This is a genomic window from Flavobacterium sp. CS20, assembly GCF_018080005.1.
GTDB lineage: Bacteria > Bacteroidota > Bacteroidia > Flavobacteriales > Flavobacteriaceae > Psychroflexus.
The window spans coordinates 2,531,542-2,589,212 of record NZ_CP073015.1; the positions used below are offsets into that span (position 1 = coordinate 2,531,542).

The 57,671-nt window shown below is 34.6% G+C and carries 52 protein-coding genes, 2 tRNA genes and 4 pseudogenes (2 of these 58 only partly in view); 23 read left to right on the plus strand and 35 right to left on the minus strand.

Features of this window, described 5'->3' with window-relative positions; translation table 11 throughout:
• The 9 genes and pseudogenes from IGB25_RS12030 to IGB25_RS12070 all read right to left on the minus strand — a co-directional run.
• Nucleotides 1-1,359: pseudogene (locus IGB25_RS12030) on the minus strand (CusA/CzcA family heavy metal efflux RND transporter) (it extends 3,071 nt beyond the left edge of the window).
• A 118-nt stretch (nucleotides 1,360-1,477) separates the two neighbouring features.
• The gene (locus tag IGB25_RS12035; RefSeq protein ID WP_247653508.1) at nucleotides 1,478-1,873 is read right to left on the minus strand and encodes a hypothetical protein; all 396 of its coding nucleotides are present in this window, start codon (nucleotides 1,871-1,873) and stop codon (nucleotides 1,478-1,480) included.
• A gap of 73 nt (nucleotides 1,874-1,946) precedes the next feature.
• The gene (locus IGB25_RS12040; protein ID WP_211065210.1) at nucleotides 1,947-2,195 is read right to left on the minus strand and encodes a hypothetical protein; all 249 of its coding nucleotides are present in this window, start codon (nucleotides 2,193-2,195) and stop codon (nucleotides 1,947-1,949) included.
• Nucleotides 2,192-3,463, minus strand: coding sequence for an IS1634 family transposase (locus IGB25_RS12045; protein ID WP_371815989.1), 1,272 nt, complete (start codon nucleotides 3,461-3,463; stop codon nucleotides 2,192-2,194). Before IGB25_RS12045 ends, IGB25_RS12040 begins: the two co-directional genes overlap by 4 nt.
• Nucleotides 3,436-3,699 carry a hypothetical protein gene (locus IGB25_RS12050; protein ID WP_211065212.1) on the minus strand — a complete coding sequence of 88 codons (264 nt, stop codon included), beginning with the start codon at nucleotides 3,697-3,699 and terminating at the stop codon, nucleotides 3,436-3,438. Before IGB25_RS12050 ends, IGB25_RS12045 begins: the two co-directional genes overlap by 28 nt.
• A 253-nt stretch (nucleotides 3,700-3,952) precedes the next feature.
• A complete protein-coding gene (locus IGB25_RS12055; RefSeq protein WP_247653510.1) occupies nucleotides 3,953-4,204 on the minus strand; it encodes a GIY-YIG nuclease family protein in 252 nt (83 codons plus the stop codon).
• Nucleotides 4,205-4,253: 49 nt separating this feature from the next.
• Nucleotides 4,254-4,325, minus strand: a tRNA-Met gene (locus IGB25_RS12060).
• A 957-nt stretch (nucleotides 4,326-5,282) separates the two neighbouring features.
• A complete protein-coding gene (locus IGB25_RS12065) occupies nucleotides 5,283-5,612 on the minus strand; it encodes a MerR family transcriptional regulator (RefSeq protein ID WP_211065213.1) in 330 nt (109 codons plus the stop codon).
• Complete coding sequence (locus IGB25_RS12070) at nucleotides 5,612-6,589, minus strand: M23 family metallopeptidase (protein WP_211065214.1); 978 nt, start codon at nucleotides 6,587-6,589, stop codon at nucleotides 5,612-5,614. Before IGB25_RS12070 ends, IGB25_RS12065 begins: the two co-directional genes overlap by 1 nt.
• A 90-nt stretch (nucleotides 6,590-6,679) precedes the next feature.
• Between IGB25_RS12070 and alaS the strand changes: the two genes are divergently transcribed.
• The 5 genes from alaS (at nucleotide 6,680) to IGB25_RS12095 (ending at nucleotide 11,549) form a co-directional block, all read left to right on the plus strand.
• The gene (gene alaS, locus IGB25_RS12075) at nucleotides 6,680-9,286 is read left to right on the plus strand and encodes an alanine--tRNA ligase (protein WP_211065215.1); all 2,607 of its coding nucleotides are present in this window, start codon (nucleotides 6,680-6,682) and stop codon (nucleotides 9,284-9,286) included.
• Between the two features lie 2 nt (nucleotides 9,287-9,288).
• On the plus strand, nucleotides 9,289-9,813 hold the full coding sequence (locus IGB25_RS12080; protein ID WP_211065216.1) for a metallophosphoesterase: 525 nt from the start codon (nucleotides 9,289-9,291) through the stop codon (nucleotides 9,811-9,813).
• On the plus strand, nucleotides 9,810-10,682 hold the full coding sequence (locus tag IGB25_RS12085; protein WP_211065217.1) for a PPK2 family polyphosphate kinase: 873 nt from the start codon (nucleotides 9,810-9,812) through the stop codon (nucleotides 10,680-10,682). The genes IGB25_RS12080 and IGB25_RS12085 overlap by 4 nt, the downstream gene beginning before the upstream one ends.
• A 107-nt stretch (nucleotides 10,683-10,789) precedes the next feature.
• Nucleotides 10,790-11,029, plus strand: coding sequence for a hypothetical protein (locus tag IGB25_RS12090; protein WP_211065218.1), 240 nt, complete (start codon nucleotides 10,790-10,792; stop codon nucleotides 11,027-11,029).
• Nucleotides 11,019-11,549, plus strand: a complete 531-nt coding sequence (locus tag IGB25_RS12095) for a Smr/MutS family protein (RefSeq protein ID WP_247653511.1) — start codon at nucleotides 11,019-11,021, stop codon at nucleotides 11,547-11,549. Before IGB25_RS12090 ends, IGB25_RS12095 begins: the two co-directional genes overlap by 11 nt.
• Here IGB25_RS12095 and IGB25_RS12100 read toward each other — a convergent pair.
• Nucleotides 11,543-12,568 carry a hypothetical protein gene (locus tag IGB25_RS12100; RefSeq protein WP_211065220.1) on the minus strand — a complete coding sequence of 342 codons (1,026 nt, stop codon included), beginning with the start codon at nucleotides 12,566-12,568 and terminating at the stop codon, nucleotides 11,543-11,545. The genes IGB25_RS12095 and IGB25_RS12100 overlap by 7 nt on opposite strands.
• 183 nt (nucleotides 12,569-12,751) lie before the next feature.
• Here IGB25_RS12100 and IGB25_RS12105 point away from each other — a divergent pair, with 183 nt between their 5' ends.
• The 4 genes and pseudogenes from IGB25_RS12105 to pdeM all read left to right on the plus strand — a co-directional run bounded on the left by IGB25_RS12105 (nucleotide 12,752) and on the right by pdeM (nucleotide 15,773).
• On the plus strand, nucleotides 12,752-13,915 hold the full coding sequence (locus IGB25_RS12105) for a cysteine desulfurase family protein (protein WP_211065221.1): 1,164 nt from the start codon (nucleotides 12,752-12,754) through the stop codon (nucleotides 13,913-13,915).
• A 91-nt stretch (nucleotides 13,916-14,006) separates the two neighbouring features.
• Nucleotides 14,007-14,195 (plus strand): annotated as a pseudogene (locus tag IGB25_RS12110) (biotin synthase); the annotation flags it as partial.
• Nucleotides 14,196-14,266: 71 nt separating this feature from the next.
• Nucleotides 14,267-15,139 carry a cupin-like domain-containing protein gene (locus tag IGB25_RS12115; protein WP_211065222.1) on the plus strand — a complete coding sequence of 291 codons (873 nt, stop codon included), beginning with the start codon at nucleotides 14,267-14,269 and terminating at the stop codon, nucleotides 15,137-15,139.
• Nucleotides 15,140-15,143: 4 nt separating this feature from the next.
• A complete protein-coding gene (gene pdeM / locus IGB25_RS12120; RefSeq protein WP_211065223.1) occupies nucleotides 15,144-15,773 on the plus strand; it encodes a ligase-associated DNA damage response endonuclease PdeM in 630 nt (209 codons plus the stop codon).
• Nucleotides 15,774-15,999: 226 nt separating this feature from the next.
• On the opposite strand, the gene IGB25_RS12125 is transcribed toward pdeM, so the two are convergent.
• The 6 genes and pseudogenes from IGB25_RS12125 to IGB25_RS12150 form a co-directional block, all read right to left on the minus strand.
• Nucleotides 16,000-18,252 carry a M1 family metallopeptidase gene (locus tag IGB25_RS12125; protein WP_211066915.1) on the minus strand — a complete coding sequence of 751 codons (2,253 nt, stop codon included), beginning with the start codon at nucleotides 18,250-18,252 and terminating at the stop codon, nucleotides 16,000-16,002.
• A 58-nt stretch (nucleotides 18,253-18,310) separates the two neighbouring features.
• Nucleotides 18,311-18,811 (minus strand): DUF6702 family protein, encoded by a 501-nt coding sequence (locus tag IGB25_RS12130; RefSeq protein ID WP_211065224.1) that lies wholly within the window; start codon nucleotides 18,809-18,811, stop codon nucleotides 18,311-18,313.
• A complete protein-coding gene (locus IGB25_RS12135) occupies nucleotides 18,804-19,583 on the minus strand; it encodes a hypothetical protein (protein ID WP_211065225.1) in 780 nt (259 codons plus the stop codon). The genes IGB25_RS12130 and IGB25_RS12135 overlap by 8 nt, the downstream gene beginning before the upstream one ends.
• Nucleotides 19,583-20,374 (minus strand): carboxypeptidase-like regulatory domain-containing protein, encoded by a 792-nt coding sequence (locus tag IGB25_RS12140; protein WP_211065226.1) that lies wholly within the window; start codon nucleotides 20,372-20,374, stop codon nucleotides 19,583-19,585. Before IGB25_RS12140 ends, IGB25_RS12135 begins: the two co-directional genes overlap by 1 nt.
• Before the next feature lie 78 nt (nucleotides 20,375-20,452).
• Entirely contained in the window at nucleotides 20,453-21,556 is a 1,104-nt protein-coding gene (gene dprA, locus IGB25_RS12145) for a DNA-processing protein DprA (RefSeq protein ID WP_211065227.1), read from the minus strand.
• A 21-nt stretch (nucleotides 21,557-21,577) separates the two neighbouring features.
• Nucleotides 21,578-23,472: pseudogene (locus IGB25_RS12150) on the minus strand (cation:proton antiporter).
• 95 nt (nucleotides 23,473-23,567) lie between these two features.
• On the opposite strand from IGB25_RS12150, the gene IGB25_RS12155 reads away from it, so the two are divergent.
• The 4 genes from IGB25_RS12155 to IGB25_RS12170 all read left to right on the plus strand — a co-directional run bounded on the left by IGB25_RS12155 (nucleotide 23,568) and on the right by IGB25_RS12170 (nucleotide 28,636).
• On the plus strand, nucleotides 23,568-24,425 hold the full coding sequence (locus IGB25_RS12155; protein WP_211065228.1) for an MBL fold metallo-hydrolase: 858 nt from the start codon (nucleotides 23,568-23,570) through the stop codon (nucleotides 24,423-24,425).
• A gap of 10 nt (nucleotides 24,426-24,435) precedes the next feature.
• Nucleotides 24,436-26,124 carry a S8 family serine peptidase gene (locus IGB25_RS12160; RefSeq protein ID WP_211065229.1) on the plus strand — a complete coding sequence of 563 codons (1,689 nt, stop codon included), beginning with the start codon at nucleotides 24,436-24,438 and terminating at the stop codon, nucleotides 26,122-26,124.
• 82 nt (nucleotides 26,125-26,206) lie between these two features.
• Nucleotides 26,207-28,021 carry a M1 family metallopeptidase gene (locus IGB25_RS12165; RefSeq protein WP_211065230.1) on the plus strand — a complete coding sequence of 605 codons (1,815 nt, stop codon included), beginning with the start codon at nucleotides 26,207-26,209 and terminating at the stop codon, nucleotides 28,019-28,021.
• Nucleotides 28,022-28,057: 36 nt separating this feature from the next.
• Nucleotides 28,058-28,636, plus strand: a complete 579-nt coding sequence (locus tag IGB25_RS12170) for a DUF3332 domain-containing protein (protein WP_211065231.1) — start codon at nucleotides 28,058-28,060, stop codon at nucleotides 28,634-28,636.
• Nucleotides 28,637-28,678: 42 nt separating this feature from the next.
• On the opposite strand, the gene IGB25_RS12175 is transcribed toward IGB25_RS12170, so the two are convergent.
• Nucleotides 28,679-29,068 carry a hypothetical protein gene (locus IGB25_RS12175; protein WP_211065232.1) on the minus strand — a complete coding sequence of 130 codons (390 nt, stop codon included), beginning with the start codon at nucleotides 29,066-29,068 and terminating at the stop codon, nucleotides 28,679-28,681.
• Between the two features lie 92 nt (nucleotides 29,069-29,160).
• Here IGB25_RS12175 and IGB25_RS12180 point away from each other — a divergent pair, with 92 nt between their 5' ends.
• The 5 genes from IGB25_RS12180 (at nucleotide 29,161) to IGB25_RS12200 (ending at nucleotide 35,306) form a co-directional block, all read left to right on the plus strand.
• Nucleotides 29,161-29,769 carry a hypothetical protein gene (locus IGB25_RS12180; RefSeq protein WP_211065233.1) on the plus strand — a complete coding sequence of 203 codons (609 nt, stop codon included), beginning with the start codon at nucleotides 29,161-29,163 and terminating at the stop codon, nucleotides 29,767-29,769.
• Between the two features lie 901 nt (nucleotides 29,770-30,670).
• Nucleotides 30,671-31,168, plus strand: coding sequence for an inorganic diphosphatase (locus tag IGB25_RS12185; RefSeq protein ID WP_211065234.1), 498 nt, complete (start codon nucleotides 30,671-30,673; stop codon nucleotides 31,166-31,168).
• Nucleotides 31,169-31,209: 41 nt separating this feature from the next.
• Nucleotides 31,210-33,459 carry a sodium-translocating pyrophosphatase gene (locus IGB25_RS12190; RefSeq protein ID WP_211065235.1) on the plus strand — a complete coding sequence of 750 codons (2,250 nt, stop codon included), beginning with the start codon at nucleotides 31,210-31,212 and terminating at the stop codon, nucleotides 33,457-33,459.
• Between the two features lie 191 nt (nucleotides 33,460-33,650).
• Nucleotides 33,651-34,259, plus strand: coding sequence for a DUF4254 domain-containing protein (locus IGB25_RS12195; protein ID WP_211065236.1), 609 nt, complete (start codon nucleotides 33,651-33,653; stop codon nucleotides 34,257-34,259).
• Nucleotides 34,260-35,306 carry a glycosyltransferase family 9 protein gene (locus IGB25_RS12200; protein ID WP_211065237.1) on the plus strand — a complete coding sequence of 349 codons (1,047 nt, stop codon included), beginning with the start codon at nucleotides 34,260-34,262 and terminating at the stop codon, nucleotides 35,304-35,306. It begins immediately after the preceding gene.
• A 386-nt stretch (nucleotides 35,307-35,692) separates the two neighbouring features.
• On the opposite strand, the gene IGB25_RS12205 is transcribed toward IGB25_RS12200, so the two are convergent.
• The 7 genes and pseudogenes from IGB25_RS12205 to IGB25_RS12235 all read right to left on the minus strand — a co-directional run bounded on the left by IGB25_RS12205 (nucleotide 35,693) and on the right by IGB25_RS12235 (nucleotide 43,773).
• Nucleotides 35,693-36,238: a thioredoxin fold domain-containing protein gene (locus tag IGB25_RS12205; protein WP_211065238.1), complete on the minus strand. Its 546-nt coding sequence runs from the start codon at nucleotides 36,236-36,238 to the stop codon at nucleotides 35,693-35,695.
• A gap of 74 nt (nucleotides 36,239-36,312) precedes the next feature.
• Nucleotides 36,313-38,420, minus strand: a pseudogene (locus IGB25_RS12210) (peptide MFS transporter).
• 14 nt (nucleotides 38,421-38,434) lie between these two features.
• Nucleotides 38,435-40,315, minus strand: a complete 1,881-nt coding sequence (locus tag IGB25_RS12215) for a peptide MFS transporter (protein WP_247653512.1) — start codon at nucleotides 40,313-40,315, stop codon at nucleotides 38,435-38,437.
• A gap of 2 nt (nucleotides 40,316-40,317) precedes the next feature.
• Nucleotides 40,318-40,797, minus strand: a complete 480-nt coding sequence (locus IGB25_RS12220; RefSeq protein WP_247653513.1) for a nucleotidyl transferase AbiEii/AbiGii toxin family protein — start codon at nucleotides 40,795-40,797, stop codon at nucleotides 40,318-40,320.
• Nucleotides 40,784-40,999: a hypothetical protein gene (locus tag IGB25_RS12225; RefSeq protein ID WP_211065240.1), complete on the minus strand. Its 216-nt coding sequence runs from the start codon at nucleotides 40,997-40,999 to the stop codon at nucleotides 40,784-40,786. The genes IGB25_RS12220 and IGB25_RS12225 overlap by 14 nt, the downstream gene beginning before the upstream one ends.
• Nucleotides 41,000-41,007: 8 nt before the next feature.
• Nucleotides 41,008-43,182 carry a S9 family peptidase gene (locus IGB25_RS12230; RefSeq protein WP_247653757.1) on the minus strand — a complete coding sequence of 725 codons (2,175 nt, stop codon included), beginning with the start codon at nucleotides 43,180-43,182 and terminating at the stop codon, nucleotides 41,008-41,010.
• A 108-nt stretch (nucleotides 43,183-43,290) separates the two neighbouring features.
• Complete coding sequence (locus IGB25_RS12235; protein ID WP_211065241.1) at nucleotides 43,291-43,773, minus strand: TspO/MBR family protein; 483 nt, start codon at nucleotides 43,771-43,773, stop codon at nucleotides 43,291-43,293.
• 479 nt (nucleotides 43,774-44,252) lie between these two features.
• Between IGB25_RS12235 and IGB25_RS12240 the strand changes: the two genes are divergently transcribed.
• Together IGB25_RS12240 and IGB25_RS12245 are read left to right on the plus strand one after the other, a co-directional pair.
• Nucleotides 44,253-44,408, plus strand: a complete 156-nt coding sequence (locus tag IGB25_RS12240; RefSeq protein WP_211065242.1) for a hypothetical protein — start codon at nucleotides 44,253-44,255, stop codon at nucleotides 44,406-44,408.
• A 14-nt stretch (nucleotides 44,409-44,422) separates the two neighbouring features.
• Complete coding sequence (locus IGB25_RS12245) at nucleotides 44,423-45,517, plus strand: T9SS type A sorting domain-containing protein (RefSeq protein ID WP_211065243.1); 1,095 nt, start codon at nucleotides 44,423-44,425, stop codon at nucleotides 45,515-45,517.
• Nucleotides 45,518-45,674: 157 nt separating this feature from the next.
• Here IGB25_RS12245 and IGB25_RS12250 read toward each other — a convergent pair whose 3' ends face one another.
• The 4 genes from IGB25_RS12250 to IGB25_RS12265 form a co-directional block, all read right to left on the minus strand.
• Nucleotides 45,675-45,989, minus strand: a complete 315-nt coding sequence (locus IGB25_RS12250; RefSeq protein WP_211065244.1) for a DUF4286 family protein — start codon at nucleotides 45,987-45,989, stop codon at nucleotides 45,675-45,677.
• The gene (locus IGB25_RS12255) at nucleotides 45,990-47,777 is read right to left on the minus strand and encodes a tetratricopeptide repeat protein (protein WP_211065245.1); all 1,788 of its coding nucleotides are present in this window, start codon (nucleotides 47,775-47,777) and stop codon (nucleotides 45,990-45,992) included.
• A gap of 470 nt (nucleotides 47,778-48,247) precedes the next feature.
• Nucleotides 48,248-49,363 (minus strand): alanine racemase, encoded by a 1,116-nt coding sequence (gene alr / locus IGB25_RS12260; RefSeq protein ID WP_211065246.1) that lies wholly within the window; start codon nucleotides 49,361-49,363, stop codon nucleotides 48,248-48,250.
• Nucleotides 49,360-49,995, minus strand: a complete 636-nt coding sequence (locus IGB25_RS12265) for a thymidine kinase (protein WP_211065247.1) — start codon at nucleotides 49,993-49,995, stop codon at nucleotides 49,360-49,362. The genes alr and IGB25_RS12265 overlap by 4 nt, the downstream gene beginning before the upstream one ends.
• 99 nt (nucleotides 49,996-50,094) lie before the next feature.
• Between IGB25_RS12265 and IGB25_RS12270 the strand changes: the two genes are divergently transcribed.
• Together IGB25_RS12270 and rsmI are read left to right on the plus strand one after the other, a co-directional pair.
• The gene (locus IGB25_RS12270) at nucleotides 50,095-50,946 is read left to right on the plus strand and encodes a hypothetical protein (RefSeq protein WP_211065248.1); all 852 of its coding nucleotides are present in this window, start codon (nucleotides 50,095-50,097) and stop codon (nucleotides 50,944-50,946) included.
• Between the two features lie 2 nt (nucleotides 50,947-50,948).
• Nucleotides 50,949-51,614, plus strand: coding sequence for a 16S rRNA (cytidine(1402)-2'-O)-methyltransferase (gene rsmI, locus IGB25_RS12275; protein WP_371815906.1), 666 nt, complete (start codon nucleotides 50,949-50,951; stop codon nucleotides 51,612-51,614).
• Here the strand turns inward: rsmI and IGB25_RS12280 are convergent.
• From IGB25_RS12280 to IGB25_RS12290, 3 genes are all read right to left on the minus strand, one after another.
• On the minus strand, nucleotides 51,598-53,202 hold the full coding sequence (locus IGB25_RS12280; protein ID WP_211065250.1) for a S41 family peptidase: 1,605 nt from the start codon (nucleotides 53,200-53,202) through the stop codon (nucleotides 51,598-51,600). The genes rsmI and IGB25_RS12280 overlap by 17 nt on opposite strands.
• Before the next feature lie 2 nt (nucleotides 53,203-53,204).
• Complete coding sequence (locus IGB25_RS12285) at nucleotides 53,205-53,636, minus strand: dCMP deaminase family protein (RefSeq protein ID WP_211065251.1); 432 nt, start codon at nucleotides 53,634-53,636, stop codon at nucleotides 53,205-53,207.
• Between the two features lie 91 nt (nucleotides 53,637-53,727).
• Nucleotides 53,728-54,315, minus strand: coding sequence for a HupE/UreJ family protein (locus IGB25_RS12290; protein WP_211065252.1), 588 nt, complete (start codon nucleotides 54,313-54,315; stop codon nucleotides 53,728-53,730).
• Nucleotides 54,316-54,400: 85 nt separating this feature from the next.
• On the opposite strand from IGB25_RS12290, the gene IGB25_RS12295 reads away from it, so the two are divergent.
• Nucleotides 54,401-54,474, plus strand: a tRNA-Ala gene (locus IGB25_RS12295).
• A 1,080-nt stretch (nucleotides 54,475-55,554) separates the two neighbouring features.
• On the opposite strand, the gene IGB25_RS12300 is transcribed toward IGB25_RS12295, so the two are convergent.
• The 4 genes in view from IGB25_RS12300 to IGB25_RS12315 are tightly spaced (at most 6 nt apart) and all read right to left on the minus strand, a layout consistent with a single transcriptional unit that may run on beyond the window.
• A complete protein-coding gene (locus tag IGB25_RS12300) occupies nucleotides 55,555-56,157 on the minus strand; it encodes a sugar transferase (protein ID WP_371815907.1) in 603 nt (200 codons plus the stop codon).
• 6 nt (nucleotides 56,158-56,163) lie between these two features.
• Nucleotides 56,164-56,766 (minus strand): acetyltransferase, encoded by a 603-nt coding sequence (locus IGB25_RS12305; RefSeq protein WP_247653514.1) that lies wholly within the window; start codon nucleotides 56,764-56,766, stop codon nucleotides 56,164-56,166.
• 2 nt (nucleotides 56,767-56,768) lie between these two features.
• Nucleotides 56,769-57,377: a sugar transferase gene (locus IGB25_RS12310; protein WP_211065254.1), complete on the minus strand. Its 609-nt coding sequence runs from the start codon at nucleotides 57,375-57,377 to the stop codon at nucleotides 56,769-56,771.
• A protein-coding gene (locus tag IGB25_RS12315) for a glycosyltransferase family 4 protein (protein WP_247653515.1) crosses the window boundary here: on the minus strand, nucleotides 57,370-57,671 show its end. The gene runs 868 nt beyond the window's last position; only the last 302 of its 1,170 coding nucleotides appear in the window; its start codon lies off the right edge, out of view — the gene reads right to left on this strand; its stop codon occupies nucleotides 57,370-57,372. Before IGB25_RS12315 ends, IGB25_RS12310 begins: the two co-directional genes overlap by 8 nt.

A 57,671-nucleotide genomic window follows, 5' to 3' on the forward strand; every position in this document is an offset into this window, starting at 1 on the left:
TCCAAAAAGAGTAGAACCCATCATCGTACTTCCGGCATCATAGGCTACTTCATCCATTTTAGCCTTATTAAATTTTGTTTTGCCGGAACGCATCCGTTTTTGTATTTCATATACCGTACCCTCAATGATGATCACAGCACCGTCTATAATAATTCCAAAGTCAATAGCTCCCAAACTCATTAGATTGTACCAGACATTAAATTGCTTCATTAATATAAAAGCAAAAAGAAGTGATAAAGGAATGGTCGTAGCGGTTATAAGTCCACCTCTTAAGCTACCTAATAGTATCACCAGGGCAAAAATCACGATTAAAGCACCTTCCAGAAGATTCTGGGTCACAGTACTCGTAGTTCTTTCAATTAAAACACTTCTGTCAAGGAAGGGTTCTATTGATAAACCTTCAGGCAAAGATTGTTCTACCGTCTCCATACGATCCTGAACATTTGCAATTACTTTATTAGGATTTGCACCTTTCAACATGAGCACCATACCGCCAACAGCTTCACGGCCATCCTGGGTAAAAGCACCATAGCGTACCTGGCTACCAAACTGGACCTCTTCAGCTGCATCTCCAATTGTTACAGGCACTCCATTTTCATTCTTGATAACAATAGATTTTATATCATCTAGTGACCTGATTAAACCCTCACCACGGATAAAATTGACCATATTATTTTTTTCTATATATGCACCGCCCGTATTCACATTATTTTTTTGCAGGGCATCGAAGACTTGGGAAATAGAAACGTTTAACGCATTCAGTTTTTCGGGATTAATGGCAATTTCATATTGTTTTATAGAGCCCCCAAATGAATTTACCTCTACTACACCTTCGACGAGGGTCATTTGACGCTTTACGATCCAATCCTGGATGGTACGCAATTCCGTAGGGGAATAAACAGTGTCATACTCTTTTTGTGGCTTTATCGTATATTGATAAATCTACTTCAAGCTTTGTAGTAATGGGTCCATAGCGGGACTTCCAAATTTTTCAGGTATTTGGTCCCTGACTTCGTTTAGTTTTTCCTGAACCAGTTGACGGGGTTTGTAAATGCCCATATCGTCCTCAAAAACAATTGTAACCACGGAAAGACCAAATCGGGAAACAGATCGTATTTCCGTAACCCCAGGTAAATTACCCATCGAAAGTTCAACGGGATAGGTTACAAACTGTTCAATATCTTCAGTGGCAAGATTTGGTGACTGGGTGATCACCTGAACCTGATTGTTAGTAATATCTGGTACCGATCCCAGGTTTACGGTGGACATGGACCAAATACCCATTCCTATAAGCGCTAAGGTAAGTAGCCCAATAATAAATTTATTATTAATGGAAAATGAAATGATTTTGTTAATCATAGAAAATGTATTAATTCAGTTTAAAACTTACGTTACGAATAAGTGCAACGCATTTATATAGCAATGCCTATCTTGAGAAGCATCACGTTAGGATATAGCTATCCTTAAAAAAACTGAATTATACTTTAGGGGGTTGGAAAAGCGATTCCAGATATCTGGAAGTGAAGTTTACTTTATGTAAGTTAAACTGTTTTTTATCTTCAAACTTTAGTCGATTGGTTAAAGCCGAATTGTTGTTCGCAATCATTAACACTAAAGGGTGACAACATTGATTATGGGAATGAACTGGTGTATTCTCCTTATCTGGGTTATTATGATGCCCTTCATTTTTTGCATCATTGTCAATGTAATCTTCGACTACGTATTCAAGGAAAGAGTCTCCATAAACTTTATGGTCTTGATAATGGGTAATAATACTTGAAATTTCTTTAATTGGTCCACAAAAGTCCATATCTATGCTAATTCCCTGAAAAAAGAATAAAATTGACATTGATATGGAAAACAATATTTTCATAAAGTTTGACAAAGATACAAATTAATCGATGCACAGGTTGTGCAAAAACTACGGTTGTTCTTCATTAACTAATTTAGTTGACCTTAAATATAGATTTTGCCTCTCTATAAATCCGTTCAAAATTGAGCTTTAATTCATCGGTTGTAAAATGTTGATGAGGATATGGTATTTCCCTTTTAATCACTTGTAGTTTAAATTGAACTCTTTTATCCTTGCCATCAGCAAAAGTTATAAACTCGCCTTGTTTCAAACGAAAGAAAACATCTGCCCTGCGTTTGGAAACTTCTTTTTCCTGTTTTCGTCGCTGGGACACCCAAATCAAAAATCGAATAGATTTGCAATTTTTTTCTGCTCTTCACTTTTGATGTGAGTTAGATAAGTTATCTCTTTTGTTATTGGATGTTTTATTTTTACCGCATAAATTGTTTTTGCTATGTTGATAGCCTTCTCAGGACTTAATGAAGATTTCTTTTCATTGAGTTGCCTTTCTAGTTCCTTGTGTATTTTATATCTTGCAAAAGCTATGCAAATGTGAGCTTCAATCCTACGCTGAACTCTATGATAGATTGGTATTATTTTCAAGTCTGTCTTAGCTATTCTGAAAGCCTTTTCAATCTTCCATAAATGACTATAATTCTCTAAAATTTCATTTTTATTCAATTTAGCATTAGTTATATAGCCTTTTAGACCATCCCATTTTGCATCTGTTTCAAATTTTGTTTTGTCTATTGAAACTTTTAGCTCTCCATCAAGTTTTAGATATTTATTGTAACCTCTGTTATTGATACTTGACTTGGTTAGTTTTCCTGATCTAATTTTCTTTTCCAGTCTCTTTAATCCCTTTTCTCTATTGTGCTTATCTTTCTTGGCTCTTGAATCGGAATAGCTTATGATAAGTCTCAAATTACCTTTTTCTACAACTGCACTCTCTCCATTTTTAAGTTTTAAAGCTAATATTTTTTCTTTTATAAAGGACTTCTCATTTTTAATTCTAGCTCCAAGAATAAATTCATAACTTTTGCTTTGAAGTTCTTCTATGTTTTTAGAAGAAAGTAGCCCAGAGTCAGCGATGATGACTAATTGATCTAATCCGTATTTTTTCTTAAAACTATCAATGACTGGTAGCATGGTGTGTCCTTCAAATTTATTGCCTTCAAAAATATCGTAAGCCAATGGGTAACCATCTTTGCTAACTAATAACCCTAGCATAATTTGCGGATTTTGATGTTTGCCTTCTTTAGAGAAGCCTGTTTTGCGTAATTCATCTTCGTTATCAATTTCAAAATAAATAGTGGTAACATCATAGAATACTACATTTATTGTTCCATCTAGTATTTTCAAGGTATGATTATAACTAATTTCTTGTATTTGGGATTTGTGTTGTTTATGAAGCTTATCCATGTATCGGTAAACAACTTGAACATCAATAGCTTTATGTTGGTACTTAAAAAGATAATCTGATGTCTTAAGCTTACTAGAAGGGTAGCAAAGTCTAGCAAGAACCAATTGCTTAAATAAATCATGATTAATTTGATTGAACCCAATCTGATTAAAAAGCTTTCCTAAAAGCAGTTCCGGATATAAACAGATATTTCTTCAAGTCCTTGAAGAACAAGTTCTGTGTGCTGTCTATAATCGTTAAAATCTAATTCTTGTGCTCCCGTATAATTTTTTATCCATTGTTTACCTTGTTCATATAGATGGTCAACTTCAATTTTAGTAGCACTGCTGCCAATGGTCTTTAATAAGCGATACTTGCCACTACTTTTGTCAATGACTTGGACGCTAATTACACCGCTTTTATTTTTCTTTTTGCGAACAAACACAGTGCAAATTTACTAAAAAGACACCCTGGGACACCCAAAATGAAGTCAAAAATATCGTAACCAATACGCTTTGAGCAAGTTATGAAATTTAAGATTTTAAATTGTCGAAAACAGGAAAAAGTAAAAATGTTGTACCTATGTTGTACCCAGTCCATAAAAAAAGGGTCTCAATTTCTTGAAACCCTTGTCTTTGCTAGTAACGGGGACTGGACTCGAACCAGCGTCCGCCTCAGGCGGATATGAGCCCGACAAGCTAATAATCATGAATATTGTTTTTCATCCATTTGCGTCCTTTTCCGCTTTTTAAAAACTTTTCTCGTGACATAGCTTCATTTTTGGAATTATAAAATTCTACATGAATTACAACCCAAGGTCTATATCTTATCGTATAGCCTTTCTTTCCTAACGCATTATGAGATTTAAATCTCGAAATCAGGTTAGAGGTGTAACCAACATAATGCTTAGGATATGACAAAGATTTTAATACATAAACGGCGTATTCCATAATGAACCTAAATCAAAAAAAGCTTCACATTTCTGTGAAGCTGATTTAGTAGCGGGGACTGGACTCGAACCAGCGACCTTCGGGTTATGAGCCCGACGAGCTACCTCTGCTCTACCCCGCGATATATTTTTAAAACTTTTTAGTAGCTTTTTCCAATCTCATCTCGAACCAGCGTCCGCCTCAGGCGGATATGAGCCCGACGAGCGGACTTTATGCTGAGCTTGTCGAAGTATGCTACTCTACCCCGCGATATATTTTTAAAACTTTTTAGCTTTTTCCAATCTCATCTCGAACCAGCGTCCGCCTCAGGCGGATATGAGCCCGACGAGCGAACTTTATGCTGAGCTTGTCGAAGTATCTTGCTCTACCCCGCGATATATTTTTAAAACTTTTTAGTACTTTTTCCAATCTCATCTCGAACCAGCGTCCGCCTCAGGCGGATATGAGCCCGACGAGCGGACTTTATGCTGAGCTTGTCGAAGTATGCTACTCTACCCCGCGATATATTTTTAAAACTTTTTAGTACTTTTTCCAATCTCATCTCGAACCAGCGTCCGCCTCAGGCGGATATGAGCCCGACGAGCGAACTTTATGCTGAGCTTGTCGAAGTATCTTGCTCTACCCCGCGATATATTTTTAAAACTTTTTAGTACTTTTTCCAATCTCATCTCGAACCAGCGTCCGCCTTAGGCGGATATGAGCCCGACGAGCGGACTTTATGCTGAGCTTGTCGAAGTATCTGCTCTACCCCGCGATATATTTTTAAAACTTTTTAGTACTTTTTCCAATCTCATCTCGAACCAGCGTCCGCCTCAGGCGGATATGAGCCCGACGAGCGGACTTTATGCTGAGCTTGTCGAAGTATCTTGCTCTACCCCGCGATATATTTTTAAAACTTTTTAGTACTTTTTCCAATCTCATCTCGAACCAGCGTCCGCCTCAGGCGGATATGAGCCCGACGAGCGAACTTTATGCTGAGCTTGTCGAAGTATGCTACTCTACCCCGCGATATATTTTTCTAATTACGGACTGCAAATATAAGAATACTTTTCGTTTTGAACAAAATAATATAAAAGTATTACAACTTAGATTTCAAAGCTTCTAATTCAGATTTGATATGCTTTAATTTTCTGATTAAATCATAGTTGCCTAATGAATTGCCTTTGTGTGTTTTAAGATGTTGCTTTGCCCCATCTAAAGTAAAGCCACGCTCTTTGACCAAATGATAAATCAATTCAAAATATTTAATATCCTTTGGGGTGAATTTCCTATTGCCTTTAGCATTTTTCTTGGGCTTGATGACATCAAATTCTTTTTCCCAAAATCGAATCAAAGACGTATTGACACCAAAGGCTTTGGCAACTTCACCTATATTGTAATACAGTTTTTGTGGTAGGTCAACTTTCATTAATCTAAAGATTGATTTTCTAATGCAGAATTATTCATCATAGCTTCATAATCTTCAGCTGATAAATCGTTGTAATAAAAATAAATAGGGTTAACATGATGACCATTTTTCAACACTTCATAATGTAAATGCGGAGCAGTAGAAGACCCTGTATCACCAACATATCCTATAATTTCACCACGTTTAACCCGTTGGACTCTATGTACAATAATTTTACTCATATGCCCGTATAGCGTTTCATAATTAAACCCATGGTCTAAAATTAAGTGTTTACCATAACCTCTTCTTGATATTTTAATCTCTTTTACTCTTGCATTTCCTGTTGCAAAAATTGGCGTGCCTTCTGGTGCTGAAAAATCCATTCCCGTATGCATTTTTCTGATTTTATAAATCGGGTGCATTCTCATCCCATAACCAGAAGCTAAACGGTTCAAATCTTCATTTTTAACAGGTTGAATAGCTGGTATTGAAGCTAAGAGTTCTTCTTTGTTTAATGCATATTCAACAATTTCATCTAAAGATTTTGACTGAACCACAACTCGCTTTTTAAGTTGGTCTAAACGCTTTTTAGTTTTAATAATAATTTCTGAATTCTTATACCGCTCAAGATCTTTATATCGATTTACTCCACCAAAACCCGATTTTCGTTGTTCTTCAGAAATTGGATCGGCTTCAAAATATACCCGATAAATTTTATTGTCTCGTTCTTCTATATTTTCTAAAACACTTGTAATTTCCTCCATTTCTCTATTCATCATTTCATATTGAAATTTCATTTGTTCAAGCTCATGCTTATAAGCTTTCTCTTTTGGGGTTTCTATTCCAGGAATATTCAGATATACAATCAACAATAATATACTGGACACTAAAGTCCCAAGAACAAACAAAAGCGTCAGTCCAAAGGTTTTACCTTTTTTACGTTCTATCTTACGGTATGAAAGTGTTTCCGTATCGTAATAATATTTTACCTTTCGCATTCTTAAATTTATATTACTTTTGCGTAACCGCTATTAAACATTGCAAATATAATAAAATTCAATACTTATTCGGGTTAAGCCATATTGCCTATGAATTCAAAAGAAATCAAAGCCAAGTTTTTCGACTTTTTTAAACATAAAAATCACAATTTTGTGGCTTCTGCACCAATCGTTCTTAAAGACGATCCGACTTTGATGTTCACCAACGCTGGAATGAATCAGTTTAAGTCTATTTTTTTAGGAACTGAAAACATTGAGTATTCCAGAGTTTATAACACTCAAAAATGCTTGAGAGTTTCAGGTAAGCACAACGACCTTGAAGAAGTTGGCAAAGACCATTATCACCACACTATGTTTGAGATGTTGGGCAATTGGAGCTTTGGCGATTACTTTAAAAAAGAAGCCATTGAATGGGCTTGGGAGCTTTTGACTAAAGTCTATAAAATTGATGCCGAAAACTTATACGTTACTGTTTTTGAAGGTTACCAAAAAGACGGATTAGAAAAAGATCAAGAGGCTTTTGATATATGGAAAACCATTGTTAGTGACAATCAAATTGTTCTCGGTAATAAAAAAGACAATTTCTGGGAAATGGGCGAACAAGGACCGTGTGGACCCTCGTCTGAAATTCATATCGACTTAAGGTCAGAAGCCGATAAAAAAGCGATTCCTGCTAAAAGCTTAATCAATAAAGACCATCCTGAAGTCATTGAAATTTGGAATCTTGTCTTTATCCAGTTCAACAGAAAAGCCAACGGTTCTTTAGAAAATTTACCTCAACGACACGTCGATACAGGTATGGGGTTTGAACGTTTATGTCGTGTGCTTCAAAATAAAACATCTAACTACGACACTGATATTTTTCAGCCTATTATTAAAATTATAGAAAAAATATCTAATCACAATTACGGCACAAATAAAGAGACAGACATTGCCATAAGAGTCATTGCTGACCATATCCGAGCCGTGACATTTTGTATTGCCGACGGACAATTGCCCTCAAGCAATGGTGCAGGTTATGTAGTCAGACGTATTCTCAGGCGAGCCGTGCGTTATGCTTACACATTTTTAAACATAAGTAAACCGTTTATGTTTGAATTGGTTGAAGTTTTAAATCAACAACTCGGAAAAGACTATCCAGAATTAACCAAGCAAAAAACACTTTGCCAACGCGTCATTAAAGAAGAAGAGCAAAGCTTCCTCAACACTTTATCTCAAGGTTTAAAACGCCTTGAAGATATCATTAAAGAAAGTCAATCTAAAATCATTTCAGGTCAAAAAGCCTTTGAACTGTTTGATACATATGGTTTTCCTATCGATTTAACAGCTTTGATTTTAAATGAAAAAGGTTTTGATTACGACGAAAACGAATTCAAATCGGCTTTAGAGCGACAAAAAAAACGCTCTCAATCGGCTTCTGAAAGTCAAACGGATGATTGGACGGTTGTTGAAAATAATAAAGGAAATGAATTTGTAGGTTATGATAACTTAAAAACTACTTCAAAAATTTTAAAATACCGCAGTTTTAAAACCAAAAAAGAAGGTCAACGTTTTCAAATTGTGTTGGATCAAACACCTTTTTATCCTGAAGGTGGTGGACAAGTTGGCGATCGCGGACAATTTATGTTTGACAATGAAAATATCGACGTTTTAGATACCAAAAAAGAACACGGTGATATCATTCATATCACAAAAAAATTACCCTCAAATTTAAAACAGAGCTTTACCGCCAAGGTCAATGCTGAAAAACGCTTTCTTTCAGCTTGTAATCATTCTGCAACGCATTTGTTACATCACGCTTTAAGAGAAATTTTAGGCCATCACGTCGAGCAAAAAGGCTCATTAGTCAATGACAAATATTTGCGTTTTGATTTCTCTCATTTCGAAAAACTGAGCCCTGATGAGCTTTCCTCAATTGAGCAAAAAGTCAACAATCAGATTTCGGAACACATCGCTTTAGAAGAAAATCGCAATGCTGATTTTGAACAAGCTAAAGCCCAAGGAGCAATGGCTTTGTTTGGCGAAAAATACGGCGACAAAGTTCGCACTATAAAATTTGGAAATTCTATTGAACTCTGCGGAGGCACACACGTTGCAAATACAGCTGAAATATGGTATTTCAAAATCACGAGTCAATCTTCTGTAGCTTCTGGTGTAAGACGGGTTGAGGCTATTACCAACAAAGCGACCAAACAGTATTTAGAAGAAAAAGATACTGAAATTCAAAAAATATTAGATTTACTCGGGTCAAATCAACAACCCGTTCAGCAAATTGAAAAGCTACTTCAAGACATAGAAAATCTTAAAAATGAAAATCAAACATTACTCCAAGACAAGGCCAAAACCATAAAATCTGAATTAAAGAGTTCTGCTGAAACGATTAATGATGTTAATTTCATCGCTAAGCAAGTCGATTTAGATGCCAAGGCTATAAAAGATGTTGCCTTTCAACTCGCTGGCGAAATGGATAATCTGTTTTTAGTTTTAGGTTCTAATCAAAATGGAAAAGCTATTTTAGGTTGTTATATTTCTAAAAATTTAGTTGAACAAAACAATTACAATGCTGGACAAATTATTCGTGAACTCGGCAAATATATTCAAGGTGGTGGCGGTGGTCAAGCCTTTTATGCAACTGCAGGTGGCAAAAATCCTGACGGCATACCAAAAGCATTAGAAGAAGTCAAATCTTATCTATAAGTATGGGTTTAAAAATTTTGTTGTTAAGCGACACACATTCCTACATGGATGAAAAAATTCTGAAATACGTCAAAGAAGCCGATGAAGTCTGGCACGCTGGTGATATTGGCGATCTTAAAGTCACTGATGCGATAGAAAAAGACACCAAACTCCGAGCCGTTTATGGCAATATAGATAGCCACGAAATTCGATCGTGTTTTCCTTTACATCAACAATTTAAAATTGACGATTTAAAAATTTGGATCACACATATTGGTGGTTATCCAAAACACTACAACCCACGAATCAAACCTCAATTAGAAGCCAATCCACCTGATGTATTTATTTGCGGACATTCACATATCCTTAAAGTGATGCAAGACAAAAAACTCAAACTTTTGCATCTCAATCCAGGTGCAGTGGGCAAACACGGCTTTCATCAAAAAAGAACAATGTTGCGTTTTCAAATCAATCATTCTAAAATCGAAAACTTAGAAGTGGTTGATTTTGGCAACAGGGGCATTATCTCACAAAAGAACAACCAATGAAAAACATTGACATCAAAGACTTTAGCATTCAACCAGAAATTAAGTTGTCAGAACTTCCAACGCGTATAGATTTAGAAGCTAAAACATCAAAAATCGAAAAAAAACTTCAAAAAACGCGAAGAAATTTGAGCGAAATGCAAAACAAACTTTACGCTCATAGCAAATACAGCGTTTTGATTTGTATTCAAGGAATGGACACCTCTGGAAAAGATAGTTTAATCCGAGAAGTCTTTAAGGATTTTAATGTTAGAGGTGTGAATTGCTACAGTTTTAAAAAACCGACACTTTTAGAGCTTCAGCAAGATTTTTTGTGGCGACACTACAAGCGACTTCCTGCACGTGGTAAATATGCCGTTTTTAATCGTTCTCATTATGAAAATGTCTTGATTTCAAGAGTTCATCCTAAAATTGTGCTTAATGAAAATTTGCCACACATCAATCAAGTTGAAGATCTTAATGAAGAATTTTGGAATAAAAGGCTAAGACAAATCAATCAGTTTGAACAAATCATTGCCGAAAACGGCACCATCATTTTTAAATTTTTCCTGAACATTTCAAAAGACGAGCAAAAAAATAGATTGCTCAGACGACTCAATAAACCACACAAAAATTGGAAATTCGCCCCAGAAGATATCGAAGAAAGGCAGTTATGGCTAAAATATATTTCAGCCTACGAAAAAGCTATCAACTCCACTTCAAAATCATATGCACCTTGGTATAACATCCCTAGCAACGATAAACCCACAGCGAGATATATCGTTGCTAAAATTTTAGAAGAACGAATGTCAACTTACACTGATATTCAATATCCAACATCTGACCTTGAGCAAAACATCAAATTCTATAAAGACAAACTCAAGGCAGAATAGCCTGATGTTTCCAATATTTGTTTTGATACAACTTTCTAAAAATTTATCTTACTTCACAAACTATTTGTTTGACCCAAATAAATTCGCTTAACTTTGTAATAAAAAACATGCCTAATATCAATGCATCAAAACAGAGTTTTAATACACTAATCATTCTCATTGGTGCAGGTTTATTGTTATATGATTTTATCGCAAAACCCAACGAAATATATTTTAAAATCGCAGGATTAGTTATTTTAATGTTTGGACTGTATAAATCAACTCAACAATGGACCAGCGACAACAAAACTGATGACAACGAAAACTCAACTGAAGAAGACGACAAGCCTAAGAATGATGAAGCCTGATTTTGAAATAGGAGATACTGTTGAAACTATAGATGATAATATCAAAGGCGTTGTGATTTCAATTGAAAATCAATTAGTTAAAATTTTATCTGAAGACGATTTTGAACTGACTTTCCAAGCCCACGAACTCATTAAAATTACCGAAAAAGGTTTAAGCATTAAAACTGACGACCTTAAAAAGGTACTCCAACAAGAACTTCACACCAATAGAAAAATACCAATTAAAAAAGAAAAGCATACAAACAAAATAGAAATCGATTTGCACATTCACGAATTGATTGACGATGCCAGACATTTGTCTAATTTTGAAATTTTAAACATTCAGCTTAACAAAGCCAAGCAACAACTCGAATGGGCTATGGATAAACGCATTAAATATGTTGTTTTTATTCACGGTGTTGGTCAAGGCGTATTAAAAGCCGAATTACAAACTTTGTTTAGACGCTATGAAAACTTAGAATTTTATGATGCCGACTACCAAACTTACGGCGTTGGTGCTACAGAAGTATGTATTTATTGACATATATTACTGACCTCATCTTCACTAACAACGGAATCATTAAAAGGTAAATCTTGTGAAGCAGAAGTTTGAAATCTTCCCATAATAAAATTGGTAAAACTCAAACTCTCACTTGTATTTAGATTTTCAAATGTGATATCCGTAAAAACAACTTGGGTAAAAAAACTGCGAGTTATTCTGTTGCGTTTTACCACATTAACTTCAAAACTATCAGTGATATTGGGGTTAAGATAATTGGCTAAACCATCAGCATTTAAGTCGTTATCAGGATTAAGAGCTGGATTTTCAGGATCTTCACAAGCATTCAAATCTTCATTTTTTGTAAGTACGCCGTCGCCATCATCATCGTTGTCTAAGTAGTTTGGAACGCCATCATTATCAGTATCTACATAAACCACATCGCCGTTTTCATCGGTTATCACATTGCCATTATCATCAAGGGCTTCAAGTTCTTCGCTTGCAGTTAATACATTATCATTGTCATCATCAGTATCTATAAAATTTGGGATGCCATCGCCATCAGAATCATCGTTAAATAAATTGCCGTCACCATTAATGTCTTCAAGTTCTGCAGGAATACCATCATTATCATCTTGATTAGAAATTCTTATTTCTAATACAGCCATTCCGCCCGTCGTACTCACAAATTCTTCATTAACTTGTGGTGAGCTTGGTGGGATTTCCTGACAGAAATAATCAGCCCCATTAGTTCCTGAGCTCAATTTTCTATAAACCACCTTATTGTCAGAACTGATTGGAATTTCAAGAGTTTCAGTTGTTTCAAGTCCTGTAAACGTCCCATCAAAATCTGCATTTGGAAATCGAAATGAAATGGCTTCATTGGTCTCTGGGTCGATAAAATATAAAACATTAATATTATTTTGTTGACAAAGAGATAGATTAGTGTTTTCGTCAAAATTAAATGAACTCACAATCACATTGCCATCATCACAAGAGATTAAAAAATTTATGGCAACAATAATTATTAAAAAATGATATTTGAATTTACTGAATTTCAATTGTTTTATTTTTTTTACAAACTTAAAGTTTTTTAGTTATCTCTGCTTTAGGTTTTAGGTTTTTAAAACATTTAAAATTATATATAATTTTTCGCATAAGAATTAGCAATTTATGAATTAAAACGATTTTAGTTTTAAAATCCTTAATTTTGCAAGTATTAATTCAATTTAGAAGCCATAAATATGAAAAACATATATTTTGATAGTGCGACAACGTCTCAAATGCGTGATGAAGTCATTGAAGCTATGAGTCAAAGTATGCAAGAATGTTACGGCAATCCTTCATCAACTCACGCCTTTGGTCGTAAAGCCAAGTCAAAAATTGAAGCTTGCCGAAAAGATATTGCTAAAACTTTAAGGGTTACGCCTGGCGAAATTATATTTACATCTGGTGGCACCGAAGCCGACAATATGGTATTGAAATGTGCTGTTTTTGACCTTGACGTCCAACGCATCATCACTTCCAGAATTGAACATCACGCTGTGCTTAACACTGCTCAATTTTTAGAAGCTCAAGCCAATATTAAAGTTGAATATGTCAATTTAGACCAAAACGGACAAGTCGATTTAAATCATCTCGAAAAGCTTTTGGCTGACGATTCACACAAAACTTTAGTGAGTTTGATGCACATCAATAATGAAATTGGTAATAAATTAGATTTAAAAACTGTATCAGATTTGTGCCAAAATCACGATGCACTTTTGCATTCTGACACTGTTCAATCTATTGGTCATTTTGAAATTGATTTAGAAGATTGTCCTTTAGATTTTCTGGCTGTTAGCGCTCACAAATTTCACGGGCTAAAAGGTGTAGGTTTTGCCTATATCAACAAGAAACACAGGCTGGCATCATTAATTCAAGGTGGCGAGCAAGAACGCGGTCATCGTGCTGGTACTGAAAATGTGTCAGGCATTATTGGGTTGCACAAAGCTTTTAATCTTGCTTATGAAAATTTAAAAACTGAAAGTGCTTATATAAAAGAACTTAAACGTTACTTTATCCAAAAGTTAGAAGTGCATATTGATGGAATTATGTTTAATGGCTTGTGCAAAGATTTAGACCAAAGCACTTATACAGTTATCAACTTCAGCCTGCCAATTTCAGAAGCTAAAGCTGGCATGTTATTGTTTCAACTCGACTTAAAAGGCATAGCTTGCTCACAAGGCAGTGCTTGCCAAAGCGGAAGCCAACAAGGTTCTTTTGTTCTTAATGAAATTTACGGTGCTGAAAAAGCCAAAACACCTTCACTTCGATTTTCGCTGTCACACTACAACACTAAAGAAGAAATAGATTATGCAGTTGAGGTGCTTTCTGAGTTTGTGAAAACGGATAAAGTGGAGTTGTAGAAAGCTCACTTAATTGATATTTCTTCAAATGTTAGGTTTGAGCCTTGTTTTTCGTAAATTTGATTTTTATTTTTTTTAAATTTAACTTAATATGATTAAGCATAACTGGACGCGTTCAGAAATTCTTGACATCTATCACAAACCTTTAATGGAGTTGATGCACCAAGTGGCGAGTATTCACCATAAACATCACAATCCCAATACGATTCGAGTTTCAACATTATTGTCTATCAAAACAGGTGGTTGCCCAGAAGATTGTGGGTATTGTCATCAAGTAGCTCACAAAATTGAACGTAACGAAGAAGCTAAAAAACACATCAAAAAGCTATTGTCTAATTTTTAAATTTGAAAATGATTCAAAAACTCAATACTCAACTTGTTGAACGGGTTAAAAACATATCAGCACAAGATTTTATTCAACACTACGTCAAGCCACAAAAACCTGTAGTGATTGAAAACTTAATTGAAGATTGGCCAGCAAAAGAATTATGGTCACTTGATTATTTTAAGGTCATAGCGGGAGATTTAGAAGTGCCACTTTATGATTCAAGACCTGTTACATCAGAGTTCAAGTATAATGAGCCACAGGCTAAAATGAAGATGTCTGAATATATTGATTTACTACAAAGTCAACCCACAGATTTACGTTTGTTTTTATTTAACCTTATCAAAGAACGACCAAAATTACAAGAGCATATCAAAATGCCTGATGTAGGATTAAAATTGTTTAAAGATTTACCTTTCCTCTTTATAGGTGGGCAAAACTCAAAAGTGTTTATGCATTACGATATTGATTTAGCCAATATTTTACATATTCATTTAAAAGGAGAAAAACAATGTCTAATTTTTCCACCATCAGAAACCAAATATCTTTATAAAGTTCCAAATTCATTAGTGACCAACGACGACATAGATTTTACTAATCCTGATTTTGAAACCTATCCTGCTTTGGCTTATGCAAAAGGCTACACCACAAACTTATCCTCAGGCGAAACGCTATATATGCCCGAAGGTTATTGGCATCATATGCATTATATAACTCCTGGATTCTCTATAAGTCTTAGAGCCTTAGCACGCAAACCTAAACATCTTGGTAAAGCTGTTTACAATATTATTGTTATGCGGAGTATAGAAAACTTGATGCGAAAATGGAAAGGTGATAAGTGGCTTAAAGCTAAACAAAAAGCTTCTATCATAAATACGCACAAATCTTTGAATTTGTAAAACTTTGGAGTTACAATTATTACAAAATAATTTTATATTACATCAATACGGTTCTCTGTTTTGGAAAGAGCAAAATATGCTAATTGTAGCCGACTTACATCTCGGCAAAATTGAGGGTTTCAGAAAACATGCTAATGCTATACCAAATTTATCCAATGCAGTAGATTATATTCATTTAGAGCAAAATATCACCCAATTTTTACCTCAAAAAGTTGTTTTTATAGGCGATTTATTCCATTCCACACTCAACAAATCTTGGTCTATTTTTCAAGCTTGGGTACAACACCAACCTGTTGAATTTGTATTAATTTCTGGAAATAAAGATTTTAACCCTGTTACGCATTTTCAAGATTTAGGTTTTCAAATTGCACAACAGCTTGATATTTCTGACTTTCGCTTAACTCACAAGCCTGAAGATACAGACGAATTGTTCAACATTTGTGGATACATTCATCCTGGTTATAAATTGCGTAGCAAAACCAAACAACAACTCAACCTTCCATGCTTTTATCAAAAGTCAAATCAGCTTATTCTGCCAGCTTACGGTAGCATTTCGGGCAATAGCAATATCACACCCAAAAACGACGAGCACATTTACGTATTATCAGACCAAAGTGTTGAACAAGTTGTTTAGAAAAAATTTATGTTTCTAAAAAAAACGAATTGACAACAGTTTTGTTTTCATTATAAAGCATAGTTTCGATACGCCCAACAAATTTTGGGTTTCTGCGTTTTACTTCGAAAAATCACTCAATTTGACGGTTTTATTTAATTGAGTGATTTAAATCGAACTCACGTTAATTAATCTAATTTTTCTGATTTTCAAACTCTTCAAATTCGCTTTTGTTTTGTTCTCTTGGCTAAGAATTGTTTGACACATCAATATCAGCGGTTTCTAAATTAGGGTCTAACTGGATATTGGTGATTTTCTTTTGACTACCGATGGTTTTTGAGATTTGATTGTCGTTTTTTCTCCACACTTGAACAGGGTATTTTTTCAATTCTTTACTGCCATCTTCATAGGTGTATTCAACGATGACTGGCATGACCAAACCGCCAGGTTTATTGAATGTGATCTCATAAAAATATTTAGGCAATTCTTTAAGATTACGGCGTTCTTCGGCAGTAAAATTATCCATCAAGAAAGTTTTGAGATTTTGAGAATTTTTTAAGTTATCTTCAGAAGATGCAGATGCTTTAGCTTCTTCAGAATCGGCTGGGACAACATAGACTAAACCTTTGAGTTTAGGATTGTTTTCTGGTTCAGTAATACCAAATTGTGCAAAGTATTCTTTACCTTCTTTGGTGATTTTATCGGTAAGTTTATAGGTTTTTACGTCTTTAATACCAATATCAACATAATCTGTAGTATAAAACCAACCTCTCCAAAACCAGTCTAAATCAATCGCTGAGGCGTCTTCCATAGTTCTAAAAAAGTCTTCAGGTGTTGGGTGTTTAAACATCCAACGTTGGGCATATGTTTTGAATGCATAGTCAAATTTTTCAGGTCCCATAACGGTTTCTCTTAATATATTGAGAGCTGTTGCAGGTTTGCCATAAGCGTTGTTTCCTAACTGATACACTTGTTCTGGATTGGACATGATAGGGGTCATAAAATCTTGAGAGCCTTTCATATAATCAACAATTTTGAATGGGAAACCACGTCTTGATGGATAGACATTATTGTCATTTAAAAGCTCAGGATAGTCTTTTCCCATTTGTTGCTCGGTTAAAAATTCGACAAAAGAATTGATCCCTTCGTCCATCCAACCCCATTGACGCTCATCGCTATTGACTATCATTGGAAAGAAATTATGACCTACTTCATGAATGATTACGCCAAGCATTCTATACCGGGTTTCATCGCTATAAGATCCATCTTCATTTGGTCTTCCAAAATTAAAACATATCATTGGGTATTCCATACCTATACTTTTACCGTGTACCGAAACCGCCTTATGATAAGGGTAATCAAAAGTATGTTTGCTGTAAGTTTTTAAGGTTTCGGCAACAGCTTTGGTTGACCACTCTTCCCACAATGGATTGCCTTCTTTGGGATAAACTGAAACTGCCATAGCGGTTTTGCTACCAACTTTGACATTCATCATATCGAGAATATATTTACGTGAAGAAGTGAAAGCAAAATCTCTGACATTTTCAGCTTTATAAGTCCATGTTTTGGTGTTTTTCGTTTTAGTTTTTTCGTTTTCTCGGGCTTCTTCTTCAGTAACAATGACGACGGGTTTATCAAAAGATTTCAAGGCTTTTTCGTAGCGTTGCATCATTTGTTTAGAATATACTTTTTTGCGATTTTGAAGTTTGCCAGTGGCTTCAACAATATGGTCTGCGGGAACCGTGATATTGACTTCGTAATTGCCAAAAGGCAAAGCAAACTCGCCAGAACCCCAAAATTGGTAATTTTGCCAACCTTCTACGTCGTTGTAAACTGCCATTCTCGGAAAAAATTGAGCAATAATAAACATGGCATTATCCTCTTCTTCAAAATTTTCATAACCTGAACGGCCACCATCTTTTAATCTGTTATTGATTTTATAATTCCATTTGATATCAAAGGTAAAACTTTCGCCAGGTGCTAAGTTTTCACTCATTTCAACCCTCATCATGGTTTGGTTAATGCTATAAGGCAAAGGCTTGCCATCTTTAGAAACGTTTTCAATATTAAAACCGCCATCAAATGGTTCGTCCATATATTCTGAAACAATTGAGCTTGGTCTTAAAACAGGGTTGAACCCACTGCCATTTTTATCTTTAGCCGGACTGTCTTTTTTTCTGATATTTTGGTCGAGTTGAACCCAGAGATATTCCAAATCATCGGGTGAATTGTTGGTGTAGGTAATGGTTTCTTCTCCAAATATTTCTTTGGTATTTTCATCAAGCCTGATGTCCATTTTATAATCGGCTGTGTTTTGATAATACGCTGGACCAGGTGCACCAGAAGCTGTTCGGTATTGGTTTGGCGTTGAAAATTCTTGGTAAAGTTGTCTGAATTTGTTTTGGTTGGTGTGACCTTCTTCTTTTTGGGGTTGTTCTTGTGCATAAAAATTAAAACTCACGAGAAGTCCTAATAGCAAAAGCAAATTGCGTTTTATCATCATATTAATTGTATTTTAATGGCTAAAATTAAACATATATTTAACCTAAATTTAGTTTCTAATTAAATTTTAACACCGCTTCAGAATCAAAGCGTGTTAATAGGACGCTTTTTTTTTGTTGAAGTTTAAAGCAATGCACAATATTTTTTTGATCTTCAAAGACATCGGTAAGTAAAAGATTTTGAACTTTGATGTTTTTAAAATTTTGAATGTTAGTGATTTTTAAATATATATTGATACGGTCTTCGTCAAATTTGTAACCGAGATATGAAATTGTTTGTACTTGATTATCTGTTGTGATACTAAGTTTTTTATCAAAATACATTTTGATGAAAGTTTCTACATTTTTAGATTGTTCTGAGGGTTTAAGCACGATGTCTTTTCCATATCGAGCTTTCAAAACCTTTTCAAAATCGTTGTAAAATAAACGAGAGATAATTTCAAGTCGTTCTTTATCTGGGTTGAATTTAATTTCAGTTAAACCCACATAATATTTATGATTTAATGCAGTAAAAAATTGAGTAAAAACAATGAGACTTAGTGTGATGTATTTAATCATTTATCTTTTGAGTTTTATCCTTTTCGCTTTCTTTAAGTTTGATATAATCTTGAGCTAATTTTGGCAGTAATTCAGTCAGCAAAAGTTTATCTTTTTGTTGAGTTAATTTAATGACTTCCGGATGATTTTCGATACAATAATATGTAAAATCTTCTATAAGATTGCTCGGAATGTTAAGGTCTTCATGATAAAACCGCTCAGGAAAAAGTTGATGAAGTCTTTCTTTGCGATTATCGGTGCGTTCGTAAACAATAAGTTTTTTATACATTTTAATGTTACCATTCATCAGATTTATTAAATATCCTATAAGAGAACCTGAAACTCCAGCCAAACGCCTTTCTTCTCTTGTATAATATTCAATATAAGCAGGAAACCCCAGTTGTGTTTGACTAAAATCGTAGGTTTCAATGCTTTCAGCGTCTTTGGCTAAATCGCCTGTTAAGCCTAAAGAATACAGATTAACATCTTGAAGTTCATTGACTTTAAGGCTTAAAGGAATTTCAATTTCATCTTCAAAAAATTCAGGTTTGACTAAAAATTTAACTTCGCTGTATTGAATAGATGAAATCAGTATGCTATCACCGACTTTAGCTGGAATTTCAAAACGACCATCTTCTTGACTGATTGTGGCTTTGTATTGATTTAAGTTGATGATATTTATAAAAGAATTGTCGAGATTTTTTCCTGTAAATTGACCTTTAATTGTTTTGTTTTGAGCGAAACTCAAATTGAAATAAAACATCATCAATATGAATCCTAAAAACGCTTTCATTAATCCATTTTTACTGATGATTTATTGAATTCTTTAGATTTATCTAATAGAAATTGTATCAAATCCATTTCGTTTCCTTTTTTAAGCAATTCGGGAGTTAGACCATGATCATCTGCATAAAAAATAAAGGCGTTAATTTGGTCTTCTTCAATATCAAAATATTCTTTAAAAAACGCATTATCATACATTTTTCTCACTTCAACATCGACATTTTCTACCCTAACATTTTCCTTTTTTTTGGGTCTCTTTTTAATATATCGCTTGAAAATTTGCACAAAATCCATCCCGTAATCCAAATATTCATCATCTATGGCTACATTTTGTGCTCTTATCTGACTATCTGTGGTAATATCTGCATCATAACCGCTTACCAATTCTTTTTGGTCGATGCTTAAATCAACTTCATCGGTATTGATTTTTTTGACATCAACATTTAAGTTGCCACTTAATAGATTTGAAGAAACAGTAACTTCATTGAGTTGATTGACGTTTTCTCTGATTTGAATGACGATATCTTTTTCATCCATAATTTCTTTGGTAATTTCAATTTCAAAATCTTGAAACTGAACAGATGAAATTAAAATACGGTCTTTTCTTTTCACTTTGATTAAAAAATCGCCATAGGCATTAGATGTTGTCCCTTCTTTGGTATTGATATTGTAAACATTGATGTCTTTAGCTTCCGCATCGGCAGGAACGTTAATTTTACCTTTAAGAATTTGACGTTCAGGAACTTGAGAATAAGATAGGTTGATATGAAAAATAAAAAGTAAAAGTAGTAAATATCTCATAGTGGTAATTTTACTTTAAAAATAAGCATTTAAATGTTAAGCCTATAAAAATAGGTCTTAAAAATTAGTGAATAAAATTTAAATCAACTCAAATTGTTTTCCCGGTAAAGGTCTTACTAAGCCTTTCAATTCAAGATTCAGAAGAATGGTAGATAATTTTGATGTTGGAATTTGGCAAGACAACGCTAAAGGGTCAATTTCGGTTTTTTGAAGGGATTTTAAGCTTTCAACAACAATTTTTTCTTCTTCATTCAAATCTACAAAAAGTTGGGTTTGATGAGCTGGTTTTGGTTTTTGGTCAACATCCCAATTGAGTATATAAGCCAAATCTGCAAGACAGGTCAGCATCATAGCTTGTTGTTTTTTGATGAGGTTGTTGCACCCAATACTCATTTTGTCACTGTATCTACCTGGCAATGCAAAAACTTCGCGATTATAGCCATTTGCCATTTCGGCAGTAACCAACGAACCGCCTTTTGCAAGACTTTCTATAACGATTGTGGCTTCGCTCAGTCCAGCAATAATACGGTTGCGTTTTAAAAAATTATTGCGGTCAAACTTATCATCACTACAAAAATCTGTAAAAAACCCACCGTGTTTCATGATATCATGGACGTATTTTTGATGTGCTTTGGGGTAAACTTGATTCATTCCATGACCAAAACAACCAATGGTTTGTAAGTTGTGATGTAGTGCGACTTTTTGAGCGGTTATATCGGTGCCATAAGCAAAACCAGAAACAATAACAGGGTCAAACACCGCCAAATCAGAAATCAATTGTTCTGTAAATTGTATGCCGTGTGAAGTGATATTTCTTGTGCCAACAATACTGATGATTCGTTTGTTTTGCAAATCGATGTTGCCTTTTTGAAATAAGACGAGTGGACCGTCTATACAGTGTTTTAAATTTATGGGATAAGTTTTGTCTTTAAAATATAGAAAATCAATATCGTTGTCTTCAATAAATTTTAATTCGTTTTCAGCACCATCTAAATCTAAGTCTTTTTTTATGGTTTGTATTCTTTTAGTGCCAAGTCCGTTTATTTTTTGAAGGTTTTGCGACTTTTCTTTAAAAATGGCTTCAGCCGAACCTAGAATTTCTATTAATTTTTTGGCTGTTGTATCACCGATATACGATAATCTGTGAAGTGCTAAAAGGTATATTTTTTCTTGATGAGACATATTGAAAATTCTTTCTTAAATTTATTCTTCAACACTTTCTTTAGAAATTTGGTCTTCTTTTTTAGCAGAATTTTCTTGGGTAATTTTTTTAGATTTTACCGATTCAATCTCTTTACCCATATACACTAACTTAGAGTTATTATCAATCTCAACTTCATCACTGCTTGAAGGAATAATTTCTAAAACATCATCTTTGGTTTTAATAAAAATCGGGATTACATCAGGATCAGCTTTGGTCATTTCAATCAAACCATTATAATGTTCTTGTGAATTAATATCGGTTTCGTGAATTTTTGGGTAACGTCTTGAAAGGTTAACCAATTTGATATAATCGTCTGTTTGTGAAAACAAACCATCTTTTGGGTTGTTTTCTGGGTCGTTCATTTCTTCTGGCGATATAACTCTAAATGTGCCATTTTCACCAAATTCTTTTTGAAATTTTCTATAGCTTTTTTGTTGATAGAAGAGTTGCCAGTCAGTGCCATAAGATAACCCATATCGCTTAATTCAAGGTTGTCTTGAAGGTCATCTGAAAAAATATCTGCTTCAAAGGCTTCCAACCCCATTTTTTTGGCTTCATCTATATTGTTTTGGTTGTTATCAACTACTACTACATGACGGTTATTTTCTTTAAGATATTTAGCTATGATACGCGAAAAAGAAGATGATCCTATAATTAAAATACCACTTGAATTTTTAAGAAAAACACCAACCAATTTTGCGAAAGGTCTTGCTGTTGTGGCGTTTAATAGTACAGTTCCCAAGACAATTAAGAAGACTAATGGGGTGATATATTCGGCACCTTCTACACCTTTGTTGACCAATTTTATCCCAAAAAGCGAGGCTATACCTGCAGCAACTATACCGCGTGGACCAACCCAACTGATAAATATTTTTTCGTTTAGCTTTAAATTTGAATCAATGCTACTCAGAAAAACACCCAACGGTCTGATTACGAACACGATAGTTATAAATAAATATAGCGATTTATGATTGTAAACTAATAATAAATCTTCGTAGTTGATGTTAGCCGCTAACAATATAAAAAGAATGCTTATGAGTAAAACACTTAAGGATTCTTTAAAATATAATAAATCTTTTAGATTAGGTAGATTAATATTTCCCATAATTACACCCATAACAACTACGGCGAGTAGTCCGCTTTCTTGTGCAAAAATATCTGCTAAAACAAAAACGCCTAAAACAGTAGCTAAGGTAACCACATTGAGCAAATAATGCGGTATAATTTTTTTCTTAATCAAATAAGATAGACCATGAGCAAAGGTGAATCCAAAGCTAAATCCAAATAAAACCACTTTGCCAAAACCTATTAAGGCTTTTGATGAATATTCGGCACCAGCACCAGCATTGATAAACTCAAAAACCAAGACGGCAAACAAAGCTCCAATAGGATCAATAAGAATGCCTTCCCATTTTAAAATGGTCGCGACGTCTCTTTTTAGCGGAATATTTCTGAGAATAGGAGTAATAACCGTTGGTCCTGTAACAATAATCAAAGCAGAAAACAACAAAGAAATTTTCCAAGACAAACCAAAGATAAAATGGGCGGCAACACCAGCACCTACAAAGGTAATAATCACAGCAACGCTAATTAACTTAACAATGACATTGCTCACATTTAAAATCTCACCGCGTTTCAGCGTTAATCCACCTTCAAATAAAATGATGCCAATGGCTAAAGACACAAAATAATATAAACTTTCACCAGGAAAAAGCCCTTTTTCTCCATTCCAAACAGGTTCAATAAATTTTGAACCATCTTCAGTATATAAAGTAGCTAAAGGACCAACCGCTAAACCAATTAATATTAAAGGTAAAATGGCTGGAATCTTAAAACGCCAAGCCACCCATTGTGCTATTATTCCAAATATTATGATTGATGCTAATTCTAACATAGATTTTATTATGTGGTTAAAAATAGCATAATTCAATGACAAACAAAATAAGTTAAGAGAGATTTATTATCTTGCAAGTCCTTTAAAATTTAAGTATGAAATTATATTCTATAGAAACAGGAAATTTTAAATTAGACGGTGGTGCTATGTTTGGTGTCGTACCAAAAACGCTTTGGTCAAAAACCAATCCTGCCGATAATAATAATATGATTGATATTGCCGCGACGAGTTTACTTATTGAAGATGGCGACAAGCTCATTATTATCGATACCGGATTAGGCAATAAACAAAGCGAAAAGTTTTTTAGCTACTATCATCGTTGGGGTGATGACAACATAGATAAATCCCTAAAACAATACGGATTTCATCGTGATGACATTACTGATGTTTTTATGACGCATCTACATTTTGACCATTGCGGAGGAAGTATTCAGTGGAATAAAGACCGAACCGGTTATGAACCCGCTTTTAAAAATGCTAAATTTTGGACCAATCAAGAACATTGGGATTGGGCAACAAACCCCAACGATAGAGAGAAAGCTTCTTTTTTAAAAGAAAATTTGTTGCCTATGCAGGAGTCAGGTCAGCTTTGTTTTTTAGAGCGTCAACATCAAAGAGAATTTTATAAGGAATTGAATTTTGAAGTTTTGTTTGTTGACGGACACACCGACAAACAAATGATTCCTATAATCAAGCATCAAAACAAAACCTTAGTATTTGCGACCGATTTATTACCAACAGCAGGTCACGTGCCTTTGCCTTATGTTATGGGATATGATACAAGACCCTTGTTGACTTTAAAAGAAAAAAAAGTTTTTTTAAACGAAGTTGCTGATGAAAATTATTATCTATTTTTAGAACACGATGCACACAATGAAATTATTAATCTTAAACATACCGAAAAAGGTGTGAGACATGATCAATCCTTAACTTTTAACGAATTATTTAATTAAAAATTAAACCATGACACTTAAACACATTACCTCAGTATCAAGTTTAGCTATTAGCACTTTGCTATTAATAAGCTGTGGGTCAACAGGCCCTAAAATTGTTTCAACCCCAATTGAAAATATAGATACACAACCACGGAAAACCACAGAGCTAACTGAAGACCAAAAGAAATCTTGGGCACATTTAGACTTGGTCAATGATACTATCCCTGGCATGAGTGTTGAAAAAGCCTACATCGAATTGATCAAAAATTACGAAGGAAAAAATGTGATTGTAGCTGTTCTTGATAGCGGGATAGATATAGAGCACGAAGATTTAAGCCCAGTAATTTGGACAAATAAAGACGAAGTGGCAGGCAATAATGTAGATGATGACAAAAACGGTTATGTAGATGACATTCACGGTTGGAATTTTCTCGGTGATGTTGTCGGTGAAAATCTAGAAATGACCAGAATTATTAAAGCACATCGAGACCAATTTGAAGGCAAAACGGCTGACCAAATCCCAGCTGCTCAAAAAGATGAGTTTGAACTCTACAAAAAAGCAAAAGCCGAATATGAAAAAGAAGTCCAACAGGCACAAGCCAATGTTGCTCGTTATCAAGGTCTTTTGCAACAACTCAATGCGTCTAATGCTACTGTAAGTAAAGCCTTAGGTAAAGAAAAATTTACCAAAGAAGAGGTTGCTGCGATGAAAGCCGAAACCGAAAGTCTTCAGCAAAGCAAGCAATTTATGCTCTTTGTTTTGAATAATGTTGGCGATGATGTAGAAGAAGCCAAAAAGCAAATTCAAGGTGGAGTAGATTATTTTAAAGGTAGAATGGACACTCACTTCAATTTAGACAAAGACTTTAGAGCAGAAAAACTTGGCGATAACCCAGATGATATGTCCACCAAATATTATGGTAATAACCAAGTAATGGGACCAGATCCTAAAAAAGAAGATGTTCTTCACGGCACACACGTTGCAGGAATTATAGGTGCGGTCAGAAACAATGGTCTTGGAATGAAAGGCGTTGCTGAAAAAGTAAGCATTATGCCAATCAGAGCTGTCCCCGATGGTGATGAATATGACAAAGATATTGCTCTAGGTATTCGTTATGCGGTTGATAATGGTGCAAAAATTATCAATACCAGTTTTGGAAAGTATTATTCTACACATCCTGATTGGGTCGTTGATGCTATAAAATACGCTGCTGACAATGATGTATTGATTGTTAATCTTGCGGGCAATGAAGGTTTAGATTTAGATAAAAATCGCGTTTATCCGAATGATGAATGGCCTGGACAATCTCAAGAAATAGCCAATAACTTTGTCAATGTTGGTGCAATGACTTCTGAATATGGCTCAAATATGATTGCAAGTTTTTCTAATTACGGTCAAGGTAGCGTTGATGTATTTGCACCAGGTGCAGAAATTTATGCCACAGTGCCAAACAATGAGTATAAATTTTTATCTGGAACATCAATGGCATCACCTAATGTTGCTGGTGTTGCAGCAGTTATCCGCTCTTTATTTCCAAAATTGACTGCTACGCAAGTTAAATCGGTGATTTTAGATAGTGGTTTATCTCCAAATACAGAAGTGATTTTAAGCGGTGATTCAAGTAAAGTTAAACCTTTTGCTGAAATTTCTGAAACAGGTAATATGGTTAACCTTTACAACGCTATCATTTTAGCTAGCAAAATGAATAAGTCTTAAATTTAAAACTAAGATGATAAAATTTTCTAAACCCTGATACTTAAATATTAGGGTTTTTTAATATTTAACAAAAATTATTTCAATGAAAAATTTAATATTAATATCATTTTTAGCAACGATAAATATAACCTTAGCCCAAAATACCAATTCGTATTGGCAACAACATGTTGATTATACTATGGAAATTGATATGGATGTCAAAACACATCAATATCAAGGCAAGCAAGAATTGATTTATACTAACAACTCTCCGGATACGCTTCAAAAGGTGTTTTATCACTTGTATTTCAACGCCTTTCAACCTGGAAGTGAAATGGATGTGCGGTCAAGAACTATCAAAGATCCAGACAAAAGAGTAGGCGATAGAATTTCTAAATTAAAGGATGATGAAATCGGTTATATCAATGTCAATAGTTTAAAACAAAACGGTAAACCATTAGATTACAAAGTTGAAGGCACAATATTAGAAGTTCAACTTGACCAGCCTATTTTACCAGGTCAAAGCACAACATTTAATATGCAATTTGACGCTCAAGTTCCGTTGCAAATCAGACGATCAGGTCGCGACAACAAAGAAGGCATTGCCTATTCTATGACGCAATGGTATCCAAAAATAGCAGAATATGATTTTGAAGGTTGGCATGCCGATCCCTATATAGCAAGAGAGTTTCACGGCGTTTGGGGCAATTTTGATGTAAAAATAACTATCGATAAAAACTATATTCTCGGCGGTTCAGGATATCTTCAAAACCCCAACAAAATCGGTTATGGTTATGAAGACAAAGGTGTAAAAGTAAAACACAAAGGCAAAACCCTTACTTGGCATTTTGTGGCACCAAAAGTTCACGATTTTACATGGGTAGCAGACACTGACTACATTCATGATAAATTGACGACTTCTGATGGTACGGTTCTTCATTTTTTGTATCAAGATGATGATGAAATCAAAAACAATTGGAAAAAATTTCAACCCAAAGCGGAAGAATTATTTACCTATTATAACGAAAATATCGGCCCATATCCATATGACCAGTATTCTATTATACAAGGAGGTGACGGCGGTATGGAATATGCCATGTGTACATTAATTCTTGGTGAGCGGTCTTTTGAAAGTTTAGTTGGTGTTACAGCACATGAGATGGCACATTCATGGTTTCAACACGTATTGGCAACAAACAGATCTCAAAATGAATGGATGGATGAAGGTTTTACGACCTATATTTCAACTTTAGCTGAAAACGAGATTATGAACCAAGGAAAAGACCATCCATTTGCTGGTGCATATCAAGGTTATTTTCAATTGGCAAATTCTGGAATTGAGCAACCACAAACAACTCATGCCGATCGCTATGCCTTCAATGTCGCTTACGGACTTTCGGCTTATTCCAAAGGTGCAGTGTTTTTAAATCAACTTGGGTATATCATAGGAGAAAAAAATCTTAAACAAACCCTCAAAAGATATTATGACGAGTGGAAATTTAAACATCCAACACCAAATGATTTTATTAGAATAGCCGAAAAAGTATCTGGTGCAGAATTAAGTTGGTATTTGCATGATTGGACGATGACAACTAACACCGTTGATTATGCCATAAAAAATATTGAAGTTGCAGACAACGCAACCATTGTTACTATAGAGCGAATTGGGTTGACACCAATGCCTATTGAAGTTGAAGTCACTTACGACACGGGTGAAACCGAAATGTATTACATTCCTTTGCGTATAATGCGTTGGGAAAAACCTAACTTTAAAAATACCGCCGATGATTGGGCATGGGCTTACCCAACTTACAATTTAGAAATTCCAATTGGACAATATGCCATAAAATCCATAGAAATTGATCCCAGTCAAAAAATGGCAGATGTTAATAGAGATAATAATGTTATAGAAAAATAGTTATATTTGAAAACATAACCTTAAAACCATTTAATCATGAAACGTAATTTAATTATTGCTGGTACTTTATCATTATCATTGTTGTCATCAAGTTGTTTGGGCTCATTCAATGCTTTTAACAATCTAAAAGATTGGAATATGCAAGTCTCAAATTCAAAATTTGTTAATAATGCAATTTTTTGGGGCTTAAATATTGTGCCTGTTTATGGGCTTTTCTTTTTAGGAGATGCCTTGATTTTTAATGTCTTAGAATTTTGGACAGGTAGTAATCCTATAGCTATGGCTGAAGGTGAAACTGAAACCCAAATCGCCAATGTGGACGGACAAAAAGTTAAAATGACGGCTCAAAAAAATCAATTTAAAATTGAAGTTTTAGAAGGCGAGAAGCAAGGTAAGATTGTTGAAATGGTTTATACCCCAGAAAACAAAACTTGGAATGCCAAAGACGGCAATAAACTGATTAAATTAGCGAGTTTTAAAGACGGTTTCTATATGGTTTATACTCCAGGTGGCGACCAAATTAAACTTGATGCCAATGCATCTCAGAGTCATAACAACCTGATTTTGAATCAAAAATTAGATACTTATCAAAAAAGCCTTTGGGCAAAACAATAATTGTTTTAATCGTGTAATTTCTAAAACGGCTTGGTTGATCAATCAAGCCGTTTTTTTTATCAATTTTATTTTCAGCCTTTTTTGTTCTTTAATGGCAGTTTGTATCAACTCTAAATTAAACTGGATTTCATCAGTAAGGATTTGGTTGTAGAAATTGGTGTGGTAAATTTCCGTGGTTTCTATTGCAATCCTTTCAGATTTAAATGGAGTTGCAATATGGATATAAAAATATTTTTGACCCGCTTTAAAAAAATGCGTTAGCCTTTCTTTATCCTCCAGCATAGACTGAATAGCACTCAAGTCTCTGTTGAGTTGTCGCCTGGAAACCTCCAAATCCTGATTTTCTAAACGCTTTAGAATATCACTAATCCCAAGAGGCTCAGCCCTAAGCCAAGTTTGAATGTCGTGTAATCTTTTTAAATATTTACTCATGTTAGGACGTTTAGTGTCTTGTTGCGGCAAATTAAATAAAATGTATTGATTTTGATGTTAAGTTTGTAATCAAAATTCAAAAATAATTGATAATGGTACGTAATTTTAAAGAGCATCCTTGGATTCAGAAATATCCAATTACTAAAAACCATAAACATTTAATTATTAGTACACACCCGCCAATGCCATATAGAGGATGTATGCCATTTTTTTATGGTAATATGAACCAATTTTGGGATATATTAGAAAAAACATATGCTCAATCTTTGTTTTTTGAAAATGGTGTGCCAAATATTAATCGCATACAGAGTTGGCTTAACAAAAAGCAGATTGGCATTACAGATATGTTACAATATACAGTTACTGATAATAAGTTTAGTACAGACCAAGATATTGTGATTAAAGACTTCAACCAACAATATAATCAATCTTTAAAGGATTGGCTGGAGCAAGGAAATATTGAAACAATTTTTTTTACCAGTTTTTCTGAGGGTAAAAGTGCTTATGCATTATTTAAAAAGTGGTATAAATTAAACTATAATTTGAGCATTAGAAAAGGTAGAGATATTATTCAAAATGGAAATAAAGAATATATTAAAATTAATGGTAAAAAGATTAGAACTGTAATGTTATACTCAACTTCTCCTCTCTTAGAAGAGGGATACCAAATTCTAAACCATACAAAGAATGGATTAACTTAAAACAGAACAAAGGTAAATCAATTGATGAATTTAGAATAAATTGGTATACTAAATATTTTAAAAATATAGTTTGAGATTTAAGTTCAAAAATTAAAACTCCATTCATATTCAACTTGTTTGTTTTTAAAGTGTTTATAACTATATGATTCAACCCTAAGCCAAGTTTGAATGTCGTGTAATCTTTTTAAATATTTACTCATAACAGGACGTTTAGTGTCTTGTTAAGGCAAATTAAATAAAATGTATTGATATGGGTTGTAGTTTTACAACAAATTAAAGTAGTGTTAGTACTGTTTTAATTGCCCTTTGAGATGTTGAAGTAGGTAAGTAATTAAAAGACTCTAGCACCGCTTTTACTAGTCCTAGCAACTGCAGTTCAAATTTATTTGGGCTGCAGTTTTTTATATTCACACTAAAGCCTTTCAATACAAAATCATTAGTGCATTCGTGGCAAAAAAAAGAAAGCCATTAATGCGTTCGTGGTATAATAAAAAGAGTCATTAGTGCATTCGTGGCAAAACATCAAATACAATTATGTTCATAAAACATTAGTGCATTCGTGGCAAAAAAAGAAAGCCATTAATGCGTTCGTGGTATAATAAAAAGAGTCATTAGTGCATTCGTGGCAAAACATCAAATACAATTATGTTCATAAAACATTAGTGCATTCGTGGCAAAAAAAAGAAAGCCATTAATGCGTTCGTGGTATAATAAAAAGAGTCATTAGTGCATTCGTGGCAAAACATCAAATACAATTATGTTCATAAAACATTAGTGCATTCGTGGTATAATAAAAAGAGTCATTAGTGCATTCGTGGCTTCTAAAAAATTAAAAAACAACCTCTTTCAATTATATCAACGAGTTTATTAACTTTGCAATCTTTTTAAAAACCTATACAAAATGACATTTGATGTTCTTATAGAAATTCCCAAAGGCAGTCGTAATAAATACGAATACGACTTCAAACTCAAAAAAATCCGTTACGATCGCATGATATTTTCTTCGATGATGTATCCAGCCGATTACGGTTTTGTGCCTCAAACTTTAGCTTTAGACGGCGACCCTTTAGATGTTTTGGTTTTGGTTACTGAACCTACGTTTCCTGGCTGCGTTATGGAAGTTAAACCCATTGGTGTCTTTCACATGACGGACGAAAAAGTACCTGACGAAAAAATTATTTGCGTGCCAGTGAGCGATCCTATTTCTTCAAAAGTCAACGACCTTAAAGAACTCAATCCGCATCTTATTCAAGAAATAGAACACTTCTTTCAAGTCTATAAAGATTTAGAAAAAAAGAAAGTTGATGTAGGTGGTTGGGGCGATGTCAATAAAGCCATACAAATTGTAAAACTATGCGAAGAACGTTACTATAAAGATTTAGAAAAAAGAAAGTTATAAAGATTAAGTATTTTTAGCAAATTTTAAAAAATTAAAACCTTATGGAATCTAACGTGATATACATTCCTATTATCTTAGCCCTAGTCGGGCTTATTTTTATGCTCATTAAAATGTTTTGGGTCAAAAAACAAAATCCTGGCAGTGATCGTATGCAAGACCTGTCAAAAAGTATCAAAGAAGGTGCTTTGGCTTTTCTCAATGCCGAATATCGCTTACTTGCAGGTTTTGTAGTTATAGCGGGAATTGCCCTGTATGTCATTTCTTTAAACGTAGAAACAACAAGCTGGATGATTGTTCCTGCTTTTATTATTGGAGCTATTTTTTCTGCACTCGCAGGAAATATTGGAATGCGTATTGCAACTGACGCTAACGCCCGAACTGCAGAAGTCGCCAAAACCAGTTTGCCCAAAGCCTTAAAAGTTTCCTTTTCAGGAGGAACAGTTATGGGACTTGGTGTAGCGGGATTAGCCGTGTTAGGTTTAAGTTTGATTTTTTCATTTTTCTTAGGTCAATTTATGTCCGAAAGCGGTGATTTTTATACACAAATGACGATTGTATTAGAAACCTTAGCAGGTTTCTCACTTGGAGCAGAGTCTATCGCTCTATTTGCAAGAGTTGGTGGTGGTATTTATACCAAAGTCGCCGATGTTGGTGCTGATTTAGTCGGTAAAGTTGAAGCAGGTATTCCTGAAGATGATCCGCGTAACCCAGCGACCATTGCAGATAATGTTGGCGATAACGTCGGTGACGTTGCCGGTATGGGTGCTGACCTTTTTGGAAGTTATGTGGCTACAGTTCTTGCGGCTATGGTTCTCGGAAATTATGTGATCAAAGACATGTCTTCTGTCACGCAGTTTACAGATTTGTTTAATAATATGGGCCTGATTTTATTGCCCCTCGTTATTGCGGGTGTTGGTGTTTTGGCTTCTATTATAGGAACATTCTTTGTCAGAATTAGCAGTAATGATGCGCGTGAGAAGCAAGTGCAACGCTCTCTCGATATTGGTAACTGGTTTGCTATCGGATTGACATTAGTTGCCAGTTGGTTCTTGATCCAATGGATGTTGCCAGAGACCATCGATATGAATTTCTTTGGCGAAGGCTCAAAAGCAATACCATCTCGACATGTGTTTTATGCTTGTATGATTGGTTTAGCCGTTGGTGCTTTAATTTCTTTTGTTACGGCACACTACACAAGCTTGGGTAAAAAACCCGTTTTAGATATTGTCAAAAATTCATCAACAGGTCTTGCAACCAATATCATTGCAGGTTTAGCCGTTGGAATGAAATCTACCTTTTGGTCTGTTTTGCTTTTTGCAGTGACTATTTACGGTTCTTATGCACTTGCAGGATTCTACGGTGTGGCACTTGCCGCTTCAGCTATGATGGACACAACCGCTATGCAACTAGCTATTGATGCTTTCGGTCCTATTGCCGATAATGCTGGTGGGGTTGCCGAAATGAGCGAACTTGATGATATCGTTCGTGAACGCACAGATATTTTAGACTCTGTGGGAAATACAACAGTCGCCGTAGGAAAAGGTTTTGCCATTGCATCTCTTGCTTTAACAGCCTTAGCTTTATTTGCGACTTATGTCACTTTTACAGGTATTGACGGTATCAATATTTTTAAAGCCGATGTCCTTGCCATGCTGTTTGTCGGTGGAATGGTACCTGTTGTGTTTTCTGCTCTCGCTATGAAATCGGTTGGTAAAGCTGCTATGGAAATGGTAAAAGAAGTTCGACGTCAATTTAAAGAAATTCCAGGCATTATGGAAGGTAAAGCCAAGCCAGAATATGCCAAGTGTGTTGATATTTCAACCAAAGCGACCTTAAAAGAAATGGTCTTGCCAGGCTTATTAACCATCATTTCGCCAATCATCATCGGTTTTCTGTTCGGTGCTGAACCGCTCGGAGGCTATATGGCTGGCGTTTGTGTATCAGGTGTGATGTGGGCTATTTTCCAAAACAATGCTGGTGGTGCTTGGGACAATGCTAAAAAATCTTTTGAAGCCGGTGTAGAAATCGACGGAAAAATGACTTACAAAGGTAGCGACGCTCACAAAGCCGCGGTTCTTGGCGATACGGTTGGGGATCCATTCAAAGATACTTCAGGTACATCAATGAACATCCTCATCAAACTCACTTGCCTCATCGGTTTAGTTATGGCACCACTCTTAAGTGAAACTGATCATAAACAAGTGAACACTGTGGGAAGCGATGAACAAACTGATAAAAAAGAAGTCGTTTTAACCAAAGACGAAGTCACAGCCAAAGTCATTCTCAAGTAAAATATAACTATCATTTGGGGCTTCCGTTGCTCCAAAGTCGCATCGGCGGGCTTTCGGCAGTCGTCCCGCTCAATGCGGGGACTCCAACAATGCCTCAATCCCTAAGCCATATCACAACAACATATTTCAATTTAAAGGTTGAAGAAATACCATTTGCACAGTTAATATTATCTTTGTCAAAAATAATGTTTATGATTTCAGAAAAAGCCAACTCAATATTCAAAGCAGTAATTCAAAAATATCACATCAAAGACGATGTTGATCAAGATTTTCAAAACCCTTATGATGCGGACAAAGATTTGTTGTCTCACTTGCTTTATAGAAAATGTTGGATAGATACTGTACAGTGGCATTACGAAGACATCATTCGCGATCCTGAAATCACACCCAAAGACGCTTTAGTCATCAAAAGAAAAATCGACGCATCAAATCAAGACCGAACCGATACCGTGGAATACATTGATAGCTATTTTCTTGAAAAATACAAATCCGTTAAAGTTAAAGATAATGCTAAAATCAACACCGAAAGTCCAGCTTGGGGCATTGACCGCTTGTCTATTCTATCTTTAAAAATCTACCACATGCGTGAAGAAGCCGAGCGTCAAGACGCCAGTATGGATTATCGTCAAAAAAGCCAAGACAAACTCGATGTTTTACTTGAACAACGCCGAGACTTATCTACAGCTATCGACCAATTGCTCGAAGATATTGCTAACGGAGATAAATACATGAAAGTCTATAAACAGATGAAAATGTATAACGACGATGAGATGAATCCTGTTTTGAGAAACCGCAAATAAATGTCCAGTCACAGCAAGCATATCCTTACCATCAGACTTTCTGCCATGGGAGATGTTGCAATGACTGTTCCTGTGATTAATACTCTACTCAAAACACATAAAGATTTAAAACTTACGGTGCTTACCAAACCGCAGTTCAAAGTTTTATTTGATTTTATACCACGTGTCAATGTGGTTTGTGCCGAAGTAAAAACCAAGCACAAAGGCTTGAACGGACTTTACAGGTTAAGCCGAGAATTAAAATCGCTCAACTTATCAGAAGTCGCAGATTTACATGATGTTTTACGTTCTAAAATATTAGACTTATTTTTATTTTTTCAAGGACTTAAAATTAAGAAAATCAACAAAGGACGAGCAGAAAAAAAAGCCTTAGTCAGACCAAAACGAAAAATATATAAACCTCTCAAAACCTCAGTAGAACGTTATGCTGATGTTTATAAAAAACTTGGTTACAACATTGATATCAACCATTTAAAGCTTTTAAAACAACAAGATTTAGACGCTTCAATAAGAGAAGATTTAAACTTTAATCCATCAAAAAAACAACTCGGTATTGCTCCTTTTGCAGCACATAACGGAAAAGTCTATCCTTCAGATTTGATGGAAGAAGTCATTAAAAACTTGGCTCAAAATACATCTTTAAATATTTATTTGTTTGGCGGTGGTAAATTAGAAACATCTCGTTTACAACAATGGGCAAAACCCTACAACAATGTATATTCTATAGCTGGGCGATACAATTTCAAAACCGAGCTTTGCTTAATTTCCAACCTTGATGCTATGCTCTCAATGGACAGCGGAAACGCTCACCTTGCCGCTATGTTTGGCGTAAAGGTTTTTACCATTTGGGGTCAAACACATCCTTATGCAGGGTTTGCACCTATAGGTCAAACACAAAATGAACAAATACTACCCGACAGAACTCAGTTTCCATTATTACCAACTTCAATTTATGGTAATAAAAAAATCGAGGGCTATCAAAACGTGATGCGAAGTATAGAACCACAAGAGGTAATTACTAAAGTATCAAAATATTTATTAAGTTAACGTAAGTTCGATATAAATTTCAATAAAATACTGATATTTAATCATTTGTCATGTCGATAGAGCGAAGCATGAGCGATGAGACATCTCAGCAGGATGAGATGTCTCCTCATTCTTCGTTCGAAATGACAAAATTTGCTCATAAAAAGATGTAATCATCTGATTTACAGATTTCAATAAATCGAACTCACGTTGAGTTGGGTTATTTGATTTGAAGTTTATAAATTGATGTAAAACTCTATATATTAGAGATTAATACAATATTTGAATGCATAGTGTAGTTAAAAAAAAGAAGAAAGACCAATACCAATGTGTAGCTTGAGTATTTCGCACGTATGGGAGACATTTAAAACAATATTCGGTATTTCATAAGAAACAGTTTGTTGACTTTAATTTGTATCAAATTGCGGTTTAAAATCTTTTTGATAGTCCTGCCAGGCTTTGGCGGTGGTAACAGATTTATAATCATCAGTCGCTACCATTTTTAAATAAATTTCGAGATCTTCGGCAGATTTGTAACCCATAACAGGTGAAATGACTTCGCCGTTTTCATCAAAAAACACGATAGTTGGATAAGCCGTAACTTTGAGTGCATCTGCAAAGAAATGCTGATAATTTCGACCTTTTCGACTCGGGTCATAATTGGGGTTGGTATATTCAAAGCCCTTGTAATTTACCTTTTCTGTACCTTCTCCATTAAAATTTACTGCGTAAAAATGGTCGTTGACGTATTTTGCCAAATCCTTATTGACAAAAGTTTTTTTATTCATTTTATGGCAATTTTTACACCATTCGGCATAGACAAACAGCATGATTTTTTTAGGTCTATTTTCTTGTTGCTTTAAAGCTTCATTCATGCTCATCCATTCAATTTGTTGAGCGGATAATCCGAAGCTTAGCATCATAAAAATGCTAAAGATTATAGATTTAAACATAAAATATTTTAGAGTTATAACGTATTTTTTTGCTTTTGATTGTATTATCATTAAAACTCAAATCGTGTGATATTTTACTTCACCCCATGCATTAATTTATTGACCACTTTTCCAAGTGACATTACTAATAGTCCAGCAAGTGTTGGAACAACAGTGAAAATCAAAAAGAAGGTTGATAGTGAATATTCTTCGGTGATGTTTTCGATTTCACCGCCAAAGACTCTGCCAGTTTATTACCAATAGCAATGGCCAAATACCACATTCCAAACATCAAAGCAATCATGCGTGCTGGCACTAATTTACTGACATAAGACAAGCCAATTGGAGAAGAGCAAAGCTCGCCTAAGGTGTGAAACAAATAAGCTAAAACCAACCAAACCATACCTACTTTCATGCCTTCTTGAATGCCATATGAACCCCAAGCTAAAACACCAAAACCAACAGCTATAACAATCAAACCAAGTCCGTATTTCATAGTAGCAGATGGATTGTATTTGCTGTCAAACCATTTGGAGAAAAATGACGCAAAAGCAATGATAAAAAACGAGTTCAAAATACTGAACCAAGACACAGGAATTTCAATCTCATTGTCTAAAACTTCTACAACTTCTGCTTGTATCACTTTATTATCGGTATTGAGTTGTTTGGCTTTAAGTCTTGTGTCTTTCAGTTTTTCTGGCGTAAGATAACCAAAAGTGGAATTCACATTGTCTTTGGTAATCATAGGAATTTCTTGACCAACTTTCAACTCATGGGTTTCTGCGAGACGCACGGTTTTTTCTACAATTTTATCATCAGATTGGACTTGATAATTTTCGGAAATTGGAATATATTCATAAATAGGTTTGCCTTCATCATTCAGCTTAGGTTTGCCGTCTTCTACAACTTGTTTTTCAACCGCTTGATAAGAGACTTCATAAGCATTGGTATTCCAATCTCTATTGAGCATCCATAGCGTTAAACCCCATATTCCGATAAAAGTAATCGCCAAAACAATATTGGAGCCAGGAATTTTAGAAAAAGAACGTTTTGACAGCATATACAAAACGTAGGTAATAATAATAAGCGGTATAATTGTTAAAGCTGTATTAATGACATTATAAGCAATAGCCGCATCGCCACTGAGAGTTCTGTCCACAAAGTCTCTGGCAAAAATAATTAAGGATGAAGCACCTTGTTCAAAAGACATCCAAAAAAACACCGTGAAAAACGCAAAAATGATAAAAGCAATCATCCGATCACGAACCACACCTGCGTATCGTAAAATCCTACTGATCACTAAAAATAAAAACAAACCTAAGCCAATCAGCACGACAACATATTGTCCTGACCAGCTTGATGTTTCTGCCCAAGCAAACATATCAAAATCAGCTATTTTAGATAAAGGGTCGTTAATGGCATAGCTCAAACCAATAATGGCAGATAAGGCTATTAAAATTTTATCTAAAGTCGTAAATGGATTGGGTTTAATTTGATCTTTTTCGTCTTGTGATAATTCTTCTTGTTTGACTTCTATTATTTCTGCATCTCTATTTTTAGGGATGTCGCCTATGTTTCCAAAAAGTGGTTTCGCCAACCAGAATTGAAGCGTTCCTAAAAGCATAAAAACACCAGCCAAGCCAAAGCCATAAGCCCAACCTAATTTTTCTGCCAAATAGCCACAAAGTAGCATTCCAAAAAATGCTCCAGCGTTTACACCCATATAAAAAATGGTGTAAGCTCCGTCTTTTTTTTCTGGCAAAAACTTATACATTTCTGAAATGATAGATGTGATGTTAGGTTTAAAAAATCCTGTGCCAGTTATAATCAATCCTAGACCGAGATAAAGTGAAGTTTCAGTTTCGACAGCCATACTGGCGTGACCTGCCGTCATCAAAATAGAGCCAATCACCACAGCCCAATTGTAGCCCGTAAGTTTATCAGCAATGATTCCGCCAAGAATTGGTGTGATGTAAAGCAACATAGCATAGGTTCCAAAAAGTGCAGTAGCGTTTTCTGGCACCCATTCCCATCCAGGGTTATAACTGATAACAGCCATAGTTAAAAAGTTGACCAAAAGCACACGCATTCCATAAAAAGAAAAGCGTTCCCACATTTCGGTAAAAAATAAAACAAAAAGACCTGCGGGATGCCCTAAAACTTTTGAATCAAAAAATTCCGGTCGGTTGGTAGTTGGTGTCATAATTCTATTTGGTTTTATTTAACTTCATCATCAGTAAGTTCAAAACCTTCTTGCTCTAAGCCTTCTATTTCTTTATCTTCAGCACCGTGTGTCAGACGCTTGAGCGGTTTTAAAAGCAAGATGACTAAGATTCCAAAAATAACACAGAATATGGTTATCCCTGCAAAAGTTCTAAACTCAAGGTCAGTTTGAAATTGGTCAACCACTAATTGACCAACGTATTTGCCATTTTTGTAATCAAAGTTGAGAAGCACTTTTAAAGGTTGGCTTGAGGTAGCTTTATATTTATTTAAACGGCTGATAAATTCTTCTCGGTATTTAGCTTTTTCAAATTTGAAAACATTTGAAATTTTATCATCTTCAAATACAAAATTTCCATTACTGATATAGGCTTGGTCTTCAATGGTAAAAGCTTTGTTTTTAGAAAAAATGTCATCTTTTTCATTTTTAGTCAAAAGGGGTTTAACTTGTTCAGCAGTAGCAGATAATTCAATTTGTATCGGTTCTGCCTGAGAAGATTCTCCGATAATTCCAGCGACCTTATTTCCGAGACCAGTTGCTACAAAATATACACCCATCATCAAAGAGCCGTATTTGATTGGGGATAATTTGGTAATAAAAGACAGAGCCACTAGTGAGGCAGATAATTCACCAATGGTATGGAGTAAATATGCAAAAAACAACCAATAAATGGCCGAAGAGCCTTCAGCGGCATACTGTTTAGTTGCAAAGACCATAAACACAAATCCAAGTCCCATAATAATTACACCAACAGCCATTTTAAAAATGGATGAGGCTTCTTTGCCTTTGTTTTTAATCCACTGCCAAAAAATAGCAACAGGTAAACCAAAGATGATAATATATGTGGGGTTCAAAGATTGAAAAAATGCAGCTGGAATTTCCCAACCACCGATGGTTCTATCCGTTTTTTGTTGAGCATAAATATTGAGCAATCCGCCAGCTTGTTCAAACGCACCCCAAAAGACAATAACTATCAAAAATGATAGTAAAAGAACGATATATCTGTCCTTTTGTATTTTGGATTCTAAATCTTGATAAATAGTCATCATAAAACCAACGACCAAAGTTAAAAACAAGAAGAATATAACATAAGCAGAAACTTCGGTTTTCATAAAATTAAGAGGCACAAATACAGATATTGCGACTAAAATAACAATAGCAATCAGTGTGTTTTTAGTGCTAAACATTTGGCTGAAAATTTGATTAAGCGATACATCGTGTTCGCTTGCTGTGGCTTTTGTTGGTTTGTTACCGACATGGGTTAAAAACCGCGTTCCGTAAACATAAACCAACTGCCCAAGAATCATACCTATAGCGGCAAGACCAAAACCGTAATGCCAGCCATATTCAGCGACAACCCAACCGACAACTATACTGGCTATTCTTGCACCAAAATTTATACCGATATAAAATATTGAAAAGCCTTTATCGCGTCTGGGATCCCCTTCTTTGTATAGACCGCCAACCATAGTTGAAATATTAGGTTTAAGCATTCCTACACCTAATATGATTAACAATAAACCTGTATAAAACGCCCAATCTTGTTCAATAGATAATACACCATGACCAGCGACAAGAAGCCAACCACCAATCATTACAGACTTGCGTTGACCTAGAATTTTATCAGCGATAATTCCGCCAGGGATAGAAGCCACATATACCAGCATAGTGTACCAACCATAAAGAGCAAGTGCTTTACCTTCATCCCAACCTAAGCCTGGATTTTCATCACTGACTTTGGCAAGCATGTAAAGCGTAAGAATGGCACGCATACCATAATATGAAAACCGTTCCCAAAGTTCTGTAAAAAACAAAATATAAAGCCCTGCTGGATGGCTAAAAAGTTCTTTTTGATGTGCTGGTTTTGTTGTCATGTTTATTTTTTATTGTTGTTGTTTTTTAATTTTAACTGTTGAATATCTAAAAGATCCTTAGGTCGCGATGATTTAATCTTGCTAGTGATCAAGTCTTCAAAACTTAAAACTTTCCATCTTAATAATTCTTCACCTTTAATATTTTCTTCTTCGCTTTCAAGATAAGCTTCATCAAATGTTTTATTGATAGAAAACTTTGTGATTAATTCTAAATCTAAATCATAAGGTGAAAATTTTATAGAAATATTTTGCATTTTAGCTATCACTTCTTCTGGGAATTGTTCAATTTTATATCCCATTTCATTAAAAACATCTTTTAAATTATCCATATTAGCTTGAGTGACGTCTATCCAAAAATCAACATCTGCTGAATGTCTTTGATAGCCGTGAAAGTTTACTGCTCCACCGCCAATCATGATCATCTTTACTCGGTGTTTATTGGCTAGTTTAATAAATTTTTCAATGTTTTCACCCCATTTCATCATTTTGTATATCCTTATGAATTAAAAGAAAATTGCCTTTATATCGCTCCTCAAAACTCAATTGATTCTTTGGTGGAAACAGCTTGTTAATCCGTCTTGATAATTCCAAGAATTTTAAAAAGCGTTCTCCTCCAGAAAGTTTTAAAAAATCTTCCTGCTGTTGACGCTTGCTTTCGGCTTTGGTTTGAAATTTGACTTCCATTTTTTAATTTAAAGTTTTTTCAAAATAAAATCCGTCATCAAATTATATAAATGCAATCTGGTGTTGCCACCATAAATGCCGTGGTTTTTATCGGGATAAATCCGCCAATCGAAAGATTTATTGGCTTGGACTAAAGCTTCAATCAGTTGCATGGTATTTTGTACATGCACATTATCATCAGCACTTCCATGGACGAGAAGATAATCGCCTTTTTCAAATTCACCAACATGTGTAATGGGCGAATTATCATCGTAACCCGACGCGTTTTCTTGTGGTGTTGTCATATAGCGTTCGGTATAAATGGTGTCGTAAAATCGCCAGCTGGTTACTGGTGCGACGGCTATAGCAAAACTAAAAACATCATTGGCTTGAAAGATAGCGTTTGACGACATAAAGCCACCAAAACTCCATCCCCAAATCCCAATTCTATCGGCGTCGATATAAGGTTTTTGTCCTAATTTTATAGCGGCGACGACTTGGTCTTCGAGTTCGTATTTGCCGAGTTGAAGTTGGGTTACTTTTTTAAAATCTCGACCTTTAAACCCTGTGCCACGACCATCAACGCAAGCTATGATATAACCTTTTTCGGCAAGCATTTGATACCAGTAATCATTAGTGCCAAAAAAACTATTGGACACCGATTGTGAGCCAGGTCCAGAATATTGATACATCAACAACGGATAGGTTTTTGAAGGGTCAAAATCTTTAGGTTTAATCATCCACATATTGAGCTCATTGCCATTAATTTCAATAGTGCTGAGTTCTTTTTTGGATAGATTATAAGCGTCTAATTTATTTAAAAGTGACTGATTGTCTTTGATTTTTCTAAGTAATTTACCATTTTTTGCATCGTGAAGTGTAAACCGTCGTGGAGTTTCTACACTGCTAAACGTATTAATAAAATAACTAAAATCGGCACTAAAGTCGGCAGAATTAGTTCCATAGTCATCAGCTAATGCTTTTTTTGATTTTCCGTTGATTTTTATGCTATATACCGCTCGGTTAACGCTACCTGTTTCTGTGCTTTGATAATAAATACGTTTTGTATTGGAATTGTATCCATAGTAATTGGTCACTTCCCAATTGCCGTTGGTTACTTGGTTGATGAGTTGACCACTTTCTGAGTAGTGGTAAATGTGGTTCCAGCCATCTTGCTCACTGGTCCAAATAAATGAGTTGTCTTCGAGAAAGGTTAAATCGTCATCAACTGCCACATAAGCTTTGTCAGTTGCGGTGAGAATGGTTTTTACTGAAAAATCATCGGTGTTGACGAGATGTAATTTCAGTTCATTTTGATGTCTATTGGTGGTTTGAACCGATAGTAAATGGTTTTTTTGACTCCATTTTAATCTTGGGATGTAGTGATAATTGCCTAAATCAATTTCAGTAGATTGTTGTTTGTCAATATCGTAAATCCACAATGACACTTTTGCATTGTTTTCGCCAGCTTTGGGATATTTAAACACTTCTTGTTGTGGATATAAGTTGTTGCCATAAGTGCCATAAATGTCCATGGAAAATTCTGGAACTTCAGATTCGTCAAATTTTAAATAGGCAAGGTATTGCCCGTCAGAGCTCCATTCAAAGGCTTTGACAAAGGCAAATTCTTCTTCGTAAACCCAATCGGTAAGACCATTGATGATTTTGTTTTTTTCACCGTCATCGGTAACTTGTGTAGTAGAATTTTTGTTTAAATTTTTTATAAATAAATTGTTGTTTTTTACAAAAGCCACTTGAGTATTGTTTGGCGAAAAATGTGGTTCTTGTATTTTATCGTTATCGATTTGAGTTAATTTTTTATTTTCAATATCAAAAACATAATATTGACCTTTGACCGAGTGTCTATAAATCGATTCGATTTGAAGTCCTAAAATGGCTTTGGTTTCATCATTGCTCAAGCTAAAGGTTTGGAAATAATTCAATCCATCTATTTTGTTGCTATTGAGAAGTTCACCTGTTTTTTTACCCGATTTATAGTCAAAAATATCTACGTGCATTTCTCCTTTTGCACGGTTGTAATCTTGAACGATGTACGACTGTCCGCTATTTAAGGATTGAAGCGATTGTAAGCGTTCTTGAGAAAAAGCACCAGACCAGATTTCTTCGAGCGTAATAGGTTTATCTTGAGCTAAAACGTTTGAGAAAATAATAAAACAAATACTAAAAATCTTGAGGGTTTTCATATAAGGCAAAATTTGAGACTTCAATTTTACTAAAAAAACATCAAACGGCATAGGTGCTTTTGACATTAAAGTTTAATAAAGGTTTGAAATTTGGAGTAAGCTCAAATTTTAGTGGGCATTTAAGCGCCATATCTCAAAATTTAAAATTAATGCAAAAGCAACCCAAATAGCGTAGGGAATGAGTAGGTAAGCGACTAATGGGATTACAATTTTAAACCATTTTATAGTGAGCAAGATCAAAATAAATAAAGTGATAATGACAAACAATGCCCAAAGGGGTTGCTGTAAATTAAAAAATACCAGAGACCAAATTGCATTTAAAAGTAGTTGAAATACAAAATGATACAAAGCTGTTTTTACCCAAACATGGTAAAGTCCTCGACTCCAAACTATGCCCGCAGATAAGCCCATAAGGATATACAATATAGCCCAAACTGGGGCGAAAACGGCATTTGGTGGTGTAAAACTGGGTTTTTTAATGGTTTCATACCAAGTGTCAACACCTGTTTGGGTGGCAATACTTGCAACAAAACCAACTCCCAAGCAGATGATAATGCTGATTATAATTTTAATTAATGTATTTGTTTTCATAATGCGACCAAATTAAATAAAAATTAATTTTTAAATGCATAAATGACCATATTTTGTTAAATTTTCTAAAAAAATTGGCTAAATCTATGTTATATTGAGATAAATTGTGTGTGATATAAACTAACAAAATCTGATTATAACAACTAATTTATTTTCAATATTTAAATTAACAGTATTCAATTGACAAACTCAAAAAATGACCAATCAAGCGATATATATTTATAGCAATTTAAGGACACGTTTTAGTCTGGATTTAAGAAAGCCAGAGATGTCCATTCAAACCCAAATATTAAATATAAATCGTATAGAAAAAATTCTGTAGATTTACCAAGACTTAAAAATAAAAACAACTGGAGATCAAAATATTTTTGTTTTCTAAATGACTTAAAAAATCTTTTGAAGGTGTAAATAATAACTAAAAAACAGTCAACCAATATCAGTATAATACAGATTGATGAACAGAAATAAAGAAAATAAATATGATACAGAAAACAGAAAAAATAATTCTTGGAACATTAATTTTTTGCTTGACAAATTTAGCATTTGCTCAACCAAATTATCCTGCACCGACAGGCGTTTGGTGTAGCTGTCCACCAACAACAGGTGCGGGAGCGGTTCAGTTGACCCAGCAGTAGCGTCTAAACCGTATGTGAAAGGAATATTAGTTAGAGTTGTTTGGAAGGATATAGAAACTTCTGACAATGTATATAATTGGTCGCTCATTGACAATCAAATAACGGCTGCTCAATCTTATGGAAAGAAAATATCTCTTGCAGTTGGTGGTGGTTTAAATTCACCAAGTTGGCTTTATTCTTTGGGTGTTCAATCTATTTCCTTTACAGTACCTTTTAATGGTACAATACCTATTCCTTGGGATACAACATTTTTAGCAAAATGGACAGAGTTTATTGCTGAACTTGGGAATAGATATGCCAACGATAATACAATTCAGTTAGTTTATATTACAAATTCATCTACAAATGGCTTTGAAATGCAATTGCCGTTTGACCCAACACCTTCTTATACTTCGATTGCATACACAGACCAAAAAGTGATAGATTCTTGGAAAGAAGTGATAGATGCATTTAATAGTTCATTTCCAAATCATTATCTGACAAACGATTTTCATCCAGTTAATCAAAGTAACATAGTTGCAGACTCAATTTATGCTTATGCAAAACAAAATATCGGTAGTAGATATGGTGCCAATGGATGGTGGTGGACACAAAATAACACATCAGTATATCCATCACAATTTGCAATTTTACAAAACTCGACAACCACAAACTTGTTTACAGGAATTCAAATGGCTCATAGTGGAATAACAAGCCCGAGTTCTTTTGGTACAGGAGGAATGCCAACGGCATTAAGTTTGGCAATTTCAAATAATATTTGTTATTGGGAAATTTGGAATAACGACATAACTAATGGCTCATTCGACACATTGCTTTCTAATGCTGTTTGCTCGCCTATACTTGGAGTAGAAGAAATAAGTGATGTTGAGAATAACCTAATTATATTTCCAAATCCTTCACAGAACATTTTTACAATAACACTAAAAAACAATTTTATCAAAGAAGTAGAAATGATAAATGAGTCAGGACAAACAATATTCAGAAAAGAAAACATAAATAACAGTCAATACTTGTTAGACATCGGAAATAGCGTTAATGGCATCTTTTTTCTAAAAGTAACTGACGACAAAAAAACAATATTGTACAGAAAAATTATACTGAAAAAGTGATACAGGAAAAAGTGTAGCGGAATCGAGCAAAGAATTCGGGTTTAAGCTGACAATTTAGTCCAGGTTCAGTCCAGGTTTTTTGATGCTATCAGTCCAGATAACAAGTTAGTTAGAACATCATCAAAACTCCTATGGTGTTGGTTTGGCAGTTATAAAATCATAAATTGTTTTGATTGATAACTCGCATAGAGGTTTGAAAAAACACAACTTGAGAGTTATATTTTTTTACCCAATTTTCTATAATATAGTTATGAAAATTTTGAAATTGCCTCAGGTGGGTTTTGGTTGTGCAATACGATTGCAGGCTAAATGTTTGTGCAGAAAGCTGAGTTTGGTTTAAAATTTCTGTCAATAAAACTTTTTCAAACAAGCCAGTTTCTATAAGTTTAGGGATAAGTTGGAACTCAATTTCATTTAAGCATTGTTCCACAATATTTGTTTCAATATTAAATGTAGTGTTGTAAATATACATTTATTGAATGTTTTGGTCACCTCTTAATTTTCGATATAGTGTTCTCGCTTCAACAAAAAATATACTATCTTGATGATTAAATATTAGTGTTTCAAGATTTTTCATAGCTTCTTCGGGCTGATTAAGTTTTTCAAATTGAATTTTTGAAATTTGAAACAAAGCATTGTCTGTTACAATACTTTTAGGATGTTCATCTATAAGCTGTTGATAATACTTGACTGCTTCTTGGTAGCGATGGAGCTGGTTTAAAATTTCAGCTTTTTTAAACAATGCTTGGTCTTTAATATGGTAACTTTCGTTACTAACCAAAATACTATCTAATTGATTTAAAGCCAGTTTAGGTTTGTTTTGATAAATTAATAAATCTGTTTTGGCTAAAGCTTTTAAAGCTTGTTGAGTTGAGTCTGTTTCTGATTTACCTTGTTTGATAAATCTACTCATTTCTAATGCATCGTTGGCAATGGTTTGTGTTGTGGCTTTTTTTAATATGTTAAATTGAGTTAAAGCCCAATTAAAATCACCTTTATAGTAGCTTGTTTGAGCACTTTTATAGCGAGATTTTTGGGCTAATGGAGTGTTTTTTACCATTTTACTGATCAAACTGTATTTGATTAATGCTTGGTTATATTGTTGTTGAGCAACAAGAATATCAGCCATAAGCATTTGTATTTTGGCTTGTTGAAATTTGTTGAGGTTTTTTTTAGACACAACTTCTAAATTTGAAAGTGCTTTGTCAGGTTGATTTTGATCAAAGGCTAAAAACTTGGCATACAACAGTTGTAAATTTAAGGTTTCTAAGCCATAACCGTAAGTATTAAAATGAGACAAAAACGACTTTTCTATATCTTTGGGATTATTATTTTGAATCAATTTTATTTGCATTTGATTTTCAATGGCTTTGATTTGAATTGAAATATCTTGACTTTGATTGATCACAAAAGCATTAATATCAAATGCAGAGTTGTATTTTTTGTTTTCAAAAGCGATTTGAGCTAAATCCATTAATCGGCTAAAGTCAGGCGTCGTATTTCTTTTAAATATAGCTTTTTCTTGAGCAAAGGCTTTGTTGAAATCTTGCTCTTGTACAAACAACCAACTCAAAATTTGATTGTAAAGTATATTAGGAGAATTTTGAAGCTTTTGAATCAATAGACGCTTGAGAATTATGTTACTCTCATTTTGCGGATTGTCGTTGATATAAGCATTAAAATTACGCTGTATAACTTCAATGTATTTTTCATTTTCTTCAATTAATTTAATGTAGTTTTCAAACATTTTCTTTTGGTTGCCTTTCTCGCCGTAAAGCCTTGCCAATTGTATGCTATAATTTATTCTCGGCTCTTTTTCATTAGCGATTTCATAAGTTTGAATAGCACGCTCAAGGAGGTTGTGTTTTTGAAAAGCTTGACCGATAGTGTAGGCATAGACATTTCTTGTTTTTACGATATCAATGGCTTTTTCATACCAAATATTAGCATTGACAGAGTCTTTTTGAATTTGAAAAACATAGCCTAATTCTACCATAATGTTAGGTGATTTAGTTGGCTTTTTGATGTAGTTGTATAACAACTTTTCAGCCTTTTTAAATTCGTTAAGCTGTATATAAGTATCAGCTAAACCTAACAGATAATCTTGATTGTTAGGGTTTTGTTCATATAGTTTTTGATAAATACTTTTTGCCTTTTCATATTCGCCTTGTTCAGCATAATTCATCGCTAGGCTTATATTTTGGGCTGATATATTTGCTAAAACTGCTGTAAGCAATAAAATACTTAATAAATACTTCATCATTTTTATCGGTGTTAAAAATTTAATTATCTGAAAGCGAGTAACTTAAAAATTCATCTCCTTTCTGAAAATCATATAAAATTTAATTGTTTTGATAGAAATATAGAAACGAAATATGTTTATAAAACAATGACAACAAAATAACAAAAATAAGCTTTACAAAGTTTAGTATTTAACATGAGTTCAACTAACAAAAACACAACATACTGATTATCTTAACATTAAAACGTGAAACAAAATCAATTTTATCATTTGATAAAAGTTTTTTAGCTGACCAAAGTCAAATAGAATTGAACATAGCTATTGTTACTTATTGTAAAATCTCTAAACCTACACGGAGAATCTTGCTATATTATATTCGGTCAAATGTTGGCAGTATTTACACCGATATAAATGCCAAGATTAAAAATTAATTCCTAAGGGGTTAAAATTTTGAATTTAATTTGAACTTGTGATAAAACAATATGTTGTTATTTATTTAAAGGAATTACAACCCGGCTTACCCTTTGAGAAACTCGAGTTATCAACTCGTAAGGGATGCTTAAATGCTTAAAATCAAAGTCTATGGCAGAATGGTTTTTTCCAAAAATTAAGACTTCGTCTCCTTCTCTACAGCTCATGTTTGTAACATCAACCATCATTGTATCCATGCATACATTGCCAACAATTGGGGCTAGTTTTTCATGAATTTTCACCACGGCATTGCCATTTCCATATAGTCTAGAAATGCCATCGGCATAACCTAAAGGAAGTGTAGCGATATGCCTTTTTTCTGGAGCGATATATTTTCTATCATAGCCAACACTTTCTCCTTTTTGAATCCAACGCAGTTGAGCGATAGGTGTTTTTAGTGAAGAAACAGGCTGGAGCATTTTATGCTCTTTAGGATGATTGCCATATCCATACAGAGCTATGCCAGCCCTGACCATATCCATTTCAGCTTCAGCATAATTGAGAATACCACTAGAATTGCACAAGTGAGTTAATAAATCTTGGTGGGCATAAGTTTCAAAAGTTTTAACAGCAGTCTTAAAATCTTGGATTTGTTGCCATGTAAAATCTTTTTCTTCTGGCATACCCGAGGCGACAAGATGAGAAAAAATACCAGTCAATTTTAAGGTATGTCTATCAGACAAACAAGTCTTGACTTCATCAAACTGGTTTTTATCAAAGCCTAAGCGATTCATACCTGTATTAATTTTAAGATGAATCGGAAAGTTTTTTATATTTTTAAACTTTAAAAATTGGTGTAGAGATTTTAAAAAATGAAAACTATAAACACTTGGCGTTAAATTAAATTGTATGAGTTCAGAGATTTCTTCTAATTGAGGATAAAAAATCAAAATAGGGCAAGAAATATTGGCTTTACGCAAGCGTACGCCTTCTTCAATATAAGCAACGGCTAAATAAGATACGCCAAAATCCTGAAGCGTTTTGCTAATTACTACAGAATCAGATCCATAAGCAAATGCTTTGACGACTCCCATAATTTTTGTTTGGGGTTTAAGTTGATTTTGAATGACTTCAAAATTGTGTTTTAAAGCATTTAAATCTATTTCTAAACGCGTTTCTAATCTTGCTTTCATCCTTTTTTAGGATTTACTTCTTCGGCGTCCTTTATATTTATTTGCTTGATTTTTTCATGTTGCATAGCTTTAAAATAAGCGACACGACTTAGGGGTTCGTATTCATCGGTTTCGCCTAAAAGGACTAATCTATCATCAGGAGATTTTCTATAACTATATTGAGCTAAATTACCTGTTCTTGTGCAAACAGCGTGAACTTTAGTAACGTATTCGGCGGTTGCCATAAGGTTAGGCATCGGACCAAAAGGTTTGCCCTTAAAGTCCATATCTAAACCAGCAACAATAACCCTGATGCCAGTATTGGCTAAATTATTACAAACATTGACGATTTCGTCATCAAAAAACTGAGCTTCGTCTATGCCAACAACATCGCAGTTGTCTGCCATCAAAGGGATGTTGCCAGCAGCAGGAACAGGAGTAGAGCGAATTTGGTTTTCATCATGAGAAACCACGTGTTCTTCGTTGTATCGGGTATCGATTTGTGGCTTAAAAATCTCCACTTTTTGTTTAGCAAATTGAGCTCGTTTTAGCCGACGTATAAGTTCTTCAGTTTTACCCGAAAACATACTTCCACATATCACTTCTATCCAACCAAATTGCTCTTTGTGATTTACGGTGTTTTCAAGAAACATTTTTTAATTTTATGATGTATAACAAAACAATTTCATTAAATTTCGGTCGTTAAAATTAGAAAAAAAAAGCTTTAATAAACCGACAAAGAAAAACAAAAAATGAAAAAAGTCTTAGAAGACGAGTTAATGAGTCTGGCTCATAGAATATTAAAATTAAGAAATAGAGCTGAAATTCATGAGCTAAAAGAACAAGCGGCTGTACTTTACGAAAAACTTTCTGTGCTTTCTTTTACTGAAAAACATTTTGAAGGTTTCAAGCCAACCATAAAAAAACACGACGTAGAAAAAGCTATTGAAGCAGATTACTCTGATGAGCATCAAGATTTTAAGCATCCAGACGGTACAGAATACAGCGAAGATCAAATCTACGAGCACAATACTGAGAAGATAAAAGACATCGTGTCTCAAATGCCATATGAGTCTGAACAGGTTGACGAAATGTTTAAAGAAAATACCGAAGATAATTCTAAAAATCAACCACAAACTGAAGACAACGTGCAAGACTTTGGTGTCCATTTTGACGATTTACCAGATTTTGAGCCTGCACCAGAACAAAAAGAGACAGACGATACCACTCAAGAAGATGACAAAAAATCAACAGAACCCAATGATCAAGACAATGATGAAAATCAAAACAAAAACAACAATGATGATTCTAAAAAAGAAGAACGAACAATAGACTTGTTTTCTCAAAATAAAAAATCACTCAACGATAGCTTAAATAAAACACTTAAAATAGGGCTTAACGATAGGCTTACTTTTGTAAACCAACTCTTTAAAGGAGAAACAAAAGCTTATGAGAGATTTATTAAAAACATCAATAGTTTTGAAAGTATTGAATCTGTAAAATCGTATATAGAACAACTATTAAGCGGTGAATATAGTTTTTGGAAAGATAAAGAGGAGACTTTTAAACGCTTAATGCACATCATCAATAAAAAATTTAGTTGATTATGTTGTATTTTGTGCCAACTCCAATCGGTAATTTAGCAGATATGACTTACCGAGGCGTTGATGTTTTAAAAGCTGTAAGTCTTATATTATGTGAAGACACAAGAGTAAGTGGCAAGTTGCTCAAGCATTATGATATTGAAACACCAATGCGAGCTTATCATCAACACAACGAGCATCAAATCACAAAGTCAATTGAAGATAAATTAAAAAATGGAGAGGACATAGCTGTCATATCAGATGCAGGAACTCCCTTAATTTCTGATCCTGGATTTTTATTAGCAAGAAAATGTGCCGAACTTAAACTTAGTGTAACTTGTTTGCCAGGACCAACGGCTTTTGTTCCTGCCTTAGTTTGTAGTGGTTTACCAACCGATAAGTTTGTTTTTGAAGGATTTTTACCACCAAAAAAAGGGAGACAGAAACGCCTTCAGTTTTTAAACAATGAAACAAGGACAATGGTGTTTTATGAATCTCCTCATAAACTCATTAAAACTTTAAACGACTTTAAAACTACTTTTGGCAAGGATAGACCGATAAGCTTATCAAGAGAAATAAGTAAAATGTTTGAAGAAATTCGTCATGGAACAGTAGAAGATATTTTGGAATATTACGCCGAACGCAAACCAAAAGGAGAGTTTGTCATAACTGTTAAAGGTTTAGATTAAAAGATCGATAATTTAATTCAAGAGTTTTATCGATCATTTTATCTTGAGAAACCATTATTTTATGGGCTAAATTTTCATCAAACAATTGTCTAGCAATAGTTGCTTTCAAATAATTTTGAGCCAAAGGTTTGAAGATAGAATCGTTTTTGTAATCAATATCAAAACTTTCTAAAAAGTTTTTAAAATCTACTAACACAGACTGACTGATTTGGTAGTATTTTAAAAAATCTGTTTCATTTATATCATTGTAGTATGAATTATTTTTGCTTAATTCATCAAAAATAAATCGGTTTAAAATACCATTTTCAAACATATTCCTAAAAACAGTATAGGTTGAATTTTTGTTTTGAGGCACAAACACATCAGGAATAATACCACCACCACCGTAAACTGTTCTTCCCATAGGGGTTTTATAAGCTAAAGAGTCAATCACATCAATGCTGTCAGCATGTTGTAGTTCGCCGTTTTTATACCGATTCAAATAGTCATTAAAATAGCTTTCACGGCCATTTTTGTAGGATCGTTGAATAGATCTGCCTGTTGGAGTAAAATATCTTGCCACGGTCATTCTTACGGCACTTCCATCGCCAAGAGGCATGATGCGTTGCACTAAGCCTTTACCAAATGAACGCCGACCAACTATGATACCGCGGTCGTTATCTTGTATAGCACCAGCTATAATTTCACTAGTAGAAGCTGAGGTTTCATTGATTAAAATAAAAACTTTTTCGTCTAGAAACAAACCATCTGATGTGGCTAAGGTTTCGCTGATATTTTTAGACTTATCCTTAGTGTAAAGGATAGGAGTGTTTTTTGTTAAGAATTGATTAGCAACATCAACGGCTTCTTTCAGATATCCACCACCGTTGTCTCTCAAGTCAATAATGATGCTTTGTGGTTGTTGTTTTTTTAGGTTAGAAGCAAATTGCATAAACTCTTCAAAAGTTGTTTTAGCAAAACGCTTAATTTTAATGTATCCTGTTTTGTCGTTTATCATGAAGCCCGCAACAACACTTTTGAGAGGAACTTGATTTCGGATAATTTCAAAATTGAGTAATTCACTTTCAAAATTGCGTTTTACTTTTAGGTGTACTTTTGTGTTCTTTTCGCCTTTTAGCAATTTCACTAAAGAGTCTGAGCTAATTTCGGGTTTGGATAGTTCAATGCCATCAGCGTACAAAATTTTATCACCTGCTTTTATCCCCGCTTTTTGTCCAGGGCTATTGGGTATTGTTCTAATCACCGTAAGGGTATCATTTTTTTTGTAAAAACTTATTCCTATACCAACAAAGCCACCATTCATACTTTGGTTTTCTGAATCCAGTTGAGCTTTAGGAAGGTAAGCTGTATGTGGATCAAGATCTTTTATTATCTTGTTGATGGTAACATTCACAATGCTATCGGTGTTAACATCATCTACATATTTGTTTTCAATTAATTGGATAAGGGTGTTCAGCTTATGTTTTTGGCTAAATAATTTGCTTGAGTGGAATGAGGACTTAACACTAGACAAACTACCGATGTAAATGCCTATTACACAGGCAATACTCAGTAATAAAGGTATGTATATAATTTTTACATGTTTCATTTTTATGCTTTAATACAGTCTAAATGCTCCAATTTAACCCCAGCTTTTTTTAAGAATTTCAGTCCAGAATCATCTTTATAAGTAATTTTATATACCACTCTTACTATTCCAGCTTGATGAATGAGTTTGCTACATTCTCTACATGGCGAAAGTGTGATATAAAGCGTAGCACCTTTACAAGATTGCGTTGAAGAAGCGACTTTTAGAATAGCATTGGCTTCTGCATGCAACACATACCACTTGGTAAGGCCTTCTTCGTCTTCACAATTATTGTCAAATCCACTTGGCGTGCCATTATAGCCATCGGAAATAATCATTCTATCCTTAACAATGATTGCCCCGACTTGTTTGCGTTTACACCGAGACAACTTTCCCCATTCAACAGCCATTCGGAGATAGGCTTTATCAAATTTTTTTTGTTTTTTCAGATCCATTATCCAATCATCAAAAATTTTAACAGCGACTCAATGTTCAAATGTATAACATTTATGCGTGTTGGTGTCTTTATCTTTTCTTAAAGATTACTTACCAAATCCAAGTTTCTCTCAGAATAGGAATACAAAGTCCGATGACAATAGAAGATGAGATGAGTATCCAATCATTTTTTGAAAATCTAAAAATATTTTGAGCAATGTAGCCTATAAATAAAACTGGAATAACCACTAAAACCTGAGAAAATTCTACACCTAAAGCAAACTCAATAAGCATAAGTAGCTTGCTTTCTGTGCCTTTTGAAATCATATTGAAATAATAAGAAAACCCAAAACCGTGAATTAATCCAAAAAACAAAGTGAACCCATAAAGGGCATTTATTTTTTGGTTTGCAATATTGCTTTTAGCAAAAATGATATTGTAAAGTGCTGTAAACAAAATGCTAACTGGAATCAAAAATTCAATCCAAATATTGTTGATTTCAATAACTTTGTAAGCTGCCAAAATAAGCGATAATGTATGACCTAAAGTAAAAATACTGACCAACCAAAACACGCGTTTGGCATGGCTGAAAGTGTAAGCGACCACTAAGGCAATAAGAAATAAAATATGGTCATAAGCATTCCAATCTAAAACATGAAAAAGACCAAGTTTGAGATTAAACCAAAAATCTGAAAACATAGAATGTTAATTTAATTTTAAGATGCAAAATATCATATAATTTTGACTTAAAAATAAAAATAATAGTAAATTTGCTGTTTTTAATGGGGAATTAGCTCAGTTGGCTAGAGCGCCACGCTGGCAGCGTGGAGGTCATCGGTTCGAACCCGATATTCTCCACTTTTTAATGGATGATGAGGTGTATATTTCGAAACCAAAGCATCTCGATACAAATTTTTTTTATTGCAATCGAAAAATTCACTACCAATGACAGTGGGTTTGTCATTGCGACGGTAGGTTGTCATTGCGACGGCAGGTTGTTATTCCGACGGCAGGAGGAATCTTTCTCACGTATTGGTTTTCATTTCACTGAGAGATTCTTCACTTCGCAGGCTCCGTTCAGAATGACAAGGGGTCGGCAGGCTCCGTTCAGAATGACAAGGGAATGTCATTCCGACGGCAGGAGGAATCTTTCTCACGTATTGGTTTTCATTTCACTGAGAGATTCTTCACTCCGCAAGCTCCGTTCAGAATGACAAGGGGTCGGCAGGCTCCGTTCAGAATGACAAGTAGAATGTCATTCCGACGGCAGGAGGAATCTTTCTCACGTATTGGGGTTCGGTTCACTGAGAGATTCTTCACTCCGCGAGCTCCGTTCAGAATGACAAGGGGTCGGCAGGCTCCGTTCAGAATGACAAGTAGGTTGTCATTCCGACGGCAGGAGGAATCTCTCTCACGTATTGGTTTTCATTTCACTGAGAGATTCTTCACTTCGCAGGCTCCGTTCAGAATGACAAGGGAATGTCATTCCGACGGCAGGAGGAATCTTTCTCACGTATTGAGGTTCGGTTCACTGAGAGATTCTTCACTTCGCAAGCTCCGTTCAGAATGACAAGATTGGTTTTCATTTCACTGAGAGATTCTTCACTTCGCAGGCTCCGTTCAGAATGACAAGGGAATGTCATTCCGACGGCAGGAGGAATCTTTCTCACGTTTTGGGGTTTGGTTCACGAAAAGATTCTTCACTCCGCAAGCTCCGTTCAGAATGACAAGGGGTTGGCGAGCTCTGTTCAGAATGACAAGGGGTTGGCAGGCTCCGTTTAGAATGACAAGAGGGTTTTTGGTTCACTGGGAGATTCCTCGTCACTGCGTTTACCTCGGAATGACAAGAGGGTTTTGGGTTTACTGAGGGATTCTTCATATTTCAAATCTTATTTGTGCATTCGTGGCTTTTGTAATAGTAGTGTTTTACTTCATTTTTTATCCAAAAATAGTTTTGACGATGATTTTTATGTCGTTTAAAAAGCTATAGTTTTCAACATAAGCTTTATTAATTTTTACCTTTTTGGTACAAATGACTTCGTCGTTGTATTGTTTTGGATGTTTTTGTTGGGCTAAAATTTCTTCTTCATTTCTAAAAGTTAGAGATGCTGGGTATGTGATACCTGGCCTTACGGAAAGAATTATTCTATCTTGACCTTGAAGTTGATCAGCATAACCTGGCACATCGGGTCGTGGGCTGACTAAACTCATATCGCCAATGAGTACATTCCAAAGTTGAGGGATTTCATCGAGTTTGGTTTTGCGTAAAAAGCGACCGAATTTTGTGATGCGCGGGTCGTTTAGGGTTGTGATGTAGTTTTGCGGTTGATCAGTGTCTCGCATGGTTTTAAATTTAAGTAATTTAAAAGGTTTAGCGCCCTTACCGATGCGCGTCTGTGCAATTAATCCAAAAGAGTTTGTGTCTAGACTTGTGAAAATAAACAATACTAAAAAAAAAGGGTATAAAACAATTAAACCTAAAACTGAAAGCCCTAGGTCTATTGCTCTTTTAACAAATTTCTGTTTACTATTAAGGCTCACAAATCATTATATTTTTTTGTTTATGGTCTTAATAACTTTTGCAGGGTTGCCAACCACCACCACATTATCAGGAACGTCTTTAGTCACAACAGCACCTGCTCCGATAATTGAATTTTTGCCTATTGAAACTCCAGGATTGACAACAGCACCAGCACCAACTTGACTTAACTCACCCACACTAACACCACCACAAAGCGTGGCATTAGGTGAAATATGCACATAGTCATTGACAATACAATCGTGTTCTACAACAGCAGAGGTGTTGATGATACAGTGTTGTCCAATTTTTGAATTAGCATTGACCACAGCATAAGCAAAAACAACACTACCTTTATCTATAGATGAAAAATTAGAGACTAAAGCCGTTTTGTGTATGGCTTTTGTGTAATTAAAATCTAAAGTCTGACTGATTTTTTGTCTGGTATAATTATTCCCAATCGCGATTATGCTTTGTATAGGTTTAGCTTTATGAGTTTGATGAACTTCAAAATTTAGAATTGATTTTATCCTAGAATCATCATCAATGATATAAAATTCTGAAACACCTTGACTTAAAAGACAGTCTAAAACCACCTTAGCGTGACCACTGGCACCGTATATTTGAATCATACTCATGATGGGTTTCCTTTAAATTTTTCTGCAGTAGCTTCTCCGGTCTGACTAATGCCTTCGCTTTTAAAAACCTTCTTGAAGGTCAAAAGTATAATTTTTAAATCTAATTTAAAGCTTAAATGATTGACATAATACACATCTAACTCAAATTTATCTTGCCAACTAACAGTGTTTCTGCCATTGACTTGTGCCCAACTTGTGATGCCAGGCTTGATGTTGTGGCGTTTTTTTTGCTCATTGTTGTATAAGGGTAAATATTCTGGCAGTAAGGGTCGAGTACCGATTAAGCTCATATCACCTTTTAAAACATTTATTAACTGTGGTATTTCGTCTAGAGAGGTTTTGCGAACAAATTTTCCTATTGTGGTCAATCGCTCGGCATCTGGCAGTAAGTTCCCTTGTTTATCTTTTTTGTCGTTCATCGTTTTAAACTTGATGATGCTAAAAATGCGTTCATTTTTGCCTGGGCGTTTTTGAAGGAAGAAAGCTTGCCCTTGGTTAGCAAATAACAGGGCGATTGTAACGATAAGGAAAATCGGGCTGAGTATTAGTAAACTGGTAAGAGCGAAAAAGAAATCGAATATGGGTTTTAGAGCTGATCTATACATTTTTGTTTTTGACTAATTGATTATACTCTTCTAATATTGCCTCCCAAACCAACCTTTGTTCATAGCGTAAGGTAATCATCTCCCTGGAATTGCTTTTAAGCTTTTCATATAGATTTTGGTCTTTTATTAATTTTATCATAGCACGCTGTAAAGCTTTTGTGTCTTTAGCGGGAATAATTAAACCATTTTTTCCCTCTTCTATAATTTCATTACAGCCATTAATATCACTGACGATACTCGGCAAACCCATCGCGCCGGCTTGCATCACGACATTGGGAAAACCTTCGCGGTAAC

Excerpts from the sequence above, each read along its gene's own strand:
- IGB25_RS12035 (WP_247653508.1), bottom strand. The coding sequence starts at position 1,873 with ATGAAAATATTGTTTTCCATATCAATGTCAATTTTATTCTTTTTTCAG.
- IGB25_RS12055 (WP_247653510.1), bottom strand. The coding sequence starts at position 4,204 with ATGGAATACGCCGTTTATGTATTAAAATCTTTGTCATATCCTAAGCAT.
- IGB25_RS12065 (WP_211065213.1), bottom strand. The coding sequence starts at position 5,612 with ATGAAAGTTGACCTACCACAAAAACTGTATTACAATATAGGTGAAGTT.
- IGB25_RS12070 (WP_211065214.1), bottom strand. The coding sequence starts at position 6,589 with ATGCGAAAGGTAAAATATTATTACGATACGGAAACACTTTCATACCGT.
- alaS (WP_211065215.1), top strand. The coding sequence starts at position 6,680 with ATGAATTCAAAAGAAATCAAAGCCAAGTTTTTCGACTTTTTTAAACAT.
- IGB25_RS12080 (WP_211065216.1), top strand. The coding sequence starts at position 9,289 with ATGGGTTTAAAAATTTTGTTGTTAAGCGACACACATTCCTACATGGAT.
- IGB25_RS12085 (WP_211065217.1), top strand. The coding sequence starts at position 9,810 with ATGAAAAACATTGACATCAAAGACTTTAGCATTCAACCAGAAATTAAG.
- IGB25_RS12090 (WP_211065218.1), top strand. The coding sequence starts at position 10,790 with ATGCCTAATATCAATGCATCAAAACAGAGTTTTAATACACTAATCATT.
- IGB25_RS12095 (WP_247653511.1), top strand. The coding sequence starts at position 11,019 with ATGAAGCCTGATTTTGAAATAGGAGATACTGTTGAAACTATAGATGAT.
- IGB25_RS12105 (WP_211065221.1), top strand. The coding sequence starts at position 12,752 with ATGAAAAACATATATTTTGATAGTGCGACAACGTCTCAAATGCGTGAT.
- IGB25_RS12115 (WP_211065222.1), top strand. The coding sequence starts at position 14,267 with ATGATTCAAAAACTCAATACTCAACTTGTTGAACGGGTTAAAAACATA.
- IGB25_RS12125 (WP_211066915.1), bottom strand. The coding sequence starts at position 18,252 with ATGATAAAACGCAATTTGCTTTTGCTATTAGGACTTCTCGTGAGTTTT.
- IGB25_RS12130 (WP_211065224.1), bottom strand. The coding sequence starts at position 18,811 with ATGATTAAATACATCACACTAAGTCTCATTGTTTTTACTCAATTTTTT.
- IGB25_RS12135 (WP_211065225.1), bottom strand. The coding sequence starts at position 19,583 with ATGAAAGCGTTTTTAGGATTCATATTGATGATGTTTTATTTCAATTTG.
- IGB25_RS12140 (WP_211065226.1), bottom strand. The coding sequence starts at position 20,374 with ATGAGATATTTACTACTTTTACTTTTTATTTTTCATATCAACCTATCT.
- dprA (WP_211065227.1), bottom strand. The coding sequence starts at position 21,556 with ATGTCTCATCAAGAAAAAATATACCTTTTAGCACTTCACAGATTATCG.
- IGB25_RS12155 (WP_211065228.1), top strand. The coding sequence starts at position 23,568 with ATGAAATTATATTCTATAGAAACAGGAAATTTTAAATTAGACGGTGGT.
- IGB25_RS12160 (WP_211065229.1), top strand. The coding sequence starts at position 24,436 with ATGACACTTAAACACATTACCTCAGTATCAAGTTTAGCTATTAGCACT.
- IGB25_RS12165 (WP_211065230.1), top strand. The coding sequence starts at position 26,207 with ATGAAAAATTTAATATTAATATCATTTTTAGCAACGATAAATATAACC.
- IGB25_RS12170 (WP_211065231.1), top strand. The coding sequence starts at position 28,058 with ATGAAACGTAATTTAATTATTGCTGGTACTTTATCATTATCATTGTTG.
- IGB25_RS12175 (WP_211065232.1), bottom strand. The coding sequence starts at position 29,068 with ATGAGTAAATATTTAAAAAGATTACACGACATTCAAACTTGGCTTAGG.
- IGB25_RS12180 (WP_211065233.1), top strand. The coding sequence starts at position 29,161 with ATGGTACGTAATTTTAAAGAGCATCCTTGGATTCAGAAATATCCAATT.
- IGB25_RS12185 (WP_211065234.1), top strand. The coding sequence starts at position 30,671 with ATGACATTTGATGTTCTTATAGAAATTCCCAAAGGCAGTCGTAATAAA.
- IGB25_RS12190 (WP_211065235.1), top strand. The coding sequence starts at position 31,210 with ATGGAATCTAACGTGATATACATTCCTATTATCTTAGCCCTAGTCGGG.
- IGB25_RS12195 (WP_211065236.1), top strand. The coding sequence starts at position 33,651 with ATGATTTCAGAAAAAGCCAACTCAATATTCAAAGCAGTAATTCAAAAA.
- IGB25_RS12200 (WP_211065237.1), top strand. The coding sequence starts at position 34,260 with ATGTCCAGTCACAGCAAGCATATCCTTACCATCAGACTTTCTGCCATG.
- IGB25_RS12205 (WP_211065238.1), bottom strand. The coding sequence starts at position 36,238 with ATGTTTAAATCTATAATCTTTAGCATTTTTATGATGCTAAGCTTCGGA.
- IGB25_RS12215 (WP_247653512.1), bottom strand. The coding sequence starts at position 40,315 with ATGACAACAAAACCAGCACATCAAAAAGAACTTTTTAGCCATCCAGCA.
- IGB25_RS12220 (WP_247653513.1), bottom strand. The coding sequence starts at position 40,797 with ATGAAATGGGGTGAAAACATTGAAAAATTTATTAAACTAGCCAATAAA.
- IGB25_RS12225 (WP_211065240.1), bottom strand. The coding sequence starts at position 40,999 with ATGGAAGTCAAATTTCAAACCAAAGCCGAAAGCAAGCGTCAACAGCAG.
- IGB25_RS12230 (WP_247653757.1), bottom strand. The coding sequence starts at position 43,182 with ATGAAAACCCTCAAGATTTTTAGTATTTGTTTTATTATTTTCTCAAAC.
- IGB25_RS12235 (WP_211065241.1), bottom strand. The coding sequence starts at position 43,773 with ATGAAAACAAATACATTAATTAAAATTATAATCAGCATTATCATCTGC.
- IGB25_RS12240 (WP_211065242.1), top strand. The coding sequence starts at position 44,253 with ATGATACAGAAAACAGAAAAAATAATTCTTGGAACATTAATTTTTTGC.
- IGB25_RS12250 (WP_211065244.1), bottom strand. The coding sequence starts at position 45,989 with ATGTATATTTACAACACTACATTTAATATTGAAACAAATATTGTGGAA.
- IGB25_RS12255 (WP_211065245.1), bottom strand. The coding sequence starts at position 47,777 with ATGAAGTATTTATTAAGTATTTTATTGCTTACAGCAGTTTTAGCAAAT.
- alr (WP_211065246.1), bottom strand. The coding sequence starts at position 49,363 with ATGAAAGCAAGATTAGAAACGCGTTTAGAAATAGATTTAAATGCTTTA.
- IGB25_RS12265 (WP_211065247.1), bottom strand. The coding sequence starts at position 49,995 with ATGTTTCTTGAAAACACCGTAAATCACAAAGAGCAATTTGGTTGGATA.
- IGB25_RS12270 (WP_211065248.1), top strand. The coding sequence starts at position 50,095 with ATGAAAAAAGTCTTAGAAGACGAGTTAATGAGTCTGGCTCATAGAATA.
- rsmI (WP_371815906.1), top strand. The coding sequence starts at position 50,949 with ATGTTGTATTTTGTGCCAACTCCAATCGGTAATTTAGCAGATATGACT.
- IGB25_RS12280 (WP_211065250.1), bottom strand. The coding sequence starts at position 53,202 with ATGAAACATGTAAAAATTATATACATACCTTTATTACTGAGTATTGCC.
- IGB25_RS12285 (WP_211065251.1), bottom strand. The coding sequence starts at position 53,636 with ATGGATCTGAAAAAACAAAAAAAATTTGATAAAGCCTATCTCCGAATG.
- IGB25_RS12290 (WP_211065252.1), bottom strand. The coding sequence starts at position 54,315 with ATGTTTTCAGATTTTTGGTTTAATCTCAAACTTGGTCTTTTTCATGTT.
- IGB25_RS12305 (WP_247653514.1), bottom strand. The coding sequence starts at position 56,766 with ATGATTCAAATATACGGTGCCAGTGGTCACGCTAAGGTGGTTTTAGAC.
- IGB25_RS12310 (WP_211065254.1), bottom strand. The coding sequence starts at position 57,377 with ATGTATAGATCAGCTCTAAAACCCATATTCGATTTCTTTTTCGCTCTT.